Annotated in this window: 56 protein-coding genes, 1 tRNA gene and 4 pseudogenes (1 of these 61 running past the window's edge); 23 read left to right on the plus strand and 38 right to left on the minus strand. The window is 35.1% G+C overall.

Going from position 1 to position 57671, the window contains the following annotated elements:
- Positions 1-372 precede the first annotated feature (372 nt).
- From ACGH6Q_RS05235 to ACGH6Q_RS05280, 10 genes are all read right to left on the minus strand, one after another.
- Positions 373-756, minus strand: a complete 384-nt coding sequence (locus tag ACGH6Q_RS05235) for a hypothetical protein (protein WP_065590863.1) — start codon at positions 754-756, stop codon at positions 373-375.
- Entirely contained in the window at positions 753-1139 is a 387-nt protein-coding gene (locus ACGH6Q_RS05240) for a hypothetical protein (RefSeq protein ID WP_065590862.1), read from the minus strand. The genes ACGH6Q_RS05235 and ACGH6Q_RS05240 overlap by 4 nt, the downstream gene beginning before the upstream one ends.
- 507 nt (positions 1140-1646) lie before the next feature.
- Positions 1647-2552, minus strand: a complete 906-nt coding sequence (era, locus tag ACGH6Q_RS05245) for a GTPase Era (protein ID WP_085164856.1) — start codon at positions 2550-2552, stop codon at positions 1647-1649.
- Entirely contained in the window at positions 2549-3226 is a 678-nt protein-coding gene (rnc, locus tag ACGH6Q_RS05250; protein ID WP_411592271.1) for a ribonuclease III, read from the minus strand. Before rnc ends, era begins: the two co-directional genes overlap by 4 nt.
- Positions 3227-3234: 8 nt before the next feature.
- Positions 3235-4236 carry a signal peptidase I gene (gene lepB, locus ACGH6Q_RS05255; RefSeq protein WP_411592200.1) on the minus strand — a complete coding sequence of 334 codons (1002 nt, stop codon included), beginning with the start codon at positions 4234-4236 and terminating at the stop codon, positions 3235-3237.
- Between the two features lie 48 nt (positions 4237-4284).
- A complete protein-coding gene (gene lepA, locus ACGH6Q_RS05260) occupies positions 4285-6081 on the minus strand; it encodes a translation elongation factor 4 (RefSeq protein ID WP_034909972.1) in 1797 nt (598 codons plus the stop codon).
- Positions 6082-6236: 155 nt separating this feature from the next.
- Positions 6237-7220, minus strand: a complete 984-nt coding sequence (locus ACGH6Q_RS05265) for a MucB/RseB C-terminal domain-containing protein (RefSeq protein WP_411592203.1) — start codon at positions 7218-7220, stop codon at positions 6237-6239.
- A 6-nt stretch (positions 7221-7226) separates the two neighbouring features.
- Positions 7227-7805, minus strand: a complete 579-nt coding sequence (locus ACGH6Q_RS05270; protein WP_411592205.1) for an RseA family anti-sigma factor — start codon at positions 7803-7805, stop codon at positions 7227-7229.
- A 50-nt stretch (positions 7806-7855) separates the two neighbouring features.
- Positions 7856-8428 (minus strand): RNA polymerase sigma factor RpoE, encoded by a 573-nt coding sequence (gene rpoE, locus ACGH6Q_RS05275; protein WP_034909980.1) that lies wholly within the window; start codon positions 8426-8428, stop codon positions 7856-7858.
- A 219-nt stretch (positions 8429-8647) separates the two neighbouring features.
- Positions 8648-11152, minus strand: coding sequence for a class I adenylate cyclase (locus ACGH6Q_RS05280; protein ID WP_411592208.1), 2505 nt, complete (start codon positions 11150-11152; stop codon positions 8648-8650).
- A 92-nt stretch (positions 11153-11244) separates the two neighbouring features.
- Here ACGH6Q_RS05280 and ACGH6Q_RS05285 point away from each other — a divergent pair, with 92 nt between their 5' ends.
- From ACGH6Q_RS05285 to ACGH6Q_RS05340, 12 genes are all read left to right on the plus strand, one after another.
- A complete protein-coding gene (locus ACGH6Q_RS05285; protein ID WP_411592209.1) occupies positions 11245-11856 on the plus strand; it encodes an NUDIX hydrolase in 612 nt (203 codons plus the stop codon).
- 357 nt (positions 11857-12213) lie between these two features.
- Positions 12214-13014, plus strand: coding sequence for a YdgH/BhsA/McbA-like domain containing protein (locus tag ACGH6Q_RS05290; RefSeq protein WP_167370066.1), 801 nt, complete (start codon positions 12214-12216; stop codon positions 13012-13014).
- A gap of 353 nt (positions 13015-13367) precedes the next feature.
- The gene (locus tag ACGH6Q_RS05295; RefSeq protein WP_296302356.1) at positions 13368-13742 is read left to right on the plus strand and encodes a hypothetical protein; all 375 of its coding nucleotides are present in this window, start codon (positions 13368-13370) and stop codon (positions 13740-13742) included.
- Between the two features lie 87 nt (positions 13743-13829).
- Positions 13830-14147: a ribosome silencing factor gene (gene rsfS / locus ACGH6Q_RS05300; protein ID WP_034909992.1), complete on the plus strand. Its 318-nt coding sequence runs from the start codon at positions 13830-13832 to the stop codon at positions 14145-14147.
- A 4-nt stretch (positions 14148-14151) separates the two neighbouring features.
- Positions 14152-14622 carry a 23S rRNA (pseudouridine(1915)-N(3))-methyltransferase RlmH gene (gene rlmH, locus ACGH6Q_RS05305; RefSeq protein WP_411578455.1) on the plus strand — a complete coding sequence of 157 codons (471 nt, stop codon included), beginning with the start codon at positions 14152-14154 and terminating at the stop codon, positions 14620-14622.
- An 18-nt stretch (positions 14623-14640) separates the two neighbouring features.
- Positions 14641-15108, plus strand: a complete 468-nt coding sequence (gene ybeY, locus ACGH6Q_RS05310) for an rRNA maturation RNase YbeY (RefSeq protein WP_411578460.1) — start codon at positions 14641-14643, stop codon at positions 15106-15108.
- Between the two features lie 120 nt (positions 15109-15228).
- Complete coding sequence (gene corC, locus ACGH6Q_RS05315; protein ID WP_411592211.1) at positions 15229-16101, plus strand: CNNM family magnesium/cobalt transport protein CorC; 873 nt, start codon at positions 15229-15231, stop codon at positions 16099-16101.
- On the plus strand, positions 16094-17635 hold the full coding sequence (gene lnt, locus ACGH6Q_RS05320) for an apolipoprotein N-acyltransferase (RefSeq protein WP_411592213.1): 1542 nt from the start codon (positions 16094-16096) through the stop codon (positions 17633-17635). Before corC ends, lnt begins: the two co-directional genes overlap by 8 nt.
- Positions 17636-17861: 226 nt before the next feature.
- Entirely contained in the window at positions 17862-18770 is a 909-nt protein-coding gene (locus tag ACGH6Q_RS05325) for a glutamate/aspartate ABC transporter substrate-binding protein (protein ID WP_085164646.1), read from the plus strand.
- Positions 18771-18861: 91 nt separating this feature from the next.
- A complete protein-coding gene (locus ACGH6Q_RS05330; protein ID WP_065590847.1) occupies positions 18862-19602 on the plus strand; it encodes an amino acid ABC transporter permease in 741 nt (246 codons plus the stop codon).
- Positions 19599-20279: a glutamate/aspartate ABC transporter permease GltK gene (gene gltK / locus ACGH6Q_RS05335; RefSeq protein ID WP_065590846.1), complete on the plus strand. Its 681-nt coding sequence runs from the start codon at positions 19599-19601 to the stop codon at positions 20277-20279. The genes ACGH6Q_RS05330 and gltK overlap by 4 nt, the downstream gene beginning before the upstream one ends.
- On the plus strand, positions 20276-21001 hold the full coding sequence (locus ACGH6Q_RS05340) for an amino acid ABC transporter ATP-binding protein (protein WP_034910011.1): 726 nt from the start codon (positions 20276-20278) through the stop codon (positions 20999-21001). Before gltK ends, ACGH6Q_RS05340 begins: the two co-directional genes overlap by 4 nt.
- Positions 21002-21101: 100 nt before the next feature.
- Here the strand turns inward: ACGH6Q_RS05340 and recD are convergent, their stop codons facing one another.
- Together recD and ACGH6Q_RS05350 are read right to left on the minus strand one after the other, a co-directional pair.
- A complete protein-coding gene (gene recD, locus ACGH6Q_RS05345) occupies positions 21102-22952 on the minus strand; it encodes an exodeoxyribonuclease V subunit alpha (RefSeq protein WP_411578452.1) in 1851 nt (616 codons plus the stop codon).
- A gap of 24 nt (positions 22953-22976) precedes the next feature.
- Entirely contained in the window at positions 22977-23195 is a 219-nt protein-coding gene (locus ACGH6Q_RS05350; RefSeq protein ID WP_296317881.1) for a hypothetical protein, read from the minus strand.
- A 237-nt stretch (positions 23196-23432) separates the two neighbouring features.
- Between ACGH6Q_RS05350 and nadR the strand changes: the two genes are divergently transcribed.
- Both nadR and pnuC read left to right on the plus strand, forming a co-directional pair.
- Positions 23433-24665, plus strand: coding sequence for a multifunctional transcriptional regulator/nicotinamide-nucleotide adenylyltransferase/ribosylnicotinamide kinase NadR (gene nadR, locus ACGH6Q_RS05355; protein ID WP_296317879.1), 1233 nt, complete (start codon positions 23433-23435; stop codon positions 24663-24665).
- A 6-nt stretch (positions 24666-24671) separates the two neighbouring features.
- Positions 24672-25361 (plus strand): nicotinamide riboside transporter PnuC, encoded by a 690-nt coding sequence (gene pnuC / locus ACGH6Q_RS05360; protein WP_034910015.1) that lies wholly within the window; start codon positions 24672-24674, stop codon positions 25359-25361.
- Between the two features lie 102 nt (positions 25362-25463).
- Here the strand turns inward: pnuC and ACGH6Q_RS05365 are convergent, their stop codons facing one another.
- From ACGH6Q_RS05365 to ACGH6Q_RS05390, 6 genes are read right to left on the minus strand one after another with little or no spacing between them, the layout of a single operon-like run.
- Positions 25464-26090: a protein-L-isoaspartate(D-aspartate) O-methyltransferase gene (locus ACGH6Q_RS05365; protein WP_065590842.1), complete on the minus strand. Its 627-nt coding sequence runs from the start codon at positions 26088-26090 to the stop codon at positions 25464-25466.
- A 5-nt stretch (positions 26091-26095) separates the two neighbouring features.
- The gene (truD, locus tag ACGH6Q_RS05370; protein WP_366940310.1) at positions 26096-27121 is read right to left on the minus strand and encodes a tRNA pseudouridine(13) synthase TruD; all 1026 of its coding nucleotides are present in this window, start codon (positions 27119-27121) and stop codon (positions 26096-26098) included.
- A gap of 18 nt (positions 27122-27139) precedes the next feature.
- Positions 27140-27625 carry a 2-C-methyl-D-erythritol 2,4-cyclodiphosphate synthase gene (gene ispF / locus ACGH6Q_RS05375; RefSeq protein WP_034910022.1) on the minus strand — a complete coding sequence of 162 codons (486 nt, stop codon included), beginning with the start codon at positions 27623-27625 and terminating at the stop codon, positions 27140-27142.
- A 4-nt stretch (positions 27626-27629) separates the two neighbouring features.
- Complete coding sequence (ispD, locus tag ACGH6Q_RS05380; RefSeq protein WP_065590840.1) at positions 27630-28343, minus strand: 2-C-methyl-D-erythritol 4-phosphate cytidylyltransferase; 714 nt, start codon at positions 28341-28343, stop codon at positions 27630-27632.
- Positions 28343-28639 carry a cell division protein FtsB gene (gene ftsB, locus ACGH6Q_RS05385; RefSeq protein WP_065590839.1) on the minus strand — a complete coding sequence of 99 codons (297 nt, stop codon included), beginning with the start codon at positions 28637-28639 and terminating at the stop codon, positions 28343-28345. Before ftsB ends, ispD begins: the two co-directional genes overlap by 1 nt.
- A gap of 21 nt (positions 28640-28660) precedes the next feature.
- Complete coding sequence (locus tag ACGH6Q_RS05390; protein ID WP_065560941.1) at positions 28661-28978, minus strand: TusE/DsrC/DsvC family sulfur relay protein; 318 nt, start codon at positions 28976-28978, stop codon at positions 28661-28663.
- 194 nt (positions 28979-29172) lie between these two features.
- Between ACGH6Q_RS05390 and ACGH6Q_RS05395 the strand changes: the two genes are divergently transcribed.
- Together ACGH6Q_RS05395 and ACGH6Q_RS05400 are read left to right on the plus strand one after the other, a co-directional pair.
- A tRNA-Ser gene (locus tag ACGH6Q_RS05395) sits at positions 29173-29260 on the plus strand.
- 204 nt (positions 29261-29464) lie between these two features.
- Positions 29465-29692: pseudogene (locus ACGH6Q_RS05400) on the plus strand (transposase); the annotation flags it as partial.
- Positions 29693-29784: 92 nt separating this feature from the next.
- Here the strand turns inward: ACGH6Q_RS05400 and ACGH6Q_RS05405 are convergent.
- From ACGH6Q_RS05405 to ACGH6Q_RS05415, 3 genes and pseudogenes are all read right to left on the minus strand, one after another.
- Positions 29785-30444 (minus strand): annotated as a pseudogene (locus ACGH6Q_RS05405) (IS3 family transposase); the annotation flags it as partial.
- A 60-nt stretch (positions 30445-30504) separates the two neighbouring features.
- Positions 30505-31545: a hypothetical protein gene (locus ACGH6Q_RS05410; RefSeq protein WP_411592215.1), complete on the minus strand. Its 1041-nt coding sequence runs from the start codon at positions 31543-31545 to the stop codon at positions 30505-30507.
- A 222-nt stretch (positions 31546-31767) separates the two neighbouring features.
- On the minus strand, positions 31768-32109 hold the full coding sequence (locus ACGH6Q_RS05415) for a hypothetical protein (protein WP_143422161.1): 342 nt from the start codon (positions 32107-32109) through the stop codon (positions 31768-31770).
- A gap of 118 nt (positions 32110-32227) precedes the next feature.
- On the opposite strand from ACGH6Q_RS05415, the pseudogene ACGH6Q_RS05420 reads away from it, so the two are divergent.
- From ACGH6Q_RS05420 to ACGH6Q_RS05435, 4 genes and pseudogenes are all read left to right on the plus strand, one after another.
- Positions 32228-32392, plus strand: a pseudogene (locus tag ACGH6Q_RS05420) (3-oxoadipate enol-lactonase); the annotation flags it as partial.
- Between the two features lie 133 nt (positions 32393-32525).
- Complete coding sequence (locus ACGH6Q_RS05425; protein WP_411592218.1) at positions 32526-32852, plus strand: hypothetical protein; 327 nt, start codon at positions 32526-32528, stop codon at positions 32850-32852.
- Between the two features lie 11 nt (positions 32853-32863).
- Entirely contained in the window at positions 32864-33700 is an 837-nt protein-coding gene (locus ACGH6Q_RS05430) for an MBL fold metallo-hydrolase (RefSeq protein WP_411592219.1), read from the plus strand.
- Positions 33701-33823: 123 nt separating this feature from the next.
- Positions 33824-33937, plus strand: a pseudogene (locus ACGH6Q_RS05435) (transposase); the annotation flags it as partial.
- A 305-nt stretch (positions 33938-34242) separates the two neighbouring features.
- Here ACGH6Q_RS05435 and ACGH6Q_RS05440 read toward each other — a convergent pair.
- Complete coding sequence (locus ACGH6Q_RS05440) at positions 34243-35130, minus strand: LysR family transcriptional regulator (RefSeq protein WP_034915225.1); 888 nt, start codon at positions 35128-35130, stop codon at positions 34243-34245.
- A gap of 378 nt (positions 35131-35508) precedes the next feature.
- On the opposite strand from ACGH6Q_RS05440, the gene ACGH6Q_RS05445 reads away from it, so the two are divergent.
- Together ACGH6Q_RS05445 and ACGH6Q_RS05450 are read left to right on the plus strand one after the other, a co-directional pair.
- Complete coding sequence (locus ACGH6Q_RS05445; RefSeq protein ID WP_411592221.1) at positions 35509-35745, plus strand: hypothetical protein; 237 nt, start codon at positions 35509-35511, stop codon at positions 35743-35745.
- Between the two features lie 251 nt (positions 35746-35996).
- Positions 35997-37382 (plus strand): MFS transporter, encoded by a 1386-nt coding sequence (locus ACGH6Q_RS05450; RefSeq protein WP_174799033.1) that lies wholly within the window; start codon positions 35997-35999, stop codon positions 37380-37382.
- A gap of 318 nt (positions 37383-37700) precedes the next feature.
- On the opposite strand, the gene ACGH6Q_RS05455 is transcribed toward ACGH6Q_RS05450, so the two are convergent.
- Positions 37701-38966, minus strand: a complete 1266-nt coding sequence (locus tag ACGH6Q_RS05455) for a Y-family DNA polymerase (protein WP_411592223.1) — start codon at positions 38964-38966, stop codon at positions 37701-37703.
- The gene (locus ACGH6Q_RS05460; RefSeq protein WP_208610499.1) at positions 38963-39412 is read right to left on the minus strand and encodes a LexA family protein; all 450 of its coding nucleotides are present in this window, start codon (positions 39410-39412) and stop codon (positions 38963-38965) included. Before ACGH6Q_RS05460 ends, ACGH6Q_RS05455 begins: the two co-directional genes overlap by 4 nt.
- Positions 39413-40659: 1247 nt before the next feature.
- Between ACGH6Q_RS05460 and ACGH6Q_RS05465 the strand changes: the two genes are divergently transcribed.
- Positions 40660-41730 carry a DUF3829 domain-containing protein gene (locus ACGH6Q_RS05465; RefSeq protein ID WP_065590829.1) on the plus strand — a complete coding sequence of 357 codons (1071 nt, stop codon included), beginning with the start codon at positions 40660-40662 and terminating at the stop codon, positions 41728-41730.
- A gap of 178 nt (positions 41731-41908) precedes the next feature.
- Here the strand turns inward: ACGH6Q_RS05465 and ACGH6Q_RS05470 are convergent, their stop codons facing one another.
- The 14 genes from ACGH6Q_RS05470 to ACGH6Q_RS05535 form a co-directional block, all read right to left on the minus strand.
- Entirely contained in the window at positions 41909-42904 is a 996-nt protein-coding gene (locus tag ACGH6Q_RS05470; protein ID WP_411592225.1) for an MDR family oxidoreductase, read from the minus strand.
- A 209-nt stretch (positions 42905-43113) separates the two neighbouring features.
- Positions 43114-44370 (minus strand): serine/threonine transporter SstT, encoded by a 1257-nt coding sequence (gene sstT, locus ACGH6Q_RS05475; protein ID WP_034915289.1) that lies wholly within the window; start codon positions 44368-44370, stop codon positions 43114-43116.
- Positions 44371-44555: 185 nt separating this feature from the next.
- Positions 44556-47846, minus strand: a complete 3291-nt coding sequence (locus ACGH6Q_RS05480; protein WP_411592227.1) for a hypothetical protein — start codon at positions 47844-47846, stop codon at positions 44556-44558.
- The gene (locus ACGH6Q_RS05485) at positions 47836-49185 is read right to left on the minus strand and encodes an SWIM zinc finger family protein (protein ID WP_411592229.1); all 1350 of its coding nucleotides are present in this window, start codon (positions 49183-49185) and stop codon (positions 47836-47838) included. Before ACGH6Q_RS05485 ends, ACGH6Q_RS05480 begins: the two co-directional genes overlap by 11 nt.
- A gap of 133 nt (positions 49186-49318) precedes the next feature.
- The gene (locus tag ACGH6Q_RS05490) at positions 49319-51067 is read right to left on the minus strand and encodes an acetyl/propionyl/methylcrotonyl-CoA carboxylase subunit alpha (protein ID WP_411592231.1); all 1749 of its coding nucleotides are present in this window, start codon (positions 51065-51067) and stop codon (positions 49319-49321) included.
- Positions 51060-52667: a 5-oxoprolinase/urea amidolyase family protein gene (locus tag ACGH6Q_RS05495; protein WP_411592234.1), complete on the minus strand. Its 1608-nt coding sequence runs from the start codon at positions 52665-52667 to the stop codon at positions 51060-51062. The genes ACGH6Q_RS05490 and ACGH6Q_RS05495 overlap by 8 nt, the downstream gene beginning before the upstream one ends.
- Before the next feature lie 157 nt (positions 52668-52824).
- Positions 52825-53601 carry a 5-oxoprolinase subunit PxpA gene (locus ACGH6Q_RS05500; protein WP_174799151.1) on the minus strand — a complete coding sequence of 259 codons (777 nt, stop codon included), beginning with the start codon at positions 53599-53601 and terminating at the stop codon, positions 52825-52827.
- Between the two features lie 15 nt (positions 53602-53616).
- On the minus strand, positions 53617-54852 hold the full coding sequence (locus tag ACGH6Q_RS05505; protein ID WP_411592235.1) for an NRAMP family divalent metal transporter: 1236 nt from the start codon (positions 54850-54852) through the stop codon (positions 53617-53619).
- A 450-nt stretch (positions 54853-55302) separates the two neighbouring features.
- Positions 55303-55752 carry a prepilin peptidase gene (locus tag ACGH6Q_RS05510; RefSeq protein WP_296301357.1) on the minus strand — a complete coding sequence of 150 codons (450 nt, stop codon included), beginning with the start codon at positions 55750-55752 and terminating at the stop codon, positions 55303-55305.
- Between the two features lie 5 nt (positions 55753-55757).
- A complete protein-coding gene (locus tag ACGH6Q_RS05515; RefSeq protein WP_411592236.1) occupies positions 55758-56267 on the minus strand; it encodes a hypothetical protein in 510 nt (169 codons plus the stop codon).
- A 50-nt stretch (positions 56268-56317) separates the two neighbouring features.
- Complete coding sequence (locus tag ACGH6Q_RS05520; RefSeq protein ID WP_167370104.1) at positions 56318-56455, minus strand: hypothetical protein; 138 nt, start codon at positions 56453-56455, stop codon at positions 56318-56320.
- A complete protein-coding gene (locus tag ACGH6Q_RS05525; protein WP_370738314.1) occupies positions 56439-56510 on the minus strand; it encodes an RCC1-like domain-containing protein in 72 nt (23 codons plus the stop codon). Before ACGH6Q_RS05525 ends, ACGH6Q_RS05520 begins: the two co-directional genes overlap by 17 nt.
- Before the next feature lie 198 nt (positions 56511-56708).
- Positions 56709-56942: a hypothetical protein gene (locus tag ACGH6Q_RS05530; protein ID WP_411592238.1), complete on the minus strand. Its 234-nt coding sequence runs from the start codon at positions 56940-56942 to the stop codon at positions 56709-56711.
- Positions 56943-56965: 23 nt separating this feature from the next.
- On the minus strand, positions 56966-57671 hold the 3' portion of the coding sequence (locus ACGH6Q_RS05535; protein WP_411592239.1) for a hypothetical protein. The gene runs 1166 nt beyond the window's last position; the window shows 706 of its 1872 coding nt (coding positions 1167-1872); its start codon lies off the right edge, out of view — the gene reads right to left on this strand; its stop codon occupies positions 56966-56968.

Consider the following 57671-nt stretch of genomic DNA (forward strand, 5'->3'; position numbering starts at 1 on the left):
GATAAGTTAGAAAGGAATTATGCCAGTATGGTATCACTGGCATTTATGTTAATGTGGCTGCCAATGTATTGTTGAGTGATTTGTGTACAGCAAAGATCAACAGCCACTAACAAAAATAATTAAAAAAAGAGTTCTATGGTTGTTTTTTAAACCAAATGTCACATTTGGTCACATAAGAATCATTTAATATATAAACACCATGAAATCATGGTTTTATTAACAAATACTATAAGGAGAATTAATATGTCAAATTCAGCCGGTTGGCCAAGTAAAACAGGTAACCCATCTGGTGGTGGACGAGATAATAACCCACCGAAAAAATAATAATTGAAATAAAACTATTGCGACATATATTTTTTTGTTGCAATAGTTTTAATCTAATTCACTCATAACCTTATTAGTATATTCTTTAGACAATTCTTCAAACATTTTCTTCGTGCTTGGTTTAATGTCATCACCTAAAGGAATGTAATTAGCATAAACATATCCTTTCTTTTTTATGACATCATGATTTTGCATAAATTTGATATACTCTTTTAAATCGTATATATTAATTTTATTTCTTGATTTGGCTTTTCTAAAAGCGTCATACTTTTGCTTGATTTCTTCTGGATTTAACCTTTCGCCACTTATATGAATTGAATTATCATAGAATTCATCAAAAAAATTACGTAATGTCCATTGACATAAATCTAAATATTTTTCAAACTCACATATAAGCTTTTCATATTCTGTATTAGTTTTTATTTTATTCATTGTTTAAAAAAATGCTTAAATTTTTTGTTAAATCTATCTGGGTTCTTTTGATAGTTAGAGTAATCAATTTCAGCTCTAGTTTGTTCAAGTGCAGAAACACATTTGCTAAATTTTTTTTTATAATAATCACTATGTATCAATTTATTATCATTCAAACATATATTTATGATGCTATATTCAACCTTTGTTGGATACCTGTTCTCAATATTAGGAGATATCAAATTGTTGACTTGATATCCTCCTATACCAGCTAAACAGACAAAAACTAAACGACCTATAAGACTTTCGTTAATTTTTTGCGTTTTATGGCAGTGTGGACACTTAATATCTGGATCTGCATCAAATTCTTTACTACATTCTTTATTTACACAAGTACATTTCATCACTACTCCTTATAACACTATAATTATTATGGTCTTTTATTTTAACTATTTTACTATTATTATAAAACTATTATAAGCAATAAAATTTTAATTATATGTTCGAAAAATAATGAACTCCAACAGCAACGTCCCATAAAAACTTTTAGTGAATTGTTATTATTCATAATTTGTAGGATTTACTAGTTTCGGGTATTTTGATTAATACGATGGCTATTACACATTATAATAAATAGGTGTTCGCCTGTGGCTTGATATTCTCATCAATTACCAGAATAAATACATTCAGTGCTGTAAGGATATTAGGCTAACACATCGTTTTGTAAAAGTAGGATTGAGCTAAATTAGGGGCTATCTAGATAAATACTCGCATAAAGATTATATGAAAAGTTTTCAATGCGATAAATAAATATTCTTAAGTCTTTTGTTTACAACATCGAAAAGAGGGAAATAAAATTAAAAAATCAGGCATATTTATGCCTGATGAATAACTAAAATCAAGTAAGATCTTTAATCATCACTATAACCCAAACTCCGCAACGCTCGTTCATCATCAGCCCAGCCTGCTTTGACTTTTACCCAAAGCTCTAGATGGACTTTGTTGTCGAAAAATGATTGCATGTCTTTGCGCGCTTCAATACCAATTTTTTTGATTTTTTCACCTTTGTTGCCGATGACCATTTTCTTTTGTCCTTCACGTTCAACTAAGATTAATCCGTTAATTCGATACATTCCGTTACGTTCATCAACTTTGAATTGTTCAATTTCGACAGTTACCGAGTAAGGTAATTCGTCACCCAAAAAGCGCATAAGTTTTTCGCGGATGATTTCCGATGCCATAAAACGTTGCGAGCGGTCGGTAATATAATCTTCAGGGAAATGGTGTTCACCTTCTGGTAAGTGTTTTTTGACGATATCTTTTATAATATCTACACCTTCTCCTTTTTCAGCGCTAATTGGCACAACATCAAGGAAGTTAATTTTTTGGCTTATCGCTTGAATATGCGGTAATAATTGTGTTTTGTCGGTGACGTTGTCAATTTTATTAATCACTAACAGAACTGGGCTTTTGCAATCTTTGAGTTTGTTGGCGACCATTTCGTCGTCGTCATTCCAATGTGTGCCTTCAACCACAAAAATAACGAGTTCAACATCCCCTATTGAGCTGCTTGCAGCACGATTCATTAAGCGGTTTATGGCTCTTTTTTCTTCAATATGAAGTCCGGGAGTATCGATATAGATAATTTGGTCATTATCCTGCGTGTCAATACCCACAATTCGGTGACGGGTCGTTTGCGCTTTGCGTGATGTAATCGAAATTTTTTGACCAAGCAATTGGTTTAGTAGCGTTGATTTACCTACATTTGGTCGCCCGACAATGGCGACAAATCCACAATGTTGTGTTGTTTCTGTCATTTTATACCTAATTGGTTGAGAGCTTCTTGTGCGGCAGCTTGTTCTGCTTTTCGGCGACTTAAGCCACGACCTAAATATTCATGGCTATCATTGTCAATTTTGCATTGAATTAAGAATTCTTGTTCGTGGTTATCGCCAGTTACTTCAAGAATTAAATAACATGGGCGCGGACGATGAATTCCTTGTAAGTATTCTTGCAATCTTGTTTTGGCATCTTTTTGTTTAATACCAGGTTGAATTTGAGTCAAGCGGCTTTGGTACCATGATAAGATTAGTGAACGAGCTGTATCGAGGTTGCTATCTAGATAAATGGCACCAATTATGGCTTCTACAGCATCAGAAATAATCGATTCGCGACGAAAACCACCACTTTTGAGTTCACCTTGTCCTAAAATAAGGTGATCGCCCAATTTAAAATCCTTACCAATTTCGGCAAGTGTTTGCCCGCAAACAAGTGTTGCGCGCATTTGGCTTAGATCGCCTTCATCTTGTTTGGCAAAACGGTGATAAAGTTCATCGGCTATGACAAGACTTAAAATAGAATCCCCTAAAAACTCTAAACGCTCGTTATGCAATTTATTAGCACTTCGATGAGTAAGGGCTAATTCAAGTAGAGATGTATCTTGAAACATATAGCCGATTGATTGTTGAATTTGACTAAATTTTTTCATAATTATAGCTATTAGTGTATACCGCCAATACGACTAAAGCGGATTCCTGTTGGCCATTCGTTTGGTTGTTTTTCAAAGCTGATCCAAATTGCGGTTGCTTTACCAACAAAATTGGTTTCAGGGACAAAACCAAAGTATCGACTGTCACCACTGTTATCGCGGTTGTCACCCATCATAAAATAATGACCTTGTGGTACAACCCAAGTGGCTATCGGTTGTCCATCCTGATGATAAAAATAGCTAGGATTTTCTTGTGAACCTTGAGTGGTTAGAATATCATGCGGTGTGTCACCAAGAGTTTCTTGTTGAATATTCATATTTAATGTCATGATAGACTGAGAATCAACAATACCTTTATCCGCATATTGTTCTAGCGTGTAAAAATTAGGGTTTGATTTGAACTGTTCATGCACCTCTTTCCAGTTACTTGGCCTTGGTTCGCTGTAATGCAAATTCAGCGGCTGTGATTGTTGCCCTTCGCAATTTGCATCTGTTGCTTGGCAAGCAGGATAGATTAAGATTTGCTTTTCTTTTACCAAATAGACTATTTTGTCACCCGGTAAGCCGACAACACGCTTTATAAGATCCATTTGAGGCACATTTGGGTGTTTAAATACGGCAACATCACCACGTTTTGGTTGTCCTGTCGGTATGATGACGGTGTTAGTAATAGGATCACGCACGCCATAAGAAAATTTTTCAACAGCAATAAAGTCGCCAATTAGTAATGTTTGCATCATTGATCCTGATGGAATTTGAAACGGTTCATAGATGAATGAACGAATAACAAACACGACAAACAATACCGGAAAAAACGATGCCAAATTTTCAACCCAACCTTTGGGTTTACCAACTTCGGCAAGTATCTTTCCATCAACTTCGCCATTGCTTTGAATGCGGATTTCTTCAACTTTACGTTGTCTTGCTGGTTTCCATTTGAATTTTTCTAAAAACCAAAAGATACCAGTAATGAGTGTTGCTAGTGTTAATATGATGGCAAATGTTCCAGCCATTTTTTTCCCTCTTTAAATAAATCTTTTTATTGATTTGTTTTTAATTGGTTAATCTTTTCCTACATGCAAAATGGCTAAAAAGGCTTCTTGCGGTAATTCCACATTACCTATTTGTTTCATGCGCTTTTTACCTTCTTTTTGCTTCTGTAAAAGTTTCTTTTTACGACTCACATCGCCACCATAACATTTGGCTAATACATTTTTGCGTAGTTGTTTGACCGTTGATCTTGCTATAACATGATTACCGATAGCCGCTTGTATGGCAATATCAAATAGTTGACGAGGAATAAGATCTTTCATTTTTTCAACTAATTCTCGTCCACGATATGGTGCATTGTCTTTGTGGGTAATTAAGGCTAATGCGTCAACACGTTCACCATTAATTAATACATCTAACCTTACCATGTCGGCAGCTTGGAATCGTTTAAAACTGTAATCTAATGATGCATACCCACGCGAAGTCGATTTTAGTTTGTCAAAAAAGTCTAATACAACTTCGGTCATTGGGATTTCATACGTTAAAGCAACTTGATTGCCATGATAAACCATATTGGTTTGCACACCACGTTTTTCAACACAAAGTGTGATGACGTTGCCTAAATAAGTTTGCGGAACTAATATGTTACATTCTGCTATTGGTTCGCGTAATTCTTGAATGTTATTTACTGCTGGTAACTTGGCAGGGCTATCAACGTAGATAATGTCATTTGATGTAGTTAGTACTTCATAAACAACCGTCGGTGCAGTGGTTATCAAATCAAGGTTGTATTCACGCTCTAAGCGTTCTTGAATGATTTCCATATGTAATAAGCCAAGGAAACCACAACGGAATCCAAATCCTAAAGCTCCAGAATTTTCTGGCTCATAAAACAATGAGGCATCATTTAGACTTAATTTGCCAAGGGCATCACGAAAAGCTTCGTAATCGTCAGAACTGGTTGGGAATAATCCAGCATAAACTTGTGGTTTGACCTTTTTGAAACCAGGTAATGGATTTTGTGCAGGCGCTTTTGCTAAAGTTAAGGTGTCGCCCACTGGCGCGCCTAGTATATCTTTGATCGCACAAACAACCCAACCCACTTCACCACAATGCAGGCATTGTTTGTCAATTTGCTTAGGGGTAAAAATACCAAGTCGATCAACGTTATAAGTCATACCTGTGCTCATTACTTTGATCTTATCACCTTTGTTTAATTCGCCATTTTTAATGCGAATTAATGAAACTACACCTAAATAATTATCAAACCATGAATCGATAATAAGTGCTTGCAATGGTGCTGTCGAGTCACCTTCTGGTGGTGGAATATCGCTGACCAATTGCTCAAGTACATCAACAACGCCAACGCCAGTTTTTGCCGAGCAACGCACTGCATTGCTAGCATCAATACCTACAATATCTTCGATTTCGGCTGCAACGCGCTCTGGTTCAGCCGCAGGTAAGTCAATTTTGTTTAGAACTGGTACAACTTCAAGATCCATATCTAACGCGGTGTAGCAGTTTGCCAGTGTTTGAGCTTCAACACCTTGTCCTGCATCCACAACTAATAACGCCCCTTCACAAGCAGCTAGCGAGCGCGACACTTCATAAGAAAAGTCAACATGACCTGGTGTGTCAATAAAATTGAGCTGATATGTTTCGCCATTTTTAGCATGATAATCAAGGGTTACACTTTGTGCTTTGATTGTGATGCCACGTTCACGCTCAAGATCCATTGAATCAAGTACTTGAGCTTCCATTTCACGATCTGAAAGCCCTCCACAAATTTGTATTATGCGGTCTGAAAGCGTTGATTTACCATGGTCAATATGAGCAATAATTGAAAAATTGCGGATATTTTTATTCATATTAATAAATTATAATTAGTATCTTGGTTATTAACGGTTAACTATCTAAAATGCCTTTTGGTTATGACCAATATTGCTAATAATTACATAGTCAGAAAGTGAAATATTTTACACTTTTATCGCTACCAAGCATAGCGTTATTAAGTAGTTTGCACTTATTTCTGAACAATATTTTGTGCAATACGTTCAATAGTAGTACGAGGTAAATTACCTATGATGATAATGTTTTTGTGACCTAAGTTGGTTGAATAAATAGTCCTTCCACCTTGTTGAATAATTTGATTAGCTTGTTTAGCTTGTTCAGATGAGATATTGACCGTAAACGAAAATACGCCATCCGAAAACAATTTAGTCGCGATGTCAGAACTATAAAAATTCAAATTATAAGCAGCCACTTCTTTAAATCCTTTAGGTAACCAAGCTAGTCGCCATTGGTCAAAAGCATTATTTTGTTTTTCAATCGATAATAAGATTGGGTAAGTTCGACTGGCGATATAATCTAGCTGTTCTTTCTTATCAAAATTTTTATCTAGTTGGATTACTTTTATCTGATTAATGATGTCGCTATTTTGATCTAATAAATCGATCCTAATTGGTAAACTGGTTTCATCATCAATCCAAATTACATAGCTATAACGATCCTGTTCTTTGGCTATGATTTTGACTAATTTTGCGCTTCGATTAGCTGTTCTTGCTTTGCCTAAAAAAATAAAATCGTAAACTTCTTTAAGGTCATTAAAATTATTATAAACAACGTCAGGGAAAGCTTCGATAATTCGTGAGCTAGTGATAGAAAATGATGAACTATTAGGCTGAAAGTAACTGGTTATGCCTTTATGTAAGATGATCTCTTTATCAGGACCTTCCAGATAGCGCAAGTAAGCATTAATATCTTCTTTTACAGGCGCACCTATATGGCTATATTCGAATGTGGTTACATATTGATTTTTATCTTGAGATACGAAGTAAATACGGTAATCTTGCGTTTGTACAGCGTGATTCATTTTGTTTAATAACGCAAAGGCATCCTCTGTATCGTTAGCATAAATCGATACTGAATAAAATGCAAAAAACAGAGCGAATATTATTTTTCGGCTCTGTTTTATAAAATGTTTGATAAAATAATTTGATGATTTCATTTAAAATTAGTGTGCATTTAATCTTTTTTGCAATTCATAATCTTGTACAAGCAATCTGATCTTGTCGTATTGTCGTTTTTCAAGTAATTGTTGATCGTTTTGTTGATGAATGCCACCTACAGGAGCCACACTTACACCAACTGGTACTGTATTTAGTGTAGGGCTTGCACTGGTACTATCTGTTTGTCCTTGATTATATTGTACACCTGCAATAATTCCAAGAGTGACACAAGCTGCCAGCCCAACTTGGCTTACTTTGCCTATAAAGTCCTTAACGTGAATCCAAATTAGGTTTTCAGCTTTTGGTGGCGAGGTTGTGTCAATATTAGGTTGATCAATTGGTTGATTGTATAAATCTTCAGTTGCTATCGCTTGTGCAATTTGGCTAGAGATATCTAAATTTAGTGAACTACTATGATTTAATGAATTACTGTGTAATTCACCTCGCATTGTATCTCTGATAATATGGTAACGATGCCAGCATGATTGCAAACTTTCATCATTTAATACTTCATCAACAATATGGTCGTTTGTAAACTCACCATCCATAAGTAATGAAAGTTGCTCTTTCTGTTCTATTTGCATAGTAAATACCTTAAATTTATGACTACTCTTTATTCATTTATTTGTAGCCATTAACTGAGTAATGGTTTAATTTTTTCATCAATTGCATCACGAGCTCTAAAAATACGGGATCTCACTGTGCCAACTGGTACATCCATGATTTGAGCAATTTCTTCGTAGCTTAACCCTTCGATTTCGCGCAATGTAATTGCTGTTTTTAAATCATCAGGTAATGCTTCGATCGTTGCAAATACTGTTTTTTTTACTTCGTCTGAAAGCGCTAAATTTTCAGGATTATCAAGATCTCTTAATGAATCTGCACCTTCGTAACTTTCAGCTTCACTAGCATCTATATCTGATGATGGTGGCCGTCGTCCTTGAGACGTTAAGTAGTTTTTTGCTGTATTGACTGCAATTCGATACAGCCATGTGTAAAAAACACTTTCACCTTTAAAAAGACTTAATGATCGATATGCCTTAATAAAAGTCTCTTGCACAACATCAGGAACTTCGGACGCTAATACATAACGAGAAACCAAATGAGCCAGTTTGTTTTGATAACGAACAACAAGTAAATTAAATGCGTTTTTGTCTCCATTAAGAACGCGATCTACTAATACTTGGTCTGTTACTTGCTCCCCCATTAAAGGCCTTTCCTTATTTTGTTAATAACTGTCAATCGGCCCAAAGTTGTGCAGACATACAGTTAGATTCTTAAATTAGAAAAAAGTTCCCATTATTTTAATAGAAATTTAATTATTTTACTTATTAATTGTAAACTTTTATTATTTTTATACTAAAACACATAGTTACCTGAAACTTTTTGACATGATTACATCCAAGTTAGATCGTTTGCCGATCTTTTAATTAAGCGGGATAATCTGTCTTTCATCATGCTCATTATAAGTAATTTGATAAAATTGAGGTAGATTAAAATTAACTGAGCTACTGGTAGTAAATGAAAAGCGATCGTCAGATAAGATATAAAATTCGTTAATATCTTTAACCATATTATCTATTGAACCGTTGCAATTACGGTATATTTCAACTTGGTTATGTTCATTTAGAATGTAAAGATCAAAACCTGAATCAGTATTTTCAAAAAAGAATTGTATGATCCCTGCATAAGCGACGCTATCAATTTCTTTTGGTAGTTCATTTGTTTCGTCTAAAATGTTTAGTGGCCTACCTTGTATTTTGTTATTTGATACTGCACCATAAAAATCAATCGCATTTTCAAATTGATGACATGATACCCCTAATCGCTCAAAAAATAGATACCATGAAGCTCCACCGATCCTTAATGGTTTTACTTGCGTTGAGTTATTTTGAGTGGTAGTTAAACGTAAATCGATACATTCATCCATTAACTTTTTCATTTGTTGTTTGATTTCATCACCCTGGTACTCGCTATAACAAAATATTTCTAGCAAATTAGGCAAATCAGCATCTTTATGCATTCGATTTAGTAATTCCTTAATCGCCTGAAGCACTGATAGTGCACCGCTGAAATGGAGAACACGAATTTCGTTCCACGAATTACGATAAAGAAGATCAATTGATCCCACTAAACTTAGCTCATTTTTACCATAATTAAGTACACTATTGGTCACTTCATCGTCTAATTCAATGTTAGCGGTCGGATCATCTTCTAAATTTAAAATAATAGCTAAGTGACGAATTTCGCATGGTCCATATAACTGTTCTTCAGTTGCTGCTGGCACATCAGTAGGAAAGTAATTTTTTAGATCCGCGATCAATTTATTAATTTTCGAATTATTTCTGTTTTCACCATCATGATAATAAAAGTGAGTGCTATCAGCAATTAAGCCGTTAAAATAACACCAACCTACAAGTTTTACTAAGTATTTGCTATATTCAAGATATTGATGGCCAATAATTGAGTGCAACATGGGTTTTTGATTGTAAACGTACCATCCTGCTCGATTGATGCGATCTTCTGCAACATGAATAAAAGTTAATGCTTCCTCTTGTAAATTATCAGATATATTGAGCTTTAACGTTGTAATCTTTCCCGGTAATACTTCAAAAGCAGCATAGAGCTTACGTGTTAATATTGCCAGATCTTGAGGACTAATTAATGAGTCTAAATTATTACGACGACCAAAATTGAGTAAATTTCGATAGCCTGACATCATAGTGTGTAATAAGATTTCGTGTATTTCTCGGACTTGCCCTATTTTCCAAGCTTGACTTGCGTCTAATTTTGCAATTTGTTGACCATCCCATCCCCAACTTTTAACTAACTCACTTAAAATAGAGCGTCGCCATGACGACAATTGTGTTGGGATAGAAAGTTTTTCGTTCACTTTCAAATAAAAGCAATTACGAATTAATTCAAGTCGTTCATAATCATTAATTTCAATGAGGTATTTACTAATTCTGTCTAACAGCATGTAATAAGAATCTAGGTACATCCCTTTATGAATTTCGCCTTTTTGAATCAGTTCCCTCATTTGATAAGCAACTGGTTTATTTTGTGGGTAAATCCATGAATACGCTTCTAATAATAGGGTTTTGAGTACGGCTTTAAAAGGTGAATCAATACTTTTATAAAGTTGCCATAAACTTGCGCCAAAATACTCTTGAGCTGATAATCCAGTTAGTGGACCAAAATCAATCCATTGCTCTCGCTCGATTAAATTAAGATCAACCATCGCTTGAACGCACTTTTCATAAGTAGGATAAGTAAGGTTATTTACGGTGAAATTATAAGGTATTGCAAACCACAACAAGTATTTGCCAGCTAATAAATTTGCGGAACGGTAAAACTCCTCAAGTAACAAAATATGCTGTGCAGTTCCGCAATTTTCGCCCATTAGGCATTCATGATGTTTATTAATAAAACGATCAGCATCTACCACAAATAACGTTAATTTGACTTGCAAATTTGCTGCCCAGTCTTCGATCAAACGGCATTTTTGTTGTAAGGCTTCTTTTTGTTGATCTGTTAAATTGTTTTCAATGCATATCCAGATATCAAGATCAGATTGAATTGACTGTCCAATAGAACAGGTACTTCCCATTGTATATAAAGCGGATATGGCTGGGATGTTAATTATTTTATTTTCGTTAGTGGATGGAATAAAATCGAATTCAGTTTTAAGCCGTTTACTTACATCATCAGACAATTGATAGCAAGCAATACCTGAAGGTATATCGCCTTCCATATATCCTGGTAATTTAGGTGTGTGATAATGAAAAAGCGCAGGAAGTAATAAAAATACCTGCTGAAATTCAGGAGACATACCAATGATAGCACGCTCACGTTTCAATTTGGCAAGATCTTCAAGCTCTTTTTTTATGTTATTGATATAATATTGCATGGCTTCAATTAGATAAAACACGCGTATTAATTTAACGCTACTATTAAATCTAGCATGTTATTTGTGTAAGGTAAATAGAACAAAAATTTAAACCCTAAATAAAATGAATAATTATGATAACAATTGAAAATATTGCTAAACAGATGCAAAAAAAAGAAAACACAAAATTTATCGATAATAAAGCTGCAGTATTATTGCCGATTATTGATATTGATCATCAATTGCATCTTTTATTTCAAATTAGATCTAGAAAATTAAAATGGCAACCTGGAGATATTTGCTTTCCTGGTGGGCGTGTGGAATTATCTGATACCAATCCCGAATACACAGCTAAACGTGAAACAGTTGAAGAATTGGGTATCCCCTTTAAGCACATAACAATTTTAGGAGCATTACCCAAGTTTATTGCAACATTAGGTATGGCTATTTATCCATTTGTTGGCACAATCAATTCACTTGATGATCTGAAACTAAATCATGATGAAGTCGAACAGATTTTTACCGTTCCTATTGAGTGGTTTATTCAAAATCCCCCTCAGCGTGCAACAATGTTTGTCGGGCATAAACCTTCTGATGATTTCCCTATTGATATCATTGTAAACCGATCACCTAAATGGCAAAAAAGAGCTGAGTATTCTGTCTATTATTATCAGTATCACAATCGGGTTATTTGGGGATTAACTGCACAAATCCTTAAATTCTTTATTGAAAGAATTAGAGAATAATCTGTAGGAAAAATATAATTTAGAAAATATTAACATTCTTAATTAGCTCAAATTAACTCTTTTTTTGACAATTAATTTCATTTTAAACAATTAATGCTAGGCACCCTTCTATTTGATTAAAAGATCTTGAGGATTATTACTGAACGTCTTATAACAATAACAAGTTGTTTTACTATTTTTTCCTACCAAAACAACTATTAATGTCTTAACGCTTTTTACAAGTAGACAAGGACAACACATCAGGAGCTCTGCCAGTTCGAATATTTTCGAAGTAATATCAATAAATATATTTGCAAATAAAATAAGCGTTAAACAACGATTTTCTATTTTAATAATTCAAAAATGAAGGAATATATTATGAAACGTTTTACCAAATCCTCTATTGCATTAGCCGTATTGTTATCATTACCTGTTGCTAGTCTTTATGCTGCTGAGCCATTAACTGCTAAAGAAAGTAGTCATTTAGTACCATTAAAAGAAATTTCAGTAACTGGAAGTTATTTACAAGCCGAAAATGCTGCTAAAGATATTTCTCGCGCTGCCGATGAAGCAGGTGCTAAATATTACTATATTACTGCAATGGAAAGTCCAGCTAATGGAACTTCTTCAGATCGTGCGATTGTTTATGCCAATATTTACAAATCTAACGCACCAATAGCCGTACAGAAAAATGAAACTATTTATAATGGCGTGGTTTCTTATGAACGTTCAAAAGCTCTTTACTATTTACCATTTGATGTTGTTAAATTTAAAGGTAATTACAATAACACTTCCGAAATTACCGAAGCTGCAAGTAAATTAGCCGCTGAAAAAAATGCCTATGCGTTTTATATCGATTCAATTTCATCTGATGATATTAGAAACCAAGCAGAAAATATCGAAGTTGCTTTATACAAACAAGACGCACCCGTTAGGGATTATATCGTCACAACAGCAATAGCAGGTCAAGATGCCTACGAAATTAGTAGCGAAGCATTTAAACATATGATGCCATTTAGTACTATTAGCTTCCATGGTGTATTTAACAATACAGCAGAAATCAGTGCCGCCGCACAAAAACATGCAGTTGCTAATGGTGCGCACTTTTATTATGTAAAAGAAGTATCATCTAACCCCGCAAGCACTGCACAAACTGTTTTTATAAATCTATATAAATAAGATTGTACGTAACTGAAATAAACCCACGTGAGCAATTTTACTTGCCCGTGGGCTTTGACTAAAAACACCTCAGATTTAGAATTAATTTTATTAAAGTTTTTATTTGTTTACTCCTAGATTATTCCACATCTCAATTCAAATTTCGTATTATTATTTTCATTTTTTAATCTCAAGACGGTATAGAATCCTGAATATTTTTACAAAAATTGGATCAGCAACACTAATTTTTTGTTTGAAAATGTGTGCCATTGAAATATAAAACTTTGCTTTTTTATTGTTCAAATTTCCTTTAACATCTATATATTTGTATAAGATAAAATACGTGGAAATTATTCCATTAAATTGCATATATTATGAAAGCGATATTTTTCTTACTTTTTTTATTTAGTACCAATTTTGTAGAAGCAGCAACGGTTAGAATCCTTCCGCGCGTGGGTCACGATTACAACCCAATATATCCATCTTTATTAGGTTTATTTTTAGGACTTTTATTCTTGTTGGGTATATCGTCGTTAACAGAGGTGCTAGAGGAATTTAGCATAAATAGAGAAAAAAAGCGAAAAGCAAAAGATACAATAAAAGATACTCTAAATAAAGAGGAACGTTTAGCTATAAATAATCAAAAAAAATTGAAAAGAGACCAAATAAAGAAAAACAGAAAAGAACAAATAAAAAAAATGCGTGAAGATAAACTAGCAAAAAAGAAAAGAAAAAAGCAATCCCAATAATCAATAAAAATATGTGTAAGTTATCATCACCGTTATTTTTAAAATATATGCTATAATGGCGCTTTATTTTTAATAAAAAGAGAGATTATTTTGCAGCAGTCGTTACAAGATTTTATTATTGATAAGATTGATGATCTAAAAGGAAAAGACATTGTTACCCTTGATGTTCGTGGCAAATCAAGTATTACCGATTATATGATTATTTGTACTGGCACTTCAAACCGTCATGTTTCCTCTATTGCTAACCATTTACTTGATGAAGCAAAAAAACAAGGCCATTTGGTGTTAGGTAGCGAAGGTAAAAGTGATGCCGATTGGGTCGTAGTTGATATGGATGCGGTCATTGTACATATAATGCAAGAAGAAAGCCGTCAGCTTTACGAACTTGAGAAGCTTTGGAGTTAATCACGTGAAGATACAGCTTATTGCTGTTGGCAATAAAATGCCAAACTGGGTTACCACTGCTTTTAATGATTATCAATCACGATTTCCTAAAGATATGCCTTTAGAGCTTATTGAAATCCCCGCTGGAAAACGTACCAAAAATGCAGATATTGTACGGATCTTAGATAAAGAAGGCGAAGCAATGTTAAGTGCCTGTAGTAAAGGCAATCGCATTGTGACTCTTGATATTCCAGGTAAACCTTACACAACGCATAATTTAGCTGAACAATTAGAACGTTGGAAAGTAGATGGCCGTGATGTGAGTTTATTAATTGGTGGACCTGAGGGGTTATCTCCTTCTTGCAAAACGGCAGCGGAACAGAGTTGGTCACTGTCGCCACTTACCCTACCTCACCCTTTAGTGCGGGTTATTGTAGCTGAAAGCCTTTACCGTGCATGGAGTTTAACCACTAATCATCCTTATCATCGTGAATAATAAAGTAAGGTAAATATGATGAGCGCAATTATTTTAGATTTGCAAATTGCTACAGAAGATAACCAAAATTTGCCTACCGAAGCGCAAATTATGCAATGGTTAGAGGCTATTTTACCTCAGTTTATGGATAACGCCGAGCTCACTATCCGTATTGTCGATAAACAAGAAAGTCAGCAATTAAATTGTACCTATCGTCATAAAGATAAACCAACTAACGTTTTATCTTTTCCGTTTGAATCTCCAATCGAGATCGATGTTCCTTTATTGGGTGATCTAATTATTTGTAAGCAAGTGGTTGAAGCTGAAGCTGAGCAACAACATAAATCATTAACTTCGCACTGGGCACATATGATTGTGCATGGTTGTTTACATTTACTCGGTTATGATCATATTCTTGACGAAGAAGCTGAAGAAATGGAAAATATCGAAATTGATATTATGCAACAATTGGGATTTGAAGATCCTTATCAACCCATTGATGAATAAAATGTACGATAGGCCGTTTAGTTATATGCTATTTTGCAAACTTTTTTAGTAAGTAAGTAAATTAAGTAAACTAAGCCCAAAATAGTAAATTAATAATAAAGTAAGAAAGGAAAAGCACAAATGAGTGATGATAATCACCGGAGACCTAAAAAAGGGTTTGCATTATGGTTAAGTCAGTTATTTCATTCAGAACCAAAAGATAAAGAAGAACTGATCGAAGTGATCCGCGAAGCCGAAGAAAACGAGCTTATCGATCCCGATACGCTTGATATGATAGAAGGTGTTATGGATATTGCTGAACAACGCATTCGCGATATTATGATCCCCCGCTCTCAAATTGTTACCATTAAAGACAATTATTCACTTGATGAGTGTTTAGATATTATTTCTGAACATGGGCATTCCCGTTATCCTGTTATTAGTGAAGATCGCGATCATATTGAAGGGATTTTATTGGCAAAAGATCTGTTGATTTTTATTCGCCAAGGCGTCGATAATTTTGATTTGAAAAAAATCCTTAGACCAACCGTTGTTGTGCCTGAAAGTAAACGTGTTGATCATATGCTAAAAGAGTTTCGTATGCAGCGCTATCATATGGCAATGGCTATTGATGAATTTGGTGGTGTTTCGGGGCTTGTGACTATTGAAGATATTTTAGAACTCATCGTGGGCGATATTGAAGATGAGTATGATGAAGTTGAAGATCGCGATATTCGTCGCTTAACGCAATCGGTTTATACTGTGCGAGCCCTCACTCCAGTGGAAGATTTTAATGAAATATTTTCAACTGATTTTAGTGATGATGAGATGGATACCATTGGAGGACTGGTAATGCAACATTTTGGACGCTTACCCTTACGCGGAGAAATCATTACCATTGACGGCTATCAATTTAAAGTTACCATTGCAGATCGAAGACGAATCATTCAATTGCATGTGACTATTCCTGATGGGGCCACCGTGCCTAATTTAGAGTTACCTGAAAATGCTTAAAAAAATATTATTAAGCCTAATTTTTGGTGGTATAGCAGTTTTTAGTTATGCTCCATTTCATATTTGGCCTTTAGCTTTTGTATCGTTTGCCGGTCTTTTATGGCTTATTGCTGATAGATCTAAAAAACAAGCTATGTTACTGGGATTAAGTTGGGGCATTGGCTATTTTGCCGCTGGGATCCATTGGGTTTATATCAGTATTAAGCAATATGGAGAGTTACCCGCTCCCATTGCTATTATCATTTTAGGTTTTTTAATCCTATACTTGTCACTCTATCCTATGCTATTTGCTTTTCTATTAAGGATGGCAAATCGTTTTGCTGGACAATTTTCATTTAAACAACTTATATTTCTTGCTCCTGTGCTTTGGCAATTAACCGAATTCTTACGAGGGTATATTTTAACCGGATTTGCTTGGTTGCAACTTGGTTATAGCCAACTAGATAGTCCGCTAAAAGGCTATTTCCCTATATTGGGGATTGATGGTGTTAATTTACTGCTAACAATTTTATGCGGATTATTTGTTTATTGCATAAAGACAATAAATAGCAAAACGCCAAAAAGGCACACGCTTGGTGCATTTATTGCACTACTTGCGATCTTATTTGCACCAATTTTATTCAATAATATTAATTGGACTAAAGTTAATGACACTCGTTCAGCTAATTTTGTTTTAATTCAAGGAAATATTTCGCAGTCAATTCGTTGGACAAGAGAACAACTTAACAACACACTACAAACCTATACAAAACTGACTAAACAAAACTTTGGTAAAGATAAAATTATCATTTGGTCAGAGGCTAGCATCACCGATTACGAAATAAATCAACAATCTTTTTTACAATATCTAGATAACGAAGCCCGAGCCCATGATTCTGAAATAGCTGTTGGTATTATTGATTATCGCTTTGGTGAAGAAGGTTATCAATCTAATGGATATATCTACAATACTTTATTAGTATTAGGAGAAAAGGAGCCTTATCAATATCCAACTATCAACCGTTATAAAAAACACCATCTAGTGCCCTTTGGGGAGTTTACACCGTTAGAATCAGTACTTGAACCAATTGCTGAACTGCTCAACATTCCTATGTCCTCAATGAAATCTGGCAAAGCAAAACAACCTCAATTACAAATAAAAGGCTTTAAATTTACCCCAGCCATTTGTTATGAAGTGATTTTATCTAATTTAATATGGCAAAATTTTTCTCCAGATACAGATTTTTTACTTACTGTTTCAAACGATGCTTGGTTTGGTGATAGTATTGGACCTAAACAACATTTACAAATGGCGCAAGCTAGAGCGCTTGAATTTGGTAGACCTTTAATTCGTAGTACTAATACAGGGATTACAGCAATCATTGATCCACATGGTAATATTGTTAAAAAATTACCGCAATTTGAAACAGGCGCATTATCTGCATCTGTATCACCAACAACTGGACTAACGCCTTATGCTATATGGGGGAATTGGCCTTATTTAGTTATGATGTCATTAATGTTTATCTCACTTTTTATAAAAAAACGTTTATAGTTCACTATACTGGCATAATTATTGCTTAAATATAATTGGGTTTTAATAAGTCTTGATGTAATCAGTAATCTAATATTGCGTTAATTGCTGGTTACATCTAGCTCCAATAATAGATAAATAAACAGTAAAAAGTACTTTTATGCTAAAAAATAAGTTATAATATATGCCCTTTGTAAAAATGTTAAAATTATTTAATATGATACAAAATAAACAGTAGGAGATGAGTATGAACAAAAAGACAAAATTAACCAAACTAGTGTTATCATTTGCAATGTTAGGTCTAGTAAGTAGTACCGCATTTGCCGATGAATTAACTGGTACACTAGCTAAAGTAAAAGAAAATGGTGTGATTGTCGTAGGACATAGAGAATCATCAGTCCCATTCTCATATTATGGTGATAACCAAACAGTTGTTGGTTATTCTCAAGATTACTCAGATCTTATTATTAATGCGGTAAAAAAAGAGTTAAACATGCCTAACTTGCAAGTTAAATACTTACCGCTGACTTCTCAAAACCGTATTCCACTGTTACAAAATGGTTCTTACGATTTTGAATGTGGTTCAACAACCAATAATCTTTCTCGTCAACAACAAGTTGATTTTTCAAATACGATCTTTATTGTTGGCACTCGTTTTTTAGTTAAAACTAGTAGCAATATTAAAGATATTGACGATCTGAAAGGTAAAAATGTGGTCGTAACTTCAGGTACAACATCCGAAGTTATGCTCAACAAAATCAATACTGAAAAAGGGTTAAATATTCGTATTATTGCAACCAAAGATCATGGTGATGCATTTCGCACACTTGAAAGTGGACGAGCAGCAGCATTTCTTATCGATGATGCATTATTAGCAGGTGAGCGCTCCAAAGCAAAAAAACCTGAACAATGGGAAATTGTAGGTACACCATTATCTTATGAAGCCTATGGTTGTATGTTGCGTAAACAAGACCCACAATTTAAAGCTTTAGTCGATAAAACTATTTCAGAAGCACAAACATCAGGTGTCGCCGAAAAGTCATATAACCGTTGGTTTAAACAACCTATTCCACCAAAAGGGTTAAATATGAACTTTGATATGTCTTCTGAGATGAAAGAACTTTTCGCTCATCCTAATGATAAAGCATTAGATTAATACGCAGATATTTTCCCATAAGGACGTAGGTAACTGCGTCCATCATCTTATTTAGTACTATTTACATTTTTTTTTACATGTTGGAGTATTTATGACAACAAGTTGGAATTGGGGGATTTTTCTTCAACCAGCACCATTTGGGGATACAACGTATCTAGGCTGGTTGTGGTTAGGTTTCCAAATGACCATATTGCTAGTTATTACATCAGGAACTGTTGCCTTTTTGGTTGGTTCGCTATTTGGTGTGCTGAGAACATTACCTAACCGCTTTTTATCTGGCTTAGGTACATGTTATGTTGAAGTTTTTAGGAATATCCCGTTAATCATTCACTTATTCTTTTGGATTGAAGTTGTACCAGCGTTGGTACCAGAATCTATCCGTGACTGGTTATATAGTCTTGACCCTATGATATTTACTTTATTAATGTCCACCATAGGATTAGGATTATTCACAGGTGCACGTATTTGTGAACAAGTGAGAGCTGCTATTCAGTCAATCCCTACAGGTCAGAAAAGTGCAGGAATTGCATTAGGATTAACCCTAAAACAAACCTATTTATATATTTTATTACCAAACGCTTATCGACGTGTTCTACCACCGTTAACATCTGAAATATTAAATATGGTTAAAAACTCGGCTGTTGCTTCAACTGTTGGTTACGTCGAATTAACCAAACAAGCAAACCAACTGCTTGAACATGCAGGCCAACCTTATGAATCATTCATAGCTATAACATTTGGGTATGTACTTATCAATGTCGTTATAATGTTTACTATGCAATATATTGAGAAAAAAGTACGACTTCCTGGCGTATTAGGAGGTAAATCATGATGGATTTAGAATGGGGACAAATCCTACCTAATTTACCTTATATCATGAGAGGTATGTTATTAACTTTAGAGATAACACTTACCGCTGTAATTTTTGGTATTATTTGGGGAACGCTACTTGCCATTATGCGACTTTCTTCGATTAAAGTGCTACATTGGTTTGCTTTATGCTATGTAAATATATTCCGTTCAATTCCATTAATGATGGTTTTGCTCTGGTTTTATTTGCTTGTGCCTCAACTATTAGAAAAAATTTTAAATCTTCCGCCTACAACAGATATACGTTTTGTGTCAGCATTGATCGCTTTTGCATTATTTGAAGCAGCTTACTATTCAGAAATTATTCGGGCTGGTATTCAAAGTGTATCTAAAGGACAAATCAGTGCATCATTAGCACTAGGCATGACTAAAGGTCAGGCATTAAGAATGGTGATTTTACCGCAAGCATTTCGTATTATGGCTCCATTATTATTAACGCAGGGGATTATATTATTCCAAGATACAACGCTTATTTATACATTAAATTTAGCGGATTTCTTCTATCGTGCGGTTAATATTGTAGGCAATAGAGATGGTTTAATCGTTGAAATGGTATTATTTACAGGAGCAGTTTATTTTGTTATTTGCTTCACCGTTTCACGTCTAGTTAATTATTTTAAGAAAAGGATTACTCGATGATCTCCTTAGAAAATATTTCAAAATGGTATGGACAATTTCAGGTATTAAAAAACTGCACTACTCGAGTTGGTAAAGGCGAAGTTGTTGTTGTTTGTGGTCCTTCAGGTTCAGGAAAATCAACCCTGATAAAAACTGTAAATTGTTTAGAGCCTGTACAAAAAGGCAAAATTATTATTGATGGAACAGAAGTTACAAATAAAGCGACTAACTTAGCTAAATTACGCTCCAAAGTAGGTATGGTATTTCAACACTTTGAACTGTTTCCACATTTAACTATTTTAAAAAATCTAACACTTGCACAAATTAAAGTGTTAGGTCGAACAGACGAAGAAGCTCGAGAAAAAGCGCTTAATCTTTTAGAGCGTGTTGGTTTACTTGCCCATGCAGATAAATACCCTGCTCAGCTCTCTGGTGGTCAACAACAACGTGTAGCGATCGCTCGTGCGTTATGTATGGATCCTATTGTTATGTTGTTTGATGAACCAACCTCAGCACTAGATCCTGAAATGGTAAACGAGGTGCTAGATGTTATGGTTGAACTGGCTTATGAAGGTATGACTATGATGGTGGTTACTCATGAAATGGGCTTTGCGCGTAAGGTAGCCCACCGAGTTATCTTTATGGATGCTGGTGAAATTATTGAAGATACCTCAAAAGAGCAGTTCTTTACTAATCCACAATCAGATCGTGCTAAAGACTTCTTAGCTAAAATTATCCATTAATCTAATTATTACAGGGCTTTTAGCCCTGTTTTATTATTTCTTCCTCGAATTACACATCATCTTTCAAAAAATAAACTCAAATATGCTTATCAAAACAGAATCAGCTATTATTTTGCAATAAACTGACTAAACCACTATGTCTTTGCGTTTGTGATTTAATTGCTTGTAATAAGATAGCTTCAGTCGCATAAATTGAAACCGTTTTTTTAGCGCGGGTAATAGCAGTATAAAGTAAAGAACGATTAAGTAACGGCGAATTATCAGTTGGTAAGATAATATTTACATCATCGAATTCTGAACCTTGTGATTTATGAATTGTCATGGCATAAGCCGTTTCATGTTCGGGTAATCGAAATGGAGAAAACCCTTTAATAGATCCATCAGCAAAAGGGAAATAAACACGCAATTTTGAACTATCATGCTCAGCTTTTAATGTAATGCCAATATCACCATTATATAGCCCTAATGAAGCACTATTACGTAATATCATGATTGGTCGGCCAACATACCATGCTTCTTTATTTTTCAAATAAATTAATTTGTTTTTGGCTAAAAGTAATTCAATTTGTTTATTTAAACCTTCGACACCAAAATGTCCTTCTCTGACAGCACAAAGTAAGCGATATTCAGCAAATTTAGATAAAACCAACGCTATATCATTAGTTCCATTCTGCTTAATCACATTTAAATAATGTTTATAATGATTAATACTATCGTGTAAAACATCTTCATAAGCTTGTTGTGAAGAAAGAGCATGATACCGAATATCACTCAGTGATTCATCTAATAATAATTTTTTAACAGAAGTTGAGCACCCAGCTTTGACCGCATTAGCCAACAAGCCAATACCAGATGATTCGTTAAAACGATAACTTTTTTGTAATAAACAAATGCTATCAGTAATTTTTGCTGTTTGCTGGCAAGCTGGTACATCATAACCAGTCAATTGACTTAGCTCTTTTGCCCGTGCTTTGCTATAACCATGCGAAATAAAGGTACAAAGGTCACCAAACACAGCTCCGGCTTCAACTGATGAGAGTTGATCTTTATCACCTAACAAAATTAAACGAGCAGAATTAGGTAATGCTTCAATTACTCTTGCCATCATATTTAAATCAACCATAGATGCTTCATCAATGACTAACACATCGACATGCAATGGATTATTCTTATCATGCTTAAATGAACGATTATCTGCTTTTGCACCTAATAAACGATGTAAAGTGATTGCTTCTGCTTTTATATTTAGTGATGCAAAATCGAGTTGCTCGATTGTGCGACTCAGTGATTCGGTTAACCTTGATGCCGCTTTTCCTGTAGGTGCCGATGTAATAATTCGAGCATGCGGATTGGTTAACAAAATTCCGGCTAAAATTTTGGCAACAGTGGTTGTTTTACCTGTACCTGGTCCACCAGAAATAATAGCAACTTTGCGAGTTAACGCAGCAGCAACTGCTACTTTTTGCCAATCGATTTCGGTTTGATTCTGAATAAAAAGTTGATTAAGTACAGTGGTTAAATCAGTATTGTAGCTAAGTTCTTTATCTAAATCTGTATGATTGAAATATTGAGCTACATTTTGTTCATCTAACCACATTCTTTGAAAATAAAGTTTATTTTCAATAAAAATAAGCGGAGACAAATTTGTTCCATCACTCACAACCTGACTATCATAAGCTTGTTCAAGAGCAATTTTCCAATCTTGCGCATTTGGCGAATCTAATTGTAACCAAAGCTGTGATTCAATCGTTGATTCATCTAAATAAGCAAGATCTAGACAAACATGACCCGATCTAACCTCTTTACTTAGTGATAGAACCAAAAAACTAAAACGTTTGATAGTAATATCATCATTTAACATTGCTTTATTCGTCAAAAACGTTGCCAAATGAATATCTAGCAAACTAATTTGGCTATCTTGTTTAAATTGGCTTAACCACTCGTTTAACATATTCTATTTCTGTTATTAACTTATTTATAAGCCAATTATATCGTTAACTTTATCTTTTGGATAAGTCAGTTTAAAACTTAAGTTAAGATTTTTATTTTCACCTTTGGTCAACAATACTTTTGATTGCCCTTGTAATTCTGCACCTTGCAAAAAAAACTTGACTTTATTAAGTGTTACATTATTGTTTGTAAAAACACTGCTAGAAGCAAATGCATTTAAAAAAGCTAATTTCTGTATTTTCATATAGTTCCTTTGAAATAAAAACTAATTTATAACTATTTAAAAATAATTATGTTATAAGTTAAATGGCACATGATTCTCTCTAACAATGGTAATAAAGTAGTTATTCTATCTGTTTAATTGCTATTAATTTTAACATGATTGTATAAAAAATAAATTATTTTTTGTTTAATATATTGAACGAAAAATAAAAATGATTTATATTTCGTTTAAGATAAAAAACAAAATAAGGAATATTCTATGAGTAACTTCAATTATCTAAAAAAAGCAATCAAACGTAAGAATATATCTTTACAAACTGTCGCCGATGCTTGCCAAATGACTAAAGGTTATCTTAGTCAACTCATTAATGATAAAATTAAAAATCCGAGCGCACAAAAATTACAATCACTCCATCAATATTTACAAATCGAAAAAACAACCAAAAATAAAAAAGTAGGTGTGATTTTTGGTAAATTTTATCCTTTACATACTGGGCATATTTATCTTATTCAGCGAGCAATTAGTCAGGTTGATGAGTTATATGTTATTCTTTGCTCTGATACTCAACGCGACGAAGCGCTTTTTAAACAAAGTGCTATGTCTCGCCAACCAACTATTAATGATAGAATTCGTTGGCTACTGCAAACTTTTAAATATCAAAAAAATATCCACATTGAATTATTAGAAGAAGACGGTATTCCAGCTTACCCAAATGGCTGGCATGAATGGAGTGAACGAGTAAAGAAACTATTTCAAGAAAAAGGCATAAAACCAGATTATGTTTATTCAAGTGAACCGCAAGATGTCGCTATGTATAAAGATTTGTTTGATCTAGAAACTGTCTTAATTGATCCAAAACGACAATTTATGCAAATAAGTGGTACTCAAATCCGTCAAGCACCGCTGAAAAACTGGCAATACATTCCAACCGAAGTTAGACCTTTTTTTGTTAGAACCGTTGCCATCTTAGGGGGAGAATCTAGTGGTAAATCAACTTTAGTTAATAAACTAGCAAACGTATTTAACACAACCAGTGCATGGGAATATGGTCGGGATTATGTATTTTCTCAACTTGGCGGGGACGAACGCGCATTACAGTATGCTGACTACGATAAAATCGCATTAGGGCATGCACAATATATCGATTTTGCCATAAAACATGCCAATAAAGTTTCGTTTATTGATACCGATTTTGTGACAACTCAAGCCTTTTGTAAAAAATATGAAGGTAAAGAACATCCATTTTTACAAGCTATGATCAATAACTATCGTTTTGATTTAGTAATTTTACTCGGCAATAACACGCCATGGGTCGCTGATGGTTTACGTCATTTAGGCAGTCCAAAACAACGTAAAGATTTTCAAAAACTATTAATAACGTTATTAGAAAAAAATAATATCAAATATATAGAAATAGAATCGCCCGATTACGAAGAACGTTATTTACGCTGCATTGAACTAGTTAATCAACTTATTAATGATGAAGAGTAATAAATTATGAATAAATTAAGCAATCTTGCCATTTTAATTGGACGTAATAAATTCTATCCATTTTTTTGTATATTATGTGTAACACTAGCATTTTTATACACTGACCCATTTACTGAATTTGATTTACGCTACGCTACTTCTTACATAGGCGCTTTTTGCGGTCTGCTATGCGTTATCTTATTAGCAAAACGTAAAAACATGGGAAATGTATTAGGTATGTTTGCCGTAGTTGCAGAATGTTGTGCTAATATTCTTGGCGGCAATATTGGTGCAGGACTACCGCCAATCTACTATTTTTGTTCACACATCTATGGTTTATTCACTTGGCAAAAGAACCTTGATAATAATAAAAACGTTAAAGTTCGCTCACTCAATGAAACCACATTTTTATATACAATCATATTTCTTATTATTGCCGCTTTTATTAATATTTATTTAACGGATAAAATTGGTGCAACCAATACAACCTACCAGCTCATAACTAACTGTTTTATATTTGGTCTAGGTATTGTTGCTCAATTATTATTGATGATGCGATATGCGTTTAACTGGTATTTATGGGTTATATTAAATGTACTGGTAATTGGTTTAAATATCTATACCGACAATATCATTATCGCAACACAATATTTAATCTATCTGTTTAATGCCATTTATGGAATTTGTGAATGGAAACGCTCTGAGCAGCCAGAGTAAATATTCCAATTTTGTTAAAAAGTTTCAGGAAAGACTGTGTTTAAGTATAAAAATAGAAAATAAGTGCTTTATTTTCTATTTTTTATTTGAGATGCAGTCTAATTATTCAACATCCCCTTTAACCAAAGGCACGAATATAACCTCGCCCATATTTTTAGCTACAAAATTATCGCCATCACGCTCAATTAATTGTAAAACCTGTTTATTTTCGCCAACAGGAATAACTAAACGTCCTTTATCGGCTAACTGTTCTAGTAAGCTTTGTGGCACTTCAGATGCGGCGGCTGTAACAATGATGCCATCAAATGGTCCACGTTCAGGCCAACCTAACCAACCATCACCATGGCGTGTTGCAATGTTATGAATATCAAGTTGCTTTAAACGGCGTTTGGTATTCCATTGTAGACTTTTTATTCGTTCTACCGAGCAGACATTTTCGACTAACTTTGCTAAAACAGCCGTTTGATATCCCGACCCTGTTCCAATTTCAAGTACTTTTGAATTAGGCTCTAATTTTAATAGTTCAGTCATCTTTGCTACGATATAAGGCTGAGAAATAGTTTGACCGCTTCCTATTGGCAATGGACGATTATCGTAAGCTTGATGCGAAAGCGCCTCATCAACAAAATGTTCACGAGGAATTGACGCAATAGCATCTAAAACGCGCTCGTCTTTTATTCCTTGTTGCCGTAAGAATTCAATTAGGGATTGCATTTTTAGATTTTGCATTTGGGCTACTCATTTTCTATTATTAGTTCACGTATCACACTTGTTGCATAACAACCTGATGGCAAATAAAAATTGAGTTCGAGACTATGCTCATCTAACCATTGCCAATTAAGCTGCTCTGCTCGTAACAATATTGACCGTCTTGCTGTTTCTACTCGCTCTTTTTTAAATAGATCATTAAATTCAGACCAACTTTCTAAACATTTTTGCTCAAACTCCAGCGCATCAAATAATGTACCTAGTGGTGAATCCCCCACCATTGGTGCAGTAATATTGATCTCGCCTTGTTCTAAACGCATTTGTAACTGAACTAGTTCGTCTGCTTGAGCAATAAACCAGCTACCACGATGCGCTAATTGTAATATATCGCCATTGAGCACGGTTTGATGCAAACTTTGGGTAATGCGTTGACTGACAATATTATTAAAAATCGCACTTCGCGCCGCAGAAAGATAAAAGCTACGTTTTTTTCGATCCTTAACCGAAATTTCGCCATTGGCCCATTTTATAGCCTGAGTAATATTATTTTCATCACGACCAAAACGCTGCTCACCAAAATAATTAGGCACACCATGCTGTTTGATTAATGCTAATTTAGATTCAATTTCAGATTGACTATTTAACGATTTTAAAATTATTTTAAAATAATTACCTTTTAATGCGCCAATTTTTAATTTTTTATTATGCCGCGTGACTTTTAATATTTTACAACCCGCCAAATTAAATGCCGAAAAGTCTGGTGTTTGTTGACCTGGCATATGTAAACTGAACCACTGCTCAGTAACCGCTTGGCGATCTTTCAAACCAGCATAACTTACTAGCTTGGTTGAAATTCCCACATATTTAGCCAACTGCTCAGCCACGAAAATGGTATTACAATCACGTTTTTGCAAAAAAACTAAAACATGTTCGCCTTCACCAGTCAACTCAAAGCCAAGATCTTCTGTCACATTAAAATCTTCGTATTGTTGCTTGTATTGTCCTTTAGTGGTCGGTTTGCCATATAAATAATTAAGTTGTGCTAACACTATTATTGCCTATTGTATAATTTAAACTGTTTCGGATTTTTTACTTAATAACACTACCGCTTGGCAAGCAATGCCTTCTTTACGCCCAGTAAAGCCTAATTGTTCAGTTGTTGTTGCTTTTACACTAATTTGTTCAAAATGAACTTTCAGATCTTCTGCTATATTAACTCGCATTTGATCAACATGCGGTCGCATTTTAGGTTCTTGGGCAATAATAGTAGTATCTAAATTAACTAATTCATAACCTTTAGCTTGAACAAGGGTATACACCTCTTTCAATAATATTCGACTATCTATACCTTTATATTTAGGATCTGTATCAGGAAATAGCTTACCGATGTCACCTAATGCCAATGCGCCAATTAAAGCATCGGTTATTGCATGTAACACAACATCACCATCAGAGTGAGCAACAAGGCCATATTGATAAGGAATTTTTACCCCAGCAAGAGTTATAGGACCCTCTCCACCAAACTTATGAACATCAAATCCATGACCTATTCTCATACTTTTACCTATTTGGAATCTGCTTAGTTAAATAAAAAGTAGCCAATGCTAAATCTTCAGGACGGGTTATTTTTATATTATCCCCACGACACTCAATTAATAAAGGATGCCCACCACAATACTCAATGGCTGAAGCTTCGTCAGTGATGGCAACATGATCATTTAGAGCTTGTTGCAAACATGATTTTAGTTCGCCAGCATTAAACAGTTGAGGAGTAGCAGCGCCCCATAAATAAGTCCGATCTTCAGAATAATCAATAATGGTATCATTATTTTGACAAGCTCGCTTAATCGTATCACTAACACGGGTGGCTAATATACCGCCTTGTTTTTTAGTTGTTACTGTTTCAATCAGCCGAGTAATATCACAATGAGTCACACAAGGTCTTGCCGCATCATGAACTAAAGCCCACTGTTCATCATTTAGCAATTTTAATCCGGCTAAAACAGAATCAGCTCGAGTTTTGCCACCTAAAGCAACTTTAATCTTATCGTGCTGAGCAATTGAAAGGGTATTAAATATATTATCTTCTGAGCTAATCACAACAATAACTTGAGCGATTTGAGGATGCGTTAATAATTTATTTAGAGTATGTTCTAAAACGGTCTTCGAACCAACTTTTAGATATTGTTTAGGGATTTGACTATTCATACGGCAACCAACTCCTGCTGCCGGTACAATAGCAATGATATCATTAAGATTATTCAAGTTATGCATTATCGTTTTTTAGTATCCGAATCAATTATAATTCGATAAAAATATTCATCAGGTTTAACCATACCCAAATGACTACGAGCACGCTCTTCTATTGCTTCATAGCCACGTTGCAAATCGTTAATTTCAGCAAACATCTGTTCGTTACGAGTCTTTAACTTCTCATTATCGGCACGCAAATTGACTAACATTTCTACATTATCTTGATAATCGTACACATTATTTTTGCCATACCATAAAGAATATTGCAGATAACCCAGTACAGCTAATAACAATAAAGGTAGCTTCCATCTTCTCATGAATTTAGTATTATCCTTTATCTATATGCATTTAACTGGTTTTGGTAAGCCTGCAAGTTTAGTTGCTTGTTTAGCAGGACCGTCTGGAAATAATTTATACAAATAACGACTATTACCCTTTTCTGCACCAAACTTTTTTTCCATTGCTTTGACTAAAGCTCGAATAGCTGGTGAGGTTTTATATTCTAAGTAAAAATCACGAACAAATAAAATAACCTCCCAATGGGCATCGGTTAATTCAATGGACTCTTTGGCTGCCAATTCTGGAACCAAATCAACAGTCCAATCCTGCCAATTTTTTAAATAGCCTTTCTCATCAGTTTCTATCTGCTCTAACATTTTTTCAAAGTACGTTATTTTATTTGCGTTGTATTATACTCAATTAATCAAAATCCAACACTAATTTTGCAGGCAAATACGTTATTGTTTGTTTAATTCCTTCAAAATTTGATGAAATTTAAAGCAAACGATAAAAAAAATTAAAATAGCTATTTACAAATAAACAAGTCTCCTTTAATATTCACAGCCATTGCGGAAGTGTGGCTGAGCGGTTGAAAGCACCGGTCTTGAAAACCGGCGAGGGGCGACCCTCCCAGAGTTCGAATCTCTGCGCTTCCGCCATCTTCTTATTGTGGCAAATTCCACAGTTGTCCATAGAAGTCCACTTAAATCCACTATTTAAACGCCTACCGAAATATATTTGAATTATTTTGTATTTTTCATCAAATACTGTAACCATCCCCTAAAAGAGTACAGCAAAAAAGTAGAAAATTCTCTATGATAAAAGTAAAGGGGATTAATTATGAAAAAAATGACTGAACTCAAATCGTGGCTATTTTAAAAGAAGCTGAAGCGGGTATTCCCGTTAAAGAACTGTGCCGTAAATATGGCATGGGTAATTCAACTTTCTATAAATGGCGGGAAAAATACGGCGGAATGGAAACTTCGGATATCAAACGCTTAAAGGAGCTGGAGGCTGAAAACCGCAAGCTTAAGCAGATATTTGCCGAACTGAGTTTAAAATCCCAGCTTCAAGAAGAAATTATAAAAAAGCTTTAGTGCCCACAAAGGCACGTAAAACGTGGGCACAGCAACTACAATTTATCATTGGTATGTCCACACTTTTTAGTACCAAAAAGATAAGGTCATCGATTTCTTTTGTATTCAATCGGCGACTGGTAATTTAATGTTGAATGAAGTCGATTATAATTAAACCAATCCACATAGTGATTAAATTCCAATTTAAGTTGCGCCAGTGAATCAAAAATAGTATTTGACACAAATTCTGTTTTCACTGCTTTGAATGTGCTTTCTGCAATTGCGTTATCATAGGGGCAGCCTTTGCGACTTAACGACTGTTTAATTCCAAATGCTGTTAAACATTCATCAATCAAATGATTATCAAACTCTTTTCCTCTATCAGAATGAAACAACTCAATCGTCTGTAAGTTCATTGGAATTTGACTCATAGCTTGCATGACCAGTGCCGCTGTTTTATGCCTGCCAGCACTTCTCCCCACTATTTCTCGATTACTGATATCAACAATTACACAAAGGTAGTGCCAACGTTGTTTAACCCTTACATAGGTTAAATCGGTCACCAATATGTTTCGTGGTTGACCTATATCAAATTCTCGATTCAGTTCATTCCCCACCAGCGATTCATTGCTTTTTTCTTTATGAATACAATATTTTTTACAGGTGTATTTCGAAACCCAGCCATTTTTCGCCATTATTCGACCTATTCGGCGTCGAGATACGGTTATGCCTTGCTTCCTCAGCTCTGCTTGCAGACGCCTTGTACCATAAGCACGATAAAAAGTTACGGAGTCAAACTATTTACAGAACAGATAAAACAAATTTAACTAAGGCTTAACACAAGCAGCTCTATATAGGTTAAAAGTTAATTCATAACCTAAATCCCCATCCCCTAGATCGACTCGAATTGATTTTCCCTTGTATGTATCGATTGTCCAATACCAATCATAAGGATGCTTAGTTTCCCAGTCGTCAAGACCTAAATAGTGATTAGGATGATTAAACAAAGTTCCCCATTCATTAATTAGCCCACCAATCCACTTGCCATTACCTCCGCGATAGCTTAATTGTCGGCGATAACCATTGATATTTCTTCCAGGAATACCTCCTGTCCAAATATCATCATTATTTGCATTAGTATAATCTGCAACACTCGGCATCCGATAACCTATTTGATTGCAATAATCTTTTGTCTTACTAGCTGAAGCATTTATACCAACCCCTTGTGCTATATACCATCTTTCAATTTTAAAGCTATACAAGACGTTACTTTTGGCTCTATCTGAATAAAGCTTAAATGTAGAGGGACTAAAATTTTTATTAGCACTACTGTTTACTGGTCCTTTTAGTACTATCTTTAAAGCTACATCTCGTGAGCCTTTTCCCCAACCTGGTGTTATTGCAGATGATAAAGCTAAACTAACTCCACTCCCTGATTCCGGGAATACTCTAGCGCCATTAGCTGAGATAATCTCTTCGGGCGTTACGTTTGCTAATAATAAATAAAAATAAACATTATTTGTTCCTGTCGATGGGAAATTACGTTGTGGATTATTTATATCTTGTGGTACAAATCCTTTTCCTTTTACCCAATCAGGACCATCTAAATCTTTATATACAGTATTATTACTGGAATCGTTTGATAAATTAGGTTGAGCATAACAAACCAATGGCGCACTTGGTTCAAAATAATCAGGATTCGATATCCATATCCATAAATCAACTGAACCTGCATCTCCGTCTGTACCATATTTTAGACACGGGTTTTCGAACGACGGTAATATTATGGCATCACTACGATGATTTTTTACGCGACCATTTTTACTAGTTAATGCTTCTAAACTCCATGAATATGGCAATAATAACACGCCCAACACCAACAAGAGTTTTCGGGGTAATTTGAGAGATAATTTGGAAAATATAAATGAGTTTCGTGCAAAAACTCGGCGAAGAGGATTATTTAATAAATTTAAATCGTAGGTTTGCCAGTGCTTGTGCCTTGTGCCTTGTGCCAGAAATGATAATGCATTATTGTCTACCTGTCAAGTAACATTTTGTTTTATTTAGATTTTTTATAATTGTCTGCTTATTTAATAAGCTTGTTTTCCTATAACGGTAAAAGTATAGCCGTTTAAAAAATAGTTGGCTAGTTTTTTTGTGGATTTTTGTAAAAAACATACAAATGAAATAGTCCTGTTTGGCGGCGACACCCGACTCTTTCCCTTGTGAGTGTAATGTATCATGCTTCCATCACTCAATAGATTCAAGCGCACAACAGCAATATCAACACAGTTAGAGTATCTTACATTATCTGCTTCTGATTTGTTAATACAAGAAAAAGAGAGAGTAAAACGGCTAAACTGTTTATTAAAAAAGTCAGAAAAAATTAATTTGACAGTACCACTGTAATTAATGAATTCTTTTCCGGTCATCAACCATTTCGATGCGGATATCGAAATTATCCATTAGCGTAAGAAAAGAAATTATTCTAATAATATTAACAATATGGAACCACATGATATAAGTAAAAATAATTATATGGAGGTATAAATGTTTATTAGACCACTGAAATTAACTCAGCATATCGATGATGTACAGGGTCCTGAAAATGCAACAACGCTGATTCTTCTACACTTTCTGGGAACGGATTTGCACCTATGGGATTTGCAAATGCCGCGATTAACCGAGCGTTATCGGGTAGTCAGGTTGGATATGTTGATCAACTAAGGAGTAGTGATGCCGAATTCGGAATGGTATCTAGATGTTATTAAAAGCATGCGTTTATTAATATCAAGGATAATATAGTCACACAATTACTAAAATACTTACATATAGGAAAAGTTATTCGATGCCCAGTATTACTATTTATACAACATCAGATCATCACCTAGAAACTTGTGATTTTGCTGATTTTTCTACTTCTTTGACCAAACTTACCAAAGAGATTCTGAAAGCTAAAGATAATAATATCCATATAGCTTATCTAATTGCGGATGTAGGTTATGGGGAATCTGTATACTTTGAGGCTAAACTTAGACAAGAAATTTTTCGTAGTGAGTCAGTCATGAATGAATTCTCACGTCAGGTTGATTTATTAATTAGAGAAAAGTTCGGCGTAATTGCGAGAATTCGTTGCTTTCTTTATGATTCCAATAATATTTTCGCAAAAAACTAAAAGGTAACTGTATGAATGATAAATTGCCAATGAAGGACCTTGGAGAGGTACAAGTAACTGCTGTTAGTGATGGCTACTTAAAAGTTGATTTTGGAATGCTGGCGAATATTAGTGAGACAGAGTGTTATTTCATTCAACAAAACGCCTGCCAAGATGAACCTAATTCAGTGCACATTAATGCCTTTTTAGTTCAACACAAAGGTAAAAATATCTTAATTGATAGTGGCGCAGGTAGTTTTAAAGGATGGGGAGGAAGGATAGTAAATAATTTGGCTAAACTTGGGGTGAAACCAAATGATATTGATGCCGTATTACTCACACATGCTCATCCCGATCATATAGGTGGCTTGATCAACTCCTGCGGAGAGGCAGTATTTCCAAATGCAGAATTAGTAATTAGTCAAAATGAGTATGATTATCTAAAAGATGACAAAAAGTTTTTTTCTTCCAGCGATCGTGTCAAAGGTAATTTTATTTTTGCTCGCAATGTTTTAAAACAGTATCAAGAAAATCTGCGGTTAGTTAATGAAGGTGAGGTACTTGCTGGTATACATGCATTACCATTAAAAGGGCATACACCAGGGCATACTGGTTATAAAGTCGAGGGAGAAAATAGTAGTTTATTGATTTGGGGTGATATTGTCCACTTTCCACATATCCAACTTTTAAAACCAAATGTCTCAATTGCTTTCGATTATGATCCTAAATTGGCAGCGGAAACCCGTATTCGCATCCTTGATATGGTGAGTTCTAAACACATTCTTGTTAGTGGGATTCATTTTGGATGTGAAGGTTTTGGTTATATTCAAAAGCTTAAAAGAGGATATGAAATTGTACTTACTGATTAATTAACTAATGTTTTTTCAAATCATATTTAATAATTTTGTAAGCTATCAATTGTAACTATCCCCTAAAATAGTACAGCAAAAAAGTAGAAAATTCTCTATGATAAAAGAAAAGGGGATTTAATTATGAAAAAAATGACTGAACATCAAATCGTCGCTATTTTAAAAGAAGCTGAAGCGGGTATTCTGGTTAAAGAACTGTGCCGTAAATATGGCATGGGTAATTCAACTTTCTATAAATGACGAGAAAAATACGGCGGAATGGAAACTTCGGATATCAAACGCTTAAAGGAAATACTTTGAGGTCCCTCTGATAAAAATAATTTTGGCAAATTTTCGAGAAAGAACCTTTGTCAATATACGTACACCTTCTTGAAAACGGAATAAATGTTATATTCTGAATTTGGATAATAGTATTGTGAGAGAAAGGGATTGTGTCAATAAGATACTCTCCCATTCCTTTAATATCTGAGCAATGTGGAACAGTTTGCGTGTTAAAATATTTCAATAGCATAGTCTGAGCTAGTATCATGCGTGCAGGTCAGTTAATAACCGATATCGTGCAACCGAGGATCTTGGAATATTGATATCATCATATCAATGAATTTATCAGTATCCAAATAGGGACAATCAACACGGTAGATAAGCTCAATTTTAAAATCATTAAACTCTCTAGCTAGCTGATGAATTTTTATTTTGTTCTTAATTTCATTACTGATTGAGCAACGTAAAACCAGCGAGACCCCTTTGCCAGCGGCTATGTTTGAAAACAAAACAGGATAAGATCCACATTCAATTACTCGTTTAGGCGTAATGTTACCTTCATTAAACAGTACACTGAAATTGCGAGTTGATGTGGCACATTTTTTACTACTTAACAAAAAAACTTCCCCGTCTAGACTAGATATATTTGTGATTGGTAAATGATTTTTTTCTGTGACAATCACTAATTCGCTGGAAAGTAATGTGAAACATGTATGCCGTTTGTTAGAAAAGCCTGCTCCAATGATGACTGCATCAAATTCGTTTTTATCAAAAGCGTTGAGCAAACTGATCGTGTTTCCTATTGAAATATCGATGTTCCAACCCAACTCTTCACCAAAATCAATCAAAGCAGTAATTATATAGGGGGGTAAGCACTCAATTATTCCAATTCTTATGGTCAACTGACCATCTTTGGAGTAGGAAATGTTATTTTTACAATCATTCGCTAGGTTCAGCATTTTAAGTGCGTATTCATAAAGTATCTTACCCTGTGTAGTAGGTAGACATCCTTCGATTTTCCTATCTAATAATGTAACATCTAGCTTTTCCTCCAGACTTCGTATTCGATGAGAAATACTAGATTGCACTCGATTTAGGCGTTCTGCGGCTTGGGTTATATTCCCTGTGTCTACGACTGTTACGAACGCCAGAAGTTCATCTAGCTTCATTTTAACTCTCCTTCTAAGTGTTGAATAAATATTTCAACAATATTTTTAGTTATCAGAAGAGGGCTTTTGTAGGATAGTTGCAGCAAAAATAGTACTAGGCTAAAAATAAACCTTCATATCTAACAACTCTATTCCATGAGCTTGTCTCAACATAATATTATTAGGGTATCAATCTTTTCGATGTACATCACGATTTTATTCACTGGTTTTTTATTATTCTGAGAATTATGATTTTAGCATTAATATCGTTTGTCTATTCTATAACGTAATAGTGACACAATCAAATAGTTGCATGATAAACCGAATAGACTTTGATACGTTATCTAGTGTTAATTACAGCTAATTATTGAAACTTTCTACTCGTAAATAGGATAAAATATGGTGCACACTAAGTTTGATAGAGTAATGAATAATCTGGTTGATTATGCCTACGAGCAAACAACTTCTGATAATGATACGATCCGCATGGCACATTTTTGTTTGTTAGATTCGATAGGGTGTGCGATAGCTGCCTCTTCTGATGCCGATTTTTCGAGATTGATGAATAGTGTGCAATTCAGCAAAAACAGTCAGGGCATTCCCATTATAGATAGATCTCTATGGTTAAGACCTTAGGAGGGATTAAGGGTATGCTTCCGCTGATTAGTGAAAGTATGCACAATCTATTTTATGTCCTCACCGCTTACTGCTTTCTCAGAAATATTCGTATCAACGGTAGCAAGTAGGAATGGAAAGCTCCTCGTAATCCAGTAATAGCTAGGCCAGAAGAAGTATTGACTCTTGGAATGATGACCTTTCTCGAAAGCAAAAGTTTAGAGACAAAAATTCTTTGCGCATAATTTCATTATAATAAAGGACCTGTAAATATGTCGTTGGTAAGTAATAGCAGTATTCTTGAGCAAGGTTTTGATGTACCAAGGCGCTATTTTGCAGCTGCGGCCATTTTGATAGGGGTGCTAATGTCAGCATTAGATGGTTCCATTGTTAATATTGCATTACCCTCCATTGCTTGTACGTTACAAATTGATTCTGCATCTAGTATTTGGATTATCAACGGCTATCAGGTTGCCAGCGCAGCCACGATGCTAATTTGTGCATCGCTTGGATCGAGGATTGGTGAAAAGCGTTTTTATACAGCTGGTATGATTTTATTTACGCTCTCATCCTTAGGTTGTAGCCTTTCTCCAACCTTTAGTGCTCTGGTCACTATGCGGATACTACAAGGAATTAGTTACGCTGTAATGATTAGCGTTGGGTTGGGGCTGTACAGAGTTATATTTCCACCTTATAAGTTGGGGACAATATTTGGGCTAAATGCGATGGTATTTGCGGTGGGTACGGCTGTCGGCCCAGCATTAGGAGGAATTATTATTTCTTATTTATCTTGGCCATGGCTTTTTTATATCAACATTCCACTTGGAGGGTTTGCTATAATCTTTTCGTTTATCTCATTAGGGAAAGATAATGAAAATGAAAAAGGCTTTGATTTAGCAGGAGCAATTAGCTCGGCAGGAGCATTAGGCTTGATGGTGATTACAGTTGATCAAATTGGTAGCTGGGAAAATCATTCGTTGATATTTTGCGCAGTGGTTTCAACGATCTTATTTATCCTATTTATTGCTGTCCAGACTCGTTCAAAGCATCCTTTATTACCGCTTGATATATTTTGTTCACGCCGATACACTTTTGCGGTGCTCTCTTCCCTATCTATGTTTGTTGCTCAAGGAATTGCGTTGGTAAGCTTACCTTTTGTTTTACAACATACTTATAACTATTCTGTGCTAGAGTCTGCTTTTATCTTTTCACCGTGGCCACTAGCTGTAGCTTGTTGCGCACCTATTGCAGGAAGACTGTCAAACCGTTTTAATCCTACCCATATATCTACTATTGGCGTGATGTTTTTTTGTATAGGTTTAGGTTCATTAGCTTTGTTATCGGAAGCTGCAACAGTGAGTGACTTCTTGTGGCGAGTGGTCATTTGTGGCGTTGGTTATGGTTTTTTTCTCCCGCCAAATAATAAGGAAATGTTTAGCAATGTTTCAAAAAATCGAACAGTCACAGCGTCTGGAGTATTATCTACAGCCAGAACGACTGGGCAGTCAATCGGTGCTGCTTTGGTAGCTATGGTAATTGCGCTATTAAATGGATTAATGGAGAGTACCAACGCAGAATTTGGTGTATATATTTTTTCTATTGCTTGTGTGATTGCTGCAATATCATCAGTTGTTAGTACATTACGTCTACGTTGTTAAAAAAATTCAAGAGGTGATTAATTGTGTATATAAATTCCAAAGGTACTGTCAAATTAACTTTCTAATATGAGTTTAAATTTGATAACTAATTTTTTATTTATAATTTTGAGTGAAACTCGGGTAATAGAGACCATTCGGTAAATTGACATGTGACTAAAACTCGAAAGGTTTTAGCAGAGCACAAGCACCTTACACAATTGAAAATGATCATAGATATTGCCAAATCGAGATAAGAATAATTGTGTTTGCTTTAATGACTTAAATTCAAACATTTATATCGATAATATCATAGTTTTACTAAATCAAACTAAAAAATAATCATTTAACGATTAACAACTCTTCCCACCGAGTAGTATAACGCGGAGTCAGTAATTCACGTTTAATCTGCCAAGGGGCTTGCTTTCTTACGGTACCTAATTGCACCGTATGTTTACCCATCTTCTGGTTGATGGCATCCAGTGCTTGCATCAACTTATCACTTTTTTGCTTTTGCTCTATATTATTGAACGTTTCAAATAACTCATACTGCGTATCGGTGTGCTTAACCTGTAAGTCAAGTAACACCACGCCGGCCTTCATAAACAAAAAACCTTGTTTATAAATAGCCTGCAATCCCTTTTGTGCGGCTTGAATAATGAGCCGTGAATCATCTGTAGGCAAATGCAGTGGAACCACGATAGAAGGATGATATTGCACGATATCCTCACGAAATCGATTAGTTTTTAAAAAGACCTGTACGGCACTAGTCACAGAACTTTGCTTTCTGAGCTTTTCAGCTCCTCGACTAGCATGAACGAGAATCGCTTCTTGCACATCAAATAGCTCACCAGTTAACTGACCAAAGCTACGCGAAACCATAATATTCTGTTTAGGAATAGATAAATCATCCAATTCGATACAAGGTGTACCTAGTAGCTCTAACACCGTCCGTTCAAGCATCACGGAAAATTGCTGTCTAATTTGTTTAGTGTTTGCTTGCCGCAAATCCCATGCAGTCTGGATGCCTAACGATTGTAGTTTCTCTGAAATACGCCTTCCAACACCCCACACTTTACTCACAGGAAACTGCTGCAAGACTCGACTCAATAAAGGTTTATTATTCGGTAAATAACAAACTCCTTGATAAGTGGGTTGTTTTTTAGCAACATAATTGGCTATTTTGGCTAAAGTTCGTGTTGACGCAATACCGATACTGACGGGGATACCTGTATCACGTTTGACTTTGGTTCTTATTGTTTGACAGTGCGAAATAACATCTGAGAACCCTGTTAAGGAAATAAAGGCTTCATCAATCGAATACAGTTCTACATCTGCTGTATAATCACGCACTGTATTAAAAACACGCTGACTCATATCACCGTATAGCTCATAATTAGAACTCAACAAGGTGATTTTTTTACGAACACTCGGGGAAATTTGATAAGCAGGCATACCCATCGGAACAAGTGGTTTCAACTCATTCGATCGCGCAATGACACAGCCGTCATTATTGGATAAAATACCAATCGGTTGTCCTTCAAGCTTAGGATTAAATACTCGCTCACAAGATGCGTAAAAATTATTACAATCCACTAACCCAATCACAAATAGCCACGACCTCTGAGAGAGTGGATCGTATGAATCACTACTCCCCAAATATGCACTTCTTTACCAGCTAATGAGATCGGTGGATAAAGCGCATTACCAGCTAATAAATGATATTGACCATTAATTACGCCAAGGCATTTACAGGTTAACTCTCCATCAATGGCTGCAATGACCACATCACCGACTACTGGTTCTAAAGAGCGATCAACAATTAATAAATCACCACTAAAAACACCATAATCCACCATTGAATCACCCATTGCCTTGATATAATAGGTCGCACTAGGGTGTTTGACTAAATGCTCAGTTAAATCGAGTTTTGCTTCTAAATAATCATCAGCTGGCGAAGGGAAACCAGCTCTAACTGGTATATCCACCAACGGTAGTTGATTAATAATAGATGTATCAACACAGCCAAGCACAATACAACTGAATTTGTGCAAGAAAATACTCCTAAAAACTAAACGAAAGAACATCACCACTGTTTTTTTAGTTATCGTGGCAAAAAACGAACATGGATAAATATACAGCATATAATGCGAACTTCAACAGATTTTAGTGTAAAAAAATATAAAAGTGTAAATAAAGCACTATGTGAATAAGTTAGCTTGATAGTGTCAAATCAAGGAATAAAATTGGATATATCAAAGCGATTAATACAGAGTGTAATAACTTTTTTAGTTTAGACAACGTGCTACACTATCTACAAGAGCAACTTTTGAATCAATTAATAAGGTCAACTGGACATGAAAAATAGACTATTTATTTTAATATTGTATTTTAATTTTTCTATTATTATGACTGTAAAGGCTGAAATGATGAATCCTAATGTAAACACGAACCATTGAACAACATTTGCAAGATGATAACCGTTTAGTGGAGTATAAGTTTTATAGCACTATTACAAAAAGAATTAGTTAATAAAAAAGATTTCTTCCAGCTAAAAGACCTAGAGAGTAATTAATCCTAACAATTGAGTTGCTCGAATTTTACTTTTCCTGCGCTTCCTCCATCTTTTTTAAATATAAATCAATAAACTACAATTTAAAAAAATATAAATTCAATTTTATCAAAAAATAACTGTCACTAATTTGACTAAAAATTATAGTTAACCTTACAACCATTTAAGCGCTGAAATGTGCTGTTAAATATTGAATACCACAACTTCTATAAAATATAAAACACTAAAACAAACAGCGTAAGCGTAATTTTCCAGATAAGCACTATAGGGTATTTACAAAAATATTCACTTTTTAGATTATATTTTTGTAAACAGATTCAGGAGTCAATATCATTTGATAATTAAAACTTCTCAGAATCCTTCTTAGTAAAGCGTGTGATCACCATCATATCAATTAAAAACTCACGAAACAGGTATTCCTCAAATAAATGGGTTAATCAAAAAAATAATACATACCTTAATGGAATGATCAGCAAATAGTTCACCATTCAAAGATAAAAAACAAAAGGTTAAATAATTTCCAACAAAATGCCTTATGAGTTTTTAAAAAATCATTTTAACCATGAAATATAAGCAACTCGGTGTTTTCCTACAATATAAGACTTATTACAAAATTAAGCCCCAATATCACAATTTTTATTTCATTTCATATTTTATTAGAAATAATCTTTAAAAGATAATAAAGTATTAATTCAATGAATTTAGAACACAAAAATGAAGGGATAAACAATGAAAAAAAATTTTTTAACCGTATTGATTGCTGGATTTTTGATGATTGGCTGTGATGACAAACCAACTGAAAACAAAACGCAACAACCAACAGCAGCTTCAGAAGTTAAATCTTCTAAGTCTAAAACTACTGAAGATGTTTCACGGCAATTTGCACTGAAAGCACGTAAAGGTAACATATGGCTAGATGTTTTTAATGCTAATGTCTCCCAAGCTGCAGATAAATTAAGAGGGAATGGACATGGCAGGATGACTTCTTCTCTTTATCATCTTGATAGCAGTGTTGAGGGTTTTTTAAGAGGTATCAGTGATAAAAACGGTAAAATTGATGTCAATTATGTGAAAAAAAATCCAACGAAACTTTTTATCGGTTATCACCCAGGACCAAAAGAGCTTGATGAATATAAACAATTGATTACTGAGTTATTAGCATTTAAACCAGAGTTACCCGAACTTGATGCCGCAGGCAAAGCATTAAGTGATAAATATATTGAAATAGGATTAGCTTATGATCAGATAGCTAAATATTATTTAGATAATGAGTATAAATTGGATGACTTTGCCAAATTACCTGAACTGTTAAATAATTTGAACACGCTTTATAACCAATATATTGAAGCAAAAAGTGTGGCTTTAGCGGCTTATGGTAAATTATACAAAGAAATCCATGCATTTCAAAAATCAGAAATAAAAAACAAAGGGTTAACACTTAACTACAATTGCATGGAAATCATGGATTTATCTGAAGATGTTATCGATTTAATCAATGAAAGCTTTAACGAAGACAACCAGTTTAAAAATCTCGATAAATCAGCCCTTGAACAAAAAATTCAACAAATAGAATCCATAGCCAATGAATTAATGACGAATAAAGGCAAAAATAAATTGATTAAACAACAAGGTTTAAACGATATGTATTATGACGGTTTTGTTGATCGTTTACCTGGATTGATTAATCAAATGAAAGTAGTTTTAAAAAATTTACAGACCAATACTGTAGAAAGAGAAGTTGATTCTTTGAATGGGGAACTTAAAAGTGTAATTAATGGCTATAATCAAGTAATCAATTAAAAATAGATAAAGATCGTTTCATTGCTAACATTTTAGTCATTATCAATGACAATAAATAGTGGTATAAATAAAAGCGGTGTAAATATTACATCGCTGTTTTTTTTAACTTTATAGCAAATGAGTAGGACAAGTAATTAACAGTAATTATCAAAATACTACTGTTTAGTCAAACCTAGATTCATTTGTTTACATCAACAACAAAACGCCCTTTTATTTGCCCTGCAATCATTTTATTTGCCACCTCAACACAATCATTTAGTGTGATTGTATTACTAATATGAGATAACACTTTTTCATCCAGATTGTGTGCCAATAAATTCCATGCTGCCACACGTTTATCATAATTTGCCATCACACTATCCACCCCAGCTAACGAAACACCTCTTAAAATAAACGGCGCAACCGTTGCCGGTAAGTCCATGCCTTGAGCAAGACCACAACACGCCACAATTCCGCCATATTGAGTTTGGGCACAAGCATTTGCTAAAGTGTGCGAACCAACCGCATCGACAACAGCTGACCACAGTTCTTTTTGTAATGGTTTACCCGTTTCTTTTAAGGTTTGACCATCAATAATATTAACTGCGCCAAGTTGTCGTAAATAATGATCTTCTTCAATTTTACTCGTTGATGCGGTGACTTGATAACCAAGTTTAGTAAGTAATGCAACGGCAATTGAGCCAACTCCACCACTAGCACCTGTTACCAAAACCATACCATCTTGTGGTTTTACACCTAAATCAACAATACGTTGGACACAAAGGCCTGCTGTATAACCTGCTGTACCAATTGCCATTGCTTGATAATTTGTAAGTTTGTTGGGCAAGGGTATTAGCCAATCAGATTTTAAATAAGCATATTGTGACAAACATCCCCAATGAGTTTCGCCACACCCCCATCCATTTAATATAACTATATCGCCTTTTTGATAGCGACCACTACGACACTCTAGCACAATACCAACACCATCAATACCTGGTACCATTGGCCACTGTCGAACAACAGGACTTTTATTAGTTAAAGCTAGCGCATCTTTATAGTTAATACTTGAATAGGTTATTTGGATTAAGGTATCACCTTCTTGCGCTAATAACTGCTGTTTACTAATACTCTTTAAGGAGCATGAAAACCCCGTTTTTTCTTCTTTCGATAAAACAATGGCATTAAATGGCATAGTGTCTCCTCATCACATATAGTATCGGAACATCTAAATAATATAATAATCCACTTAAATATTAGATGTTTTTTTAATAATAAAGAGTCATTCGAGAAAAAGCAATGTGATATGTTTGGTTGTGAGGGATAAATAAAAACTGAGCTGATAATAACAAATCACCATGCTCAGTTATAAATCAGAGTTACCAATTAAATAGGCTTGAATACTTAATTTTTAGTCGTATTATTTTTCTTCTTCTGCGCGGCTGATGAAACCGCACCAATAAACACAACATCACTTGATGAGTTCAATGCGGTTTCAACCGAATCTTGAATAACGCCAATTGCAATTCCAATGCCAATCACTTTGGCTGAAATTTCGTTAGGTATACCAAACATACTACATGCGACAGGAATAAGCAGTAACGATCCACCCGCAATCCCTGATGCCCCACAAGCACATACTGAAGTTACAATACAAAGTAATACCGCAGAATAGATATCAACATGTATACCAGCACTAGCTGGCATTGAGTTGACGGTGGCTAGAGTTAAAACTGTTATAGTAACGGCAGCACCTGACATATTAATTGCAGCACCTAGCGGTACAGCAACCGAATAAGTATCTTCATCCATTTTATATTTTTTACAGATCTCCATATTAACGGGAATATTTGCTGCTGAACTTCGGGTAAAGAAGGCTGGGATCGCACTCTCTTTTAAAGAGGTAAATACTAATGGATAAGGGTTTTTGTGCATAACTAAATAAGCTAATAATGGATTAATCACCAATGCAACAAACAGCATACAAGAAACTAACACAACCAATAGATGTGCATATTTCAGTAATTCACCAAAACCCGTTTCAGCTAGCGTTGAGGCAACTAATCCAAATACCCCTAAAGGAGCAAAGCGGATAATAATTCTTACAATAAAAGAAATAGCATAAGACAGATCATTCATCATTGTTTTAGTACTTTGGCTAGAGTGTCTTAATGCCAAACCGATACCAACACCCCAAATGATAAGACCAATATAGTTTGCATTAATTAGTGCATTTATCGGATTGTCGATCATTTTTTCTAATAAGGTTTTTAAAACAGCAGCAATACCACTAGGCGGTGTAAGTTCAAGGTTATTTAACGTATCACCAAATGAAATCTGTGATGGGAATAAAAAACTAGCAATGGTTGCTAATAATGCGGCTAACATCATTCCAACAAAATAAAGAGCAATTAATGGTCTCATATTGGCTTGTTTGCCATGTTGATGATTTGATATTGATGCAATTACCAAAATGAGTACTAGTATAGGAGCAACTGATTTTAAAGCATTAATAAATAGCCCACCTATAAGTGACATCGCTAATGCGGTATCTTTCGACACCGCAGCGAGAATAATACCAAATATTAAGCCCAACAAAATCTGCGGTATCAGCCCTATTTTAAAATAAAAACGCACCAAAGGATGTGAAGAATGAGTCATAATATTCCTTTCTTATTAAAATAAAGTTAAAACAATAACATAATTCAACATTGTGTTTATAGAAAATAAACATCATTATAATGTTTTTTTATATATCACTTTACATGATGATTAAATTTAATTATTTATTGCTTTTATATTAGACCTATTTTAAGTGTTCTAATCATTTCCCAAAAATAACCATCTTACTTAAGTAATTCAAGTAGTTGTTTTGCTTTGTTTACTGCTACTGATTTTGCTTTTGCTTGGGCAATATCAGCTAAGCCTTGCCATTTAGAATCAGGTTCAGTTAGATAACCGCGCCTAGTTGCCTCTTTCAAATAAGGAGCATAGTTTAATGACATATCTAAAATCCGATTAATCCAAGCAGGTATTTTTTCACCTTGTTTTACTAGATTTCCAACAAACTTAATGCATTCAATTAATACTGGACAAAATATTGGCAATAAACTTGGCTTTTTTTCTAGTAATCGAATTAATTTAGCGGGGCTTAAATCAGGATAATCGAGAAACAAGATAATAGCTTTGCGCATGGTATCTGCATCAATGATTCCTTTTTTAACATTTTTTTCAAAAATAAAATTTGCTTTATAAGTATCACTGTCTTGAGCCAACAATCCGATAATCACTGTCACTAACGATTTTGAAAAAATTAGATTATCTATACTTGATAATGACCCATCGTTATTTTCTTGCCAATTACGTGTTTTCTCAACATCAAGTAACTGTTTGTTAATACACCAATGTAACCAAACTCTTGATTGAAAATTAGGTATAACTTGTTGATCTTTTGATAATGGAGGGTAAGCTTCGCATTGGAATTCGTATTCTAAATCATAATACCAATCATTTTTTACTATGTGGAAAACTTGGTTAGACACATTGGGTAGTTTTAAAGTAAACATTAGTGATTTAGCCAATGCTTTAGAAAAGCGTGATGATTGATCTATTACAGGCTTACTAATAGTAATTGAAACATTATCTTCAGGCACAACTTTAGCCTTTTGCAGTTTTGACCATACTTGTTCAAAATCATCAGGAGCTCGCATCGATACGTCTTGTGTTAAAAGGGCTATTTTAGGAAGTTTTTCAACTATGGCTTTTGCTTTCTTAATCGCATTAGCACTACCTTCTTTACTGGCTAACATTCTGATGCCAAGTAATTGCAATTGATTGGCATCGGCTATGCCTTGATCGACAGCATATTGAACTTCTGGTAAAAACTCAGCTATCGCATCAACAGTTTCAAGCGTGCCAGATAACAGTCTTGGTGCTTTACATGATGCGATGATTAATTGATCCAAAATAGGCCAAACCACCGAAAGAATACCTTGTTTTGCAATATCGGTTAATACTGACACCAAACTAGCTATACGACAAGGAACCTGACTAAATCGCTCCAGTAACAAAATATCCGCCACACCTGGAATAAGCAAACCTCTTTGCCATGCATCGTTTACTGCTTGAGCCATATTGCTAGCCACATAAGGCGAATTAGCGCGTTGCATAGCTAACAATGCCATTGCAGAACGTGAATCAAAAGGAGAACGCCTGTTAACAATTTGCTGGAACTCAAAACCTTGATGGTAATATGTAGCCCAATCAATATCTGACGGTATTGCACTATCGTTCCATAACGGGAAAATAGCAAGAATTTTTGTAAACCCGTTATTTCCAATACGTTTAGGAAAATAATTTAATGATTGTGGCAGGGACAGTACGTCTTCAATATAAGTATTTAACGCTAATTTAGGTTCGATTACTGGATCGTCCAGATACTGTAATACTAAAGAGCCTGCATCAATTGGCATTTTTTGTCCTGATTGCAAAACGACTGCAACATTTAACTTCTTGAGTTTTTCTATCGTTGATGATGTTTGTGTCGAAACATCAAGACGAGTCAAGGCTAAAAACAGATCCGCCTCTAATGCATCAATTTTCAACTGTTGATAAATCGCTAATCGTTGACTAAGATCATCCACTGTTATTGAAAGATCACTCATGCTTGGTGTCGACAGTAAACAAGGTATTTTGCCTAAATTTTTACAAACAATATAATCGCGTGCTGTTAATAAATCAGACAAATATTTATGATACGGAATCTCTTCGCCTTTACGCCAATAAAATAGAAAACCAAGAAGCTGATCAACCCGTAATTTTATACCCGCTAAACTCGCTTTTGCTGCTTGAGGATCGTGATAAGCAATAATATTAGCTACAGCTAAAAATCTTTCCGTCACACTATCATGACCAGATATGTTTCTTTTTACTAATTCAGAGGCTAACTCAGTTAATACATCAGGGGAAATAGGCTCTAATTCAAAAGGCGGCAATTGCCAAAGTGGCGGTGTTGGTTGCCAAAGTTGTTGTAATTCGGAGGAATTAGATTGTACGGTATGATCATCAAGATGCCACTGTGTAATTAGCTTGCTAGTTAAAGCCACAATTGATTCATCAGTTTGGTCAAGTAATAGGTTTAACAAAGGCATAAACAAATCAGTATTTTGGGGCGCTTTGCGATTTAGGGCTATCTTTAACACTAATTTTTTGACCGATTTTATTTTAGATGATAAACATGCCGTCATCACTTCGATTAATAATTCATCATCAACAAAGGGAATTAAAACAGGTGCTAATCGATTAATTATTGCAGATTCACCCATGGCTAGTAATGGAATTAAAGCAGGTACTCGCTGGCACAATTCAGCATCGGTAATACCTAAATCATAAAGTGTATCTAGCCATACTTTACGATCTATAGGACGAATAGCGATATCTAAAGCTAAAAAAAGTAACTCTTTTGCTTGCTCTCGGTCAAGCCAACCTAATGTTACCCCCAAGCAAAACACCTCGATAAATGATCGTGTAGCAGGTGTATTTATCGCTATAGCAATATGAATATGTTCGATAAATCGACGCTGACATTGAGCTATATTTGGAGGAATTTTATCGTAAAAAGGGTTGACAACATCTGCATCATGAGTAGCAACTGAAAAATGCTTTACAACATCATCACCACGCATAGCAACCGCCGCATACAACGTCCAACCGCCGATATAATTCTGATTTTTAGGAATAACCAAATTTAAACGATCAACCAACTGAACAGCAAGATCTGTTGGTGCAGATGCTTGTTGCACAAAATTTTGTGCGTAATTTTCACCTCGTTCAATAATAACCGGCAATAACAAAGATGAATAAGTATAATGAGCAAGTTTTAACGCTCGGCTCACTGATACCCCAATCCGAATGGCGTACAAAGCTAAATATGCTTTATTACACTTAACATAATCTTGCCATACAAAAGTGTTGCCTACTTTGACATAGTCACCCCATTTGCCATTTTTTAATCCTAAAAGTGCAATCTTTTGCTGCTCTTTGCTACCTAGCGGTTGTTGTAAAATATTGTCAGCGGTGACATTGTTCCAATTCAAAGAAGTAAAAATCGCTTCGGCTTTCGCTAAGTTAGCATTCATAAATATTTTCCTTAATTTGTACTGCTAAAATATGTTTACATGGTCCTTTTTTGAGTTGATGATTCAGATACCATGAGCAAGTACATTGTGATGTCATTTTACTATTCTGCCTAACAAAACGGACACGATAGTCTTCGTTATTCGAGTGAACCATCCATGTGTTTTCATCAACCCGATCAATACATTCAATCAATTTATAGGCCGATTTTAAACGCGGATTATCTTTGATAAGTCGATTAGGATCTTCAGGCAATTGACGATGAAAATAGCCATTCTGGTGTACATCAAAACCCAACTTACCTGAAACAGCTAGATACGCCAGCGAACTATTAATGCGCTGAGTATCTAAACCTGTTTTTATCGCTAGCTGAGTCAGATCGATCAGCGAATCAAATTGTAAAATAGATTGAACAAGTTGAGCATTTTGTAATTGCTGTTTTGGTGCAAGCAGCTCAAGTAAGGCACCTTCGCCAGAATAGCCTTGCCATGGCTGTGCAGTTAAGCTCAAAGTAAGTCTTGCACCGTCGAGTTCAACTTCAACCATGCAGGGTCCTTGTTCGCCACTTGCTAGCTGATAAAAAGTTAAACGCTTAACATTGGTCGTTAATCGCTTAAGTGCACTTAACCGATGTAGCCCAGAAATATACACACTATCGAGACCGCCTTGAGCCATCAATTTAATACCAGTATTAGATGGCACTAGCCAGCTTGATTGATGTTTACTAGTCACGGTTGGCAATCCTGCAATAAAGGTTTGTGCTTGTATTCCCGTTACCGTAAAAACAGCGACCATTTTGGTATGAATTTCAGCTACATTACCAAGTGCTCGAATCCACCTATCTGGCATTGCAACAGGGCGCTCAATAATGGCCTTTATTCCAATTACATCTTCATCTTGTTTTTGGATATGGTGCGTTGCCAAACCTTGATTGCCAATATTGAGATAAAGTTTATCTTTATAATTAACCTGAGTTAGCGCTTGCCTTAAGCTAATACCAATATCTACATTGGTTGTGCCTCGTAATATTTGTCCATCAAACCCTTGTTGTAACAAATCTAAACGAGCATAAACACTATTGCAGGCAGAAAAAACTTCTGCTCTTAATTGATTCCCTTGCGCAGATAAAACAGGATCACGCAAAGTCACCGGCACCGGTTTAAAATATCGGGTCGCAGTAATATCAGCTAGAACCAGTAAAGATCTAGCAAGAATCTGTGGGTAAAGAGCATAACCAGCAAAAAATTGAGGGTTGTCAATAATTCCATCTGGTGTTAAGGCTGGCGATAACGCTAAGGCTAATGCGCCATTAGTGAGTTTTGATTGCTGAGAAAACTTCAATATAAATCATCCTAACACATTAAAAATAGACAAAATATCATGCTCATGAGTATAAAATAAGCAAAATATATTGTCTATATTTGATGTTTTTTTGCTATTTTAATGAAAAACATTCTTGTTTTATCAGCGTTATCTAAATGATTTCTGCAACAGGTGATCCTGCGTTAACATAATTGCCTTCTTTGAGTATTTGTTTTAGCACACCATTTCGATGTGCAATAACTTGAACTTCCATTTTCATGGCTTCCATAATAGCAATGACATCGCCTGCGTTTACGCTTTGATTATCATTGATCACCCATTTAAAAAGACTACCAGAAACAGGTGACTGGACAATCAATTCAGATAATTCTTCTTTCACGCTTGAGGATGTATCTAAATTAGCTTCCGTTTGCAAGGATAACCCTGCAAGGAGTTGTGCAGGTAAACCGAGTTTACAACGTTTACCGTCAATCTCAATAAATGTGCGTGTCAACGCTGCTTCTTTTTGTGGTATTTGCCTTTTGGCTGGTGCTATTGTTGTAGTAAATTCAGTTTCAATCCAACGTGTATGTAATTTAAAATCATCACAAAAATCAGAATGTTCAATAACCGCACGAGCAAATGGCAACACACTAGCTACCCCTTCAATAGAAAACTCAGCCAAAGCACGACGAGCCCTTGCAATGGCATGTTGTCGATTATTACCAACAATAATCAATTTTGCCATAAGGGAATCAAACGTTGCTGGAATTGTTGAACCAGCCATCACCCCACTGTCTATGCGTACACCAGGACCAGTTGGTACATCAAAACGTGTAATAGTACCAGCTACAGGTAAAAAACCGTTAGCTGTGTCTTCAGCATTGATACGAAATTCAATGGCATGAGCTCTAGGTGCAGGTGTTTCATCTATACTCAGAGGTAAACCTTGGGCAATACGCAGTTGCTCAATAACAAGATCGACGCCTGTAGTTTCTTCTGTTACTGGGTGTTCAACTTGTAATCTCGTATTAACTTCTAAAAAAGATAACTTACCATCTTGGCTAAGTAAAAACTCAACTGTACCTACGCCTACATAGTTTGCTTTAGCGCAAATATCAATCGAAGATTGAATAATTTGCTGTTCTAATTGATCTGTTATAAAAGGTGCAGGAGACTCTTCAATTAATTTTTGATTACGTCGTTGTAATGAACAGTCACGTGTACCAACGACAACAATATTACCTAATGTATCAGCAATAACTTGTGCTTCAACATGCCGAGGATTATGCAAAAATTGTTCAATAAAACACTCACCTCGCCCAAAAGCAGTTGTAGCTTCACGAACTGCGGAATGATAAAGTTCTTCTACTTCGTCCATTTGCCAGGCTACTTTTAAACCTCGACCACCGCCACCAAATGCGGCTTTAATAGCAATTGGTAAACCATGGGCATGCGCAAACTCAATAACCTCTTTGGCATCTTTTACAGGCTCTTTTGTACCAACAACCAAAGGAGCTCCCACTTGCAACGCAAGCTGTCTTGCTTTGACTTTATCACCCAATATTTCAATCGTTTCAGGGTTAGGGCCTACCCAAATTAAGTCTGCATCTTGTACTGCTCTAGCAAATTCAACACGTTCAGATAAAAAACCATAACCTGGATGAACCATGGTGGCTCCTGATTTTTTAGCTATTGCGATAATTTTATCAATATCTAAATATGTATCGCTAGGTACATTGCCTGTTAATCCATAAGCTTCATCAGCCATTTGTACATGGAGTGCATCAATATCAGCATCGGCATAAATTGCAACAGATAACAAGCCTATATCACGGCAAGCGCGAATAATACGTACAGCAATTTCACCTCGATTAGCTATCAATACTTTATGTGTTATATTTTTATTATTTTCAGACATGATCAACATCACTCCCTTCAAATTCTTTAAACATCCCTATAGGATTAAACTTTATTTTAGCATTGACTGGAATTTGACCTGCTAAATCTAAATGATAATTACATACTGCGCCAATAACAGGATAACCTCCTGTTAAAGGGTGATCATTCAAAAATAATACAGGTTGTCCATTAGCTGGTATTTGTATTGCTCCAATACAGGTACCTTCACTAGGTAATTCTTGTTGTTTTTCACGAATTAACGGTTCCTGGCCAGATAAACGCAAGCCAATACGGTTAGAAGCTGGAGTAACCGACCACAACTGTGAAGTAAGAAGCGCTATCGATTGCTGAGTAAACCAATCGGTACGTGGTCCAAGCACAATATCTAACACTACTATATCATCACTAGTTGGGTAATTAATCATAGGAGTTTCTGATAATGATACTGGATTTAACGTTTTTGCTTGCTTAATCGCCAACATTTGACCCGATTTTAGTGGTAAGGGCCCAACTTGTGCAAGCGTATCAAAAGCACAGCTGGTTAAAATAGGTGTTACTTGAAAACCGCCACGCACAGCAAAATAACTACGAACGCCACATTTTACATTACCTAAACGGATAATATCACCTGCTTCTAATTGAATTTGCCGATACATAGGAGAAGTATAGGTTTCACCTTGGATGGTGGTTATTGTGATCTCACATATAGCGCCCGTCACAGCAACTAACATTGGTCTGTTTATTTGGGCGCTAAAACCACCTTGGGTAATTTCTAACGCTGGTTCATTAATTGAGTTACCTAACACGCGGTTGGCACTGTGTAATGCGTTTTTATCCATCGCTCCCGATTCAGAAATGCCTAACGCCGCCTGCCCAATTCGGCCATTGTCTTGAAACAATGTTTGCAACCCTGTCGTTAATACTGTTATATCTTGTTGCTCAACAAGATCATCTTGTTTTTTAGCTGCTGATAAATGAGCAGGTAAATGATAAGTTGTTTTCGATTGGCTCACATCAATAAAATTAACCCGAGTACCAGGTTTGAACAGCGCTGGCTCATCACGATAAATATCCCAAACTGCCGTATCTGTAATGCCAATCAATTGCCAACCACCAGGGCTTGCTTGTGGGTAAACACTACTAAATTCCCCTGCCAAAGCAACCGATCCTGCTGGAATGCGGACTCGTGGCGAACTTCGACGTGGCACATTAAGCTGAGCCGTTTTAGATACCATATAAGCAAATCCAGGAGCAAAGCCACAAAAAGCCACTTGATACTCATTATCAGTGTGCCTTGCAATGACTTCGGCAACCGTTATGCCAAGATAATCTGCCACTTGAGATAAATCTTCACCATTATAGCGAACAGGTATTGTTACCTGTTCGCCTGATTGCATAACGCTTGCCGAAATATCTAATTGAGCAATCTGCTCAGCAAGTATATTAGCATTGGTTACAATGGGGTTATAACGGATTAATAGGGTTCGTGCCGCTGGAATTATTTCATTGATATGCCAATCAGCAATAACACCTTGAAGCACATCAGTAAGCGCCATGGTTTGCTCAAGGCTGTTTAATTCTACGATAAACGCATCGATATTAACGGGTAAAAATCGCATTAAGTACCTCGAAATATGATCAACATCCAATCACTAACAATACATATTTTACATTGTTTTGTCATATTAAAGACCAAGTTTATAGCCCACTTGGTAACGTGTTGTCTAATCATATTTTTTTATTAATTTAATTAACTTTTTCAAAACGTTAACTAATTTAGTTATTATTACTTTTAGCAAACGAGGCAATATGAATGCCATTTTGTTGTAGTTTTTGTCGTACTTTTTGTGCCATGCCTAAAGCACCTGCACTATCGCCATGGACACAAATTGATCCTGCCTCAATACGCACAAATTGCCCTTCGATAGACATCACGCCACCATCATTAACCAATTGCAACATGCGTTCGGCAACTAAATCAGGATCATGCAATACCGCTCCAACCTCTTTACGAGAAACTAAAGTACCATCAGCATGATAAGCTCTATCAGCAAAAGCCTCAGCAACTACGTTTAAACCCTTTTCTTTAGCCCATTCAATCAGTTTTGAGCCAGCAAGCGCAACCAAAATAAGCGTGGGATCAACAAGACAAAGCGCATCAATCACCGCCATTGCTTGACGTTTATCGTGTGCAATAGTGTTATATAATGCGCCATGTGGTTTAACGTAACTCACTTTGGTACCGATTGATGTGGCTAATCCTTTAAGTGCGCCAATTTGATAAATCACATCAGCGGTTAACTCATCAGTTGCAACATCCATATTACGACGACCAAATCCCACTAAATCAGGGTAACCAACATGAGCACCCACTTGGACATTATTGGCTTTAGCGGCATTCAACGTTTTTAAAATGCCAGCAGGCGAACCTGCATGAAATCCACAAGCAATATTCGCACTGCTAACAACATTTAGCATTGCTTCATCATTACCCATTTGCCATTGACCAAAGCTCTCGCCAAGGTCACTATTTAAATCAATACATTTGGTGATTATCATATTGCCCTTCTATTTTAGATAGTTAAAAATAGTCGCGACCGACATTATGCCCATATACCAAGTAATTGCGCACACAACTAAACCTGACAACAATAACCATCTTGGATAATGATACCCAGACATAAGATCAGCACGTCTCCAGCCAATATAAACAAAAATAGTTAACCCAAGCGGTAAAACTAAACCATTAAAACCACCAGCAAAGACTAATAATGATACTGGTGCAGTCCCCATAATTAAATAAATTGCAAGCGAAACAACAATAAAAATAATGGTAGCAAACTGACGTTGTCTGTCTGTAATAGTACGTTTAAACGGAGGAATAAATGTCATTGAAGTATAAGCGGCTCCAATAACACTAGTGATGGCTGCTGCCCATAAAATCAAACCAAAAAGGCGCAATCCAAACTCTCCCAAAGCCGCTTGAAATGCTTGCGATGCAGGGTTAGCAGCATAACTTGAAATATCAATTGTCACACCACTTGCCACGACACCTAAAATCGCTAAAAATAAAATGTAACGCATTAAACCAACAACGACAATTCCTTTTGTGGCTGCGCCTGAAACATAATCAATATGCTCTACACCAACCATACCTTTATCAAGTAAACGGTGAGCGCCTGCGTAAGAAATATAACCGCCAACTGTCCCACCAACGATGGTCGTAATTGAAGCAAAATCAACATGGCTTGGAAGCACTGTCTCTTTTAAAGCTTGACCAATCGGTGGATGCGATGCGAACACCACAAACAGTGTCAAAAAAATCATCAACAAACCAAAACCAATCATCAAACGATCTATAAAATGACTCGCTTTACGGGAAGAAAATATGTAAACCGCTAAAAGTGCACTAATTGCCCCTCCCCATTTAGGATCAAGGCCAACCAATGCATTTAAACCTAAACCTGCACCAGCTATATTACCAATATTAAATACTAATCCACCAAATATAATTAACACCGCTAGCAAATAACCACTAAATGGAATGGTTGCATTAGCTATATCTGAAGAGTTCATTTTGGTTAATGCTACAATTCGCCAAATATTTTGCTGAACAACAAAATCGATAATAATAGATGCTAAAATACCAAAGCCAAAGGCAGTACCAAGCGTGACGGTAAACGTAGCGGTTTGAGTAATAAATCCCGGACCAATTGCCGATGTTGCCATTAAAAAAATAGCACTGATTAATGAAGCACGCCGATTTTTAACAAAAGCAACAGTACTACTGCTATGATTTTCCATACGGATGTTTCCTCTAAATATTTATAATTACAAATCTATCCAATGTTATTTATAAGCAATAACTATGCCATAACTTAAACAAAGTTTGATAAATGTTAGTTAATATAATTACTGTTTTTTAAGCAAAAAACTAATTAAAAATAATTATAATGATTCATCATTAAAAAGTAATAAACTTATAATACTCTAATACAGACCTGATATGCACCAAAATGGTATACATACATATTCTTAAAATAAGGGGATAAACTTTTTATTAAAAGTGACTAAAACATAATAATTTTTATATAGCTATGTGTAAGAGTATTTCAAATATTTTTTAAGGAATAACAGTTATTAAGTGTTTGCTGGTTAAAAAAGAGTTTCCCACCCGCCTTATTGAGGATGGGAAACATTGATATTTATTATAAAAATGCGATTATATTTAAGATGTTAACTACAAGTTAGTTATTACAGTATAACCTCAAATAAGGTTATTGATGTTAAAAAATAGCTACCACTAATGGCAAGCCCATAAGGCAATGTAACAGAATTTTTTTTGAAGGATCTGTATATTATTGCAATGATTGCCATTGGTAACCCCAAAAAGGTAATAACGACTAAGAAAAACAGCACACTGTTTATTGGAATAGAAATCAAAAGAACAGTAATTAATTTTATATCTCCAGCACCAACAAGTCGACAATAAAACATGAATAGACCACAAATTAAAAATATAGCTGATGCAATATAATCTAGATGCCCTTTGCCAAGGGCAAAATTCAAAATAACTAAAATGAATATTATTATAACAATTTTATTTGAGATAGTTCGATATTTTAAATCCGTATAACATGAAAATAACAAACATGCCCAAATAGCTAGAATAATAATATCATTAATTAATTCTTGATTAACCATTAGTATCACTGTCCTGGAACAAAATCTTCACCATAAACTTTTTTCATCTCATCTGTAACAAATTTTAATTCTACTCCTGGCCAATTAACGACAAGAGGAGCTTTACCTTTAGGATCATATTTAAAATGATTATTCCATCCAACGCCAAAAGCTTTCCCTTCATCATTCCAATAGATTATACTCTCTTTACCACCATCAAATTTAGTCAAATTACCAATAACTTCTCTTTTCAAGGGTTTATAACCATACATTATCTGCCAAAGGGAACCATTTTCTACACCTGCAGCAAGTGTTACTCCCCACGTAAATAATTCATTATCATTAGTGACCGCAACACATCCCCCAAATCGACAATAAAGCGTATTAACATCATCCATAACAAACTGGGGAATAGGGACACTTACTTTATAGCTCTTTCCATTTACATCATCAAGATACAATCCAGGTTCATATAGGGTACCATCCAAATAACCAAATTCAATACCGAGATGATTAGCATCTCCCATAGCGTACACCTCGCCTTCCGAAGCTAAAAAAGCAGTGTAACGGTTTCCTCCCCTAATAGTTATATATCCTCACCACTAATATAAGGGGGAAGATTAGTAATTTGCACTGGGTGGTACGTCTGGTAAACATGTACTGGTAGTTCCTGTACACTATATCTAAACCGATATTGATTTGATTCATCATCTCCCCCAAGCATAAACCTCTCCACTCCGGGTTAAAACAAAAGAAGTATATTCTCCAGCTTCTGTCATGATGACATCTTTAGCTACCAAAACTAGGGGTGGTATAGTTTGATAACCCCCAATATTTTCAACCTTAATAGCTGAGGCTTGCCAAGCGCGATTGTCGCTTCATGACCAAACATCACCATGATTGATGATATGCTCCTGCAGTTATTTGCGTAATATAAATCCCTTCATCGACAAAAATTCTACTCTATAATGAGGCTTTTAATGACCACATCCCAACAAAACACTGCCCAATATCCATGAATCGCTGTATCCTGTAAGCCAAATATTTCCATTTTCTATCGTAATTCCTGTATCAATAGAGTTAGTTGAAGTAGGAATTTTTATAAATGATTTTATCGTCAACATGACAGCATCACTTCTTTTTCTTTCGTTTGCAAATAATGAAAGGCATAAACATGATGCAAATAATACCATTACTCTAATTAATTTCATTTTAAATAATCCCTACTTCATTATTAATTAGATTCATCTCTGTTAACAAAATTACCTGTTTCCGTCTGAATAATTTTTGCCATAGTATCAAATAGACTCTGATAATCTTGAGCCTCGTGTAAATATTCTCTATTACCATTCATACATTTAGTAAACCATTTTCCATATACTTCTTCATATTGTTCATCAGTTGTCAAATTGGCTGCTTTTGGATCAAGTTTTATATAGTGGATCGTTGCTGTATTAGCCGCCTTCTCAATATAGCCTTTATTCTCATTATCTGCTGAAGTTAATCCAGTCGTTATTGCTTGGCAAACACCTTTATCCAAAAAATCATCTCTAAGAATATCGGCTCCAGCATCATCTTTACCATCTGTAATAATAATCATCATTTTATTATTAGCGGATCCATTTGCCATTACAGGAACTGTCCTTAACAAGGCGGTTATAGTGTCTGTTCCTCCACCTGGTTGCCAAGATTGCTCACTCTCACCAATATAACTAAGTAAAGTCGAATTATGATTTCTGTCTTTACTAAAAGGAACTAAATGAGGGAATGCCTTAAATGTTCTAATATGTTTTGATGCTTCTAAAAATCTTTGATGGTTAGTTGGCAAATTAATCACCTTTTCGCTCATTATGTCATTATTATATAAAGGTGATTGGCACATTCCAAAAAATGGCGAAAAATCACCAACAGTAGGCGAAATAGGTCGATTAAATGTTATT

The organism is Gilliamella sp. BG2 (assembly GCF_046635645.1).
GTDB classification, from domain to species: Bacteria; Pseudomonadota; Gammaproteobacteria; order Enterobacterales; family Orbaceae; genus Gilliamella; species Gilliamella bombi.

What these genes read in the sequence shown, in the direction of transcription:
- ACGH6Q_RS05235 (WP_065590863.1), bottom strand. Translation starts at nt 756, where the DNA reads ATGAATAAAATAAAAACTAATACAGAATATGAAAAGCTTATATGTGAG.
- ACGH6Q_RS05240 (WP_065590862.1), bottom strand. Translation starts at nt 1,139, where the DNA reads ATGAAATGTACTTGTGTAAATAAAGAATGTAGTAAAGAATTTGATGCA.
- era (WP_085164856.1), bottom strand. Translation starts at nt 2,552, where the DNA reads ATGACAGAAACAACACAACATTGTGGATTTGTCGCCATTGTCGGGCGA.
- lepB (WP_411592200.1), bottom strand. Translation starts at nt 4,236, where the DNA reads ATGGCTGGAACATTTGCCATCATATTAACACTAGCAACACTCATTACT.
- lepA (WP_034909972.1), bottom strand. Translation starts at nt 6,081, where the DNA reads ATGAATAAAAATATCCGCAATTTTTCAATTATTGCTCATATTGACCAT.
- ACGH6Q_RS05265 (WP_411592203.1), bottom strand. Translation starts at nt 7,220, where the DNA reads ATGAAATCATCAAATTATTTTATCAAACATTTTATAAAACAGAGCCGA.
- ACGH6Q_RS05270 (WP_411592205.1), bottom strand. Translation starts at nt 7,805, where the DNA reads ATGCAAATAGAACAGAAAGAGCAACTTTCATTACTTATGGATGGTGAG.
- rpoE (WP_034909980.1), bottom strand. Translation starts at nt 8,428, where the DNA reads ATGGGGGAGCAAGTAACAGACCAAGTATTAGTAGATCGCGTTCTTAAT.
- ACGH6Q_RS05285 (WP_411592209.1), top strand. Translation starts at nt 11,245, where the DNA reads ATGATAACAATTGAAAATATTGCTAAACAGATGCAAAAAAAAGAAAAC.
- ACGH6Q_RS05290 (WP_167370066.1), top strand. Translation starts at nt 12,214, where the DNA reads ATGAAACGTTTTACCAAATCCTCTATTGCATTAGCCGTATTGTTATCA.
- ACGH6Q_RS05295 (WP_296302356.1), top strand. Translation starts at nt 13,368, where the DNA reads ATGAAAGCGATATTTTTCTTACTTTTTTTATTTAGTACCAATTTTGTA.
- ybeY (WP_411578460.1), top strand. Translation starts at nt 14,641, where the DNA reads ATGAGCGCAATTATTTTAGATTTGCAAATTGCTACAGAAGATAACCAA.
- corC (WP_411592211.1), top strand. Translation starts at nt 15,229, where the DNA reads ATGAGTGATGATAATCACCGGAGACCTAAAAAAGGGTTTGCATTATGG.
- lnt (WP_411592213.1), top strand. Translation starts at nt 16,094, where the DNA reads ATGCTTAAAAAAATATTATTAAGCCTAATTTTTGGTGGTATAGCAGTT.
- ACGH6Q_RS05325 (WP_085164646.1), top strand. Translation starts at nt 17,862, where the DNA reads ATGAACAAAAAGACAAAATTAACCAAACTAGTGTTATCATTTGCAATG.
- ACGH6Q_RS05330 (WP_065590847.1), top strand. Translation starts at nt 18,862, where the DNA reads ATGACAACAAGTTGGAATTGGGGGATTTTTCTTCAACCAGCACCATTT.
- gltK (WP_065590846.1), top strand. Translation starts at nt 19,599, where the DNA reads ATGATGGATTTAGAATGGGGACAAATCCTACCTAATTTACCTTATATC.
- ACGH6Q_RS05340 (WP_034910011.1), top strand. Translation starts at nt 20,276, where the DNA reads ATGATCTCCTTAGAAAATATTTCAAAATGGTATGGACAATTTCAGGTA.
- recD (WP_411578452.1), bottom strand. Translation starts at nt 22,952, where the DNA reads ATGTTAAACGAGTGGTTAAGCCAATTTAAACAAGATAGCCAAATTAGT.
- ACGH6Q_RS05350 (WP_296317881.1), bottom strand. Translation starts at nt 23,195, where the DNA reads ATGAAAATACAGAAATTAGCTTTTTTAAATGCATTTGCTTCTAGCAGT.
- nadR (WP_296317879.1), top strand. Translation starts at nt 23,433, where the DNA reads ATGAGTAACTTCAATTATCTAAAAAAAGCAATCAAACGTAAGAATATA.
- pnuC (WP_034910015.1), top strand. Translation starts at nt 24,672, where the DNA reads ATGAATAAATTAAGCAATCTTGCCATTTTAATTGGACGTAATAAATTC.
- ACGH6Q_RS05365 (WP_065590842.1), bottom strand. Translation starts at nt 26,090, where the DNA reads ATGCAAAATCTAAAAATGCAATCCCTAATTGAATTCTTACGGCAACAA.
- ispF (WP_034910022.1), bottom strand. Translation starts at nt 27,625, where the DNA reads ATGAGAATAGGTCATGGATTTGATGTTCATAAGTTTGGTGGAGAGGGT.
- ispD (WP_065590840.1), bottom strand. Translation starts at nt 28,343, where the DNA reads ATGCATAACTTGAATAATCTTAATGATATCATTGCTATTGTACCGGCA.
- ftsB (WP_065590839.1), bottom strand. Translation starts at nt 28,639, where the DNA reads ATGAGAAGATGGAAGCTACCTTTATTGTTATTAGCTGTACTGGGTTAT.
- ACGH6Q_RS05390 (WP_065560941.1), bottom strand. Translation starts at nt 28,978, where the DNA reads ATGTTAGAGCAGATAGAAACTGATGAGAAAGGCTATTTAAAAAATTGG.
- ACGH6Q_RS05415 (WP_143422161.1), bottom strand. Translation starts at nt 32,109, where the DNA reads ATGACCGGAAAAGAATTCATTAATTACAGTGGTACTGTCAAATTAATT.
- ACGH6Q_RS05425 (WP_411592218.1), top strand. Translation starts at nt 32,526, where the DNA reads ATGCCCAGTATTACTATTTATACAACATCAGATCATCACCTAGAAACT.
- ACGH6Q_RS05430 (WP_411592219.1), top strand. Translation starts at nt 32,864, where the DNA reads ATGAATGATAAATTGCCAATGAAGGACCTTGGAGAGGTACAAGTAACT.
- ACGH6Q_RS05440 (WP_034915225.1), bottom strand. Translation starts at nt 35,130, where the DNA reads ATGAAGCTAGATGAACTTCTGGCGTTCGTAACAGTCGTAGACACAGGG.
- ACGH6Q_RS05445 (WP_411592221.1), top strand. Translation starts at nt 35,509, where the DNA reads ATGGTGCACACTAAGTTTGATAGAGTAATGAATAATCTGGTTGATTAT.
- ACGH6Q_RS05450 (WP_174799033.1), top strand. Translation starts at nt 35,997, where the DNA reads ATGTCGTTGGTAAGTAATAGCAGTATTCTTGAGCAAGGTTTTGATGTA.
- ACGH6Q_RS05465 (WP_065590829.1), top strand. Translation starts at nt 40,660, where the DNA reads ATGAAAAAAAATTTTTTAACCGTATTGATTGCTGGATTTTTGATGATT.
- ACGH6Q_RS05470 (WP_411592225.1), bottom strand. Translation starts at nt 42,904, where the DNA reads ATGCCATTTAATGCCATTGTTTTATCGAAAGAAGAAAAAACGGGGTTT.
- sstT (WP_034915289.1), bottom strand. Translation starts at nt 44,370, where the DNA reads ATGACTCATTCTTCACATCCTTTGGTGCGTTTTTATTTTAAAATAGGG.
- ACGH6Q_RS05480 (WP_411592227.1), bottom strand. Translation starts at nt 47,846, where the DNA reads ATGAATGCTAACTTAGCGAAAGCCGAAGCGATTTTTACTTCTTTGAAT.
- ACGH6Q_RS05490 (WP_411592231.1), bottom strand. Translation starts at nt 51,067, where the DNA reads ATGTCTGAAAATAATAAAAATATAACACATAAAGTATTGATAGCTAAT.
- ACGH6Q_RS05495 (WP_411592234.1), bottom strand. Translation starts at nt 52,667, where the DNA reads ATGCGATTTTTACCCGTTAATATCGATGCGTTTATCGTAGAATTAAAC.
- ACGH6Q_RS05505 (WP_411592235.1), bottom strand. Translation starts at nt 54,852, where the DNA reads ATGGAAAATCATAGCAGTAGTACTGTTGCTTTTGTTAAAAATCGGCGT.
- ACGH6Q_RS05510 (WP_296301357.1), bottom strand. Translation starts at nt 55,752, where the DNA reads ATGGTTAATCAAGAATTAATTAATGATATTATTATTCTAGCTATTTGG.
- ACGH6Q_RS05520 (WP_167370104.1), bottom strand. Translation starts at nt 56,455, where the DNA reads ATGCTTGGGGGAGATGATGAATCAAATCAATATCGGTTTAGATATAGT.
- ACGH6Q_RS05530 (WP_411592238.1), bottom strand. Translation starts at nt 56,942, where the DNA reads ATGAAATTAATTAGAGTAATGGTATTATTTGCATCATGTTTATGCCTT.